The organism is Halovulum dunhuangense (assembly GCF_013093415.1).
Lineage (GTDB): Bacteria > Pseudomonadota > Alphaproteobacteria > Rhodobacterales > Rhodobacteraceae > Halovulum > Halovulum dunhuangense.
On sequence record NZ_JABFBC010000001.1, the window covers coordinates 2,067,040 to 2,122,394 of the forward strand.

General features: G+C 68.9%; 51 protein-coding genes and 1 tRNA gene (1 of these 52 running past the window's edge). 27 read left to right on the forward strand and 25 right to left on the reverse strand.

Translation table 11 applies throughout. The features are described from left to right. The 3 genes in view from HMH01_RS10015 to gluQRS are tightly spaced (at most 52 nt apart) and all read left to right on the forward strand, a layout consistent with a single transcriptional unit that may run on beyond the window. On the forward strand, positions 1-573 hold the 3' portion of the coding sequence (locus HMH01_RS10015; RefSeq protein ID WP_171324854.1) for a class I SAM-dependent methyltransferase. It extends 273 nt beyond the left edge of the window; 573 of the gene's 846 nt are visible here — the last part of the coding sequence; the start codon falls outside the window, past its left edge; its stop codon occupies positions 571-573. Positions 574-625: 52 nt separating this feature from the next. After that, positions 626-2,014 (forward strand): methylenetetrahydrofolate--tRNA-(uracil(54)-C(5))-methyltransferase (FADH(2)-oxidizing) TrmFO, encoded by a 1,389-nt coding sequence (trmFO, locus tag HMH01_RS10020; protein ID WP_171324856.1) that lies wholly within the window; start codon positions 626-628, stop codon positions 2,012-2,014. Positions 2,015-2,018: 4 nt separating this feature from the next. After that, entirely contained in the window at positions 2,019-2,879 is an 861-nt protein-coding gene (gene gluQRS, locus HMH01_RS10025; RefSeq protein WP_171321226.1) for a tRNA glutamyl-Q(34) synthetase GluQRS, read from the forward strand. On the opposite strand, the gene hisI is transcribed toward gluQRS, so the two are convergent. Continuing rightward, positions 2,874-3,236, reverse strand: coding sequence for a phosphoribosyl-AMP cyclohydrolase (gene hisI / locus HMH01_RS10030; RefSeq protein WP_171324859.1), 363 nt, complete (start codon positions 3,234-3,236; stop codon positions 2,874-2,876). The two genes, gluQRS and hisI, sit on opposite strands and share 6 nt — an antisense overlap. Before the next feature lie 78 nt (positions 3,237-3,314). Here hisI and HMH01_RS10035 point away from each other — a divergent pair, with 78 nt between their 5' ends. Continuing rightward, positions 3,315-3,764: an iron-sulfur cluster assembly scaffold protein gene (locus HMH01_RS10035; RefSeq protein WP_171324863.1), complete on the forward strand. Its 450-nt coding sequence runs from the start codon at positions 3,315-3,317 to the stop codon at positions 3,762-3,764. A gap of 152 nt (positions 3,765-3,916) precedes the next feature. Here HMH01_RS10035 and HMH01_RS17955 read toward each other — a convergent pair whose 3' ends face one another. The 5 genes from HMH01_RS17955 to sciP all read right to left on the reverse strand — a co-directional run bounded on the left by HMH01_RS17955 (position 3,917) and on the right by sciP (position 9,617). Then, entirely contained in the window at positions 3,917-4,042 is a 126-nt protein-coding gene (locus HMH01_RS17955) for a hypothetical protein (protein WP_281365954.1), read from the reverse strand. A 100-nt stretch (positions 4,043-4,142) separates the two neighbouring features. Beyond that, complete coding sequence (gene recG / locus HMH01_RS10040) at positions 4,143-6,236, reverse strand: ATP-dependent DNA helicase RecG (RefSeq protein ID WP_171324865.1); 2,094 nt, start codon at positions 6,234-6,236, stop codon at positions 4,143-4,145. Between the two features lie 31 nt (positions 6,237-6,267). Next, a complete protein-coding gene (gene ligA, locus HMH01_RS10045; RefSeq protein ID WP_171324868.1) occupies positions 6,268-8,397 on the reverse strand; it encodes an NAD-dependent DNA ligase LigA in 2,130 nt (709 codons plus the stop codon). A 76-nt stretch (positions 8,398-8,473) separates the two neighbouring features. Beyond that, positions 8,474-9,193, reverse strand: coding sequence for a response regulator transcription factor CtrA (gene ctrA, locus HMH01_RS10050; protein WP_171324870.1), 720 nt, complete (start codon positions 9,191-9,193; stop codon positions 8,474-8,476). Between the two features lie 124 nt (positions 9,194-9,317). After that, positions 9,318-9,617, reverse strand: coding sequence for a CtrA inhibitor SciP (gene sciP, locus HMH01_RS10055; RefSeq protein WP_246237310.1), 300 nt, complete (start codon positions 9,615-9,617; stop codon positions 9,318-9,320). A 109-nt stretch (positions 9,618-9,726) separates the two neighbouring features. Here sciP and mnmA point away from each other — a divergent pair, with 109 nt between their 5' ends. Both mnmA and HMH01_RS10065 read left to right on the forward strand, forming a co-directional pair. Then, positions 9,727-10,893 carry a tRNA 2-thiouridine(34) synthase MnmA gene (gene mnmA / locus HMH01_RS10060; protein WP_171324872.1) on the forward strand — a complete coding sequence of 389 codons (1,167 nt, stop codon included), beginning with the start codon at positions 9,727-9,729 and terminating at the stop codon, positions 10,891-10,893. Between the two features lie 262 nt (positions 10,894-11,155). After that, positions 11,156-11,641, forward strand: coding sequence for a TIGR02444 family protein (locus HMH01_RS10065; RefSeq protein ID WP_216366781.1), 486 nt, complete (start codon positions 11,156-11,158; stop codon positions 11,639-11,641). Here HMH01_RS10065 and HMH01_RS10070 read toward each other — a convergent pair. Both HMH01_RS10070 and HMH01_RS10075 read right to left on the reverse strand, forming a co-directional pair. Then, positions 11,638-12,213, reverse strand: a complete 576-nt coding sequence (locus HMH01_RS10070) for a UbiX family flavin prenyltransferase (protein ID WP_171324874.1) — start codon at positions 12,211-12,213, stop codon at positions 11,638-11,640. The two genes, HMH01_RS10065 and HMH01_RS10070, sit on opposite strands and share 4 nt — an antisense overlap. 37 nt (positions 12,214-12,250) lie before the next feature. Next, positions 12,251-14,554, reverse strand: coding sequence for a xanthine dehydrogenase family protein molybdopterin-binding subunit (locus HMH01_RS10075; RefSeq protein ID WP_343035220.1), 2,304 nt, complete (start codon positions 14,552-14,554; stop codon positions 12,251-12,253). 168 nt (positions 14,555-14,722) lie between these two features. On the opposite strand from HMH01_RS10075, the gene HMH01_RS10080 reads away from it, so the two are divergent. The 4 genes from HMH01_RS10080 to HMH01_RS10095 are packed head-to-tail and all read left to right on the forward strand — an operon-like array spanning position 14,723 to position 19,421. Continuing rightward, on the forward strand, positions 14,723-17,152 hold the full coding sequence (locus tag HMH01_RS10080; RefSeq protein ID WP_171324878.1) for a xanthine dehydrogenase family protein molybdopterin-binding subunit: 2,430 nt from the start codon (positions 14,723-14,725) through the stop codon (positions 17,150-17,152). Beyond that, on the forward strand, positions 17,149-18,081 hold the full coding sequence (locus HMH01_RS10085; protein WP_171324880.1) for an ABC transporter substrate-binding protein: 933 nt from the start codon (positions 17,149-17,151) through the stop codon (positions 18,079-18,081). The genes HMH01_RS10080 and HMH01_RS10085 overlap by 4 nt, the downstream gene beginning before the upstream one ends. Before the next feature lie 19 nt (positions 18,082-18,100). Next, entirely contained in the window at positions 18,101-18,589 is a 489-nt protein-coding gene (locus HMH01_RS10090) for a (2Fe-2S)-binding protein (RefSeq protein WP_171324882.1), read from the forward strand. A 16-nt stretch (positions 18,590-18,605) separates the two neighbouring features. Further along, a complete protein-coding gene (locus HMH01_RS10095) occupies positions 18,606-19,421 on the forward strand; it encodes an FAD binding domain-containing protein (protein ID WP_171324885.1) in 816 nt (271 codons plus the stop codon). Here the strand turns inward: HMH01_RS10095 and HMH01_RS10100 are convergent, their stop codons facing one another. From HMH01_RS10100 to HMH01_RS10115, 4 genes are all read right to left on the reverse strand, one after another. Then, positions 19,422-20,111: a GntR family transcriptional regulator gene (locus tag HMH01_RS10100; protein ID WP_171324888.1), complete on the reverse strand. Its 690-nt coding sequence runs from the start codon at positions 20,109-20,111 to the stop codon at positions 19,422-19,424. Positions 20,112-20,192: 81 nt separating this feature from the next. Next, the gene (locus tag HMH01_RS10105; RefSeq protein WP_343035221.1) at positions 20,193-21,260 is read right to left on the reverse strand and encodes an AbrB family transcriptional regulator; all 1,068 of its coding nucleotides are present in this window, start codon (positions 21,258-21,260) and stop codon (positions 20,193-20,195) included. Between the two features lie 60 nt (positions 21,261-21,320). After that, positions 21,321-22,964, reverse strand: a complete 1,644-nt coding sequence (locus tag HMH01_RS10110; protein ID WP_171324894.1) for a UbiD family decarboxylase — start codon at positions 22,962-22,964, stop codon at positions 21,321-21,323. A 120-nt stretch (positions 22,965-23,084) separates the two neighbouring features. Next, positions 23,085-24,143, reverse strand: a complete 1,059-nt coding sequence (locus HMH01_RS10115; RefSeq protein WP_171324897.1) for a Bug family tripartite tricarboxylate transporter substrate binding protein — start codon at positions 24,141-24,143, stop codon at positions 23,085-23,087. Between the two features lie 216 nt (positions 24,144-24,359). On the opposite strand from HMH01_RS10115, the gene HMH01_RS10120 reads away from it, so the two are divergent. The 3 genes from HMH01_RS10120 to HMH01_RS10130 are packed head-to-tail and all read left to right on the forward strand — an operon-like array spanning position 24,360 to position 29,040. Next, positions 24,360-26,369 carry a tripartite tricarboxylate transporter permease gene (locus HMH01_RS10120; protein WP_171324900.1) on the forward strand — a complete coding sequence of 670 codons (2,010 nt, stop codon included), beginning with the start codon at positions 24,360-24,362 and terminating at the stop codon, positions 26,367-26,369. Positions 26,370-26,422: 53 nt separating this feature from the next. Continuing rightward, positions 26,423-28,186: a thiamine pyrophosphate-binding protein gene (locus HMH01_RS10125; protein ID WP_171324903.1), complete on the forward strand. Its 1,764-nt coding sequence runs from the start codon at positions 26,423-26,425 to the stop codon at positions 28,184-28,186. A gap of 53 nt (positions 28,187-28,239) precedes the next feature. Continuing rightward, entirely contained in the window at positions 28,240-29,040 is an 801-nt protein-coding gene (locus HMH01_RS10130) for an alpha/beta fold hydrolase (RefSeq protein WP_171324906.1), read from the forward strand. 546 nt (positions 29,041-29,586) lie between these two features. Here HMH01_RS10130 and HMH01_RS10135 read toward each other — a convergent pair. Further along, a tRNA-Ile gene (locus HMH01_RS10135) sits at positions 29,587-29,662 on the reverse strand. Between the two features lie 105 nt (positions 29,663-29,767). Here HMH01_RS10135 and purM point away from each other — a divergent pair. From purM to HMH01_RS10150, 3 genes are read left to right on the forward strand one after another with little or no spacing between them, the layout of a single operon-like run. Then, positions 29,768-30,802, forward strand: a complete 1,035-nt coding sequence (purM, locus tag HMH01_RS10140; protein WP_171324908.1) for a phosphoribosylformylglycinamidine cyclo-ligase — start codon at positions 29,768-29,770, stop codon at positions 30,800-30,802. Next, positions 30,799-31,392, forward strand: coding sequence for a phosphoribosylglycinamide formyltransferase (gene purN, locus HMH01_RS10145; protein WP_171324911.1), 594 nt, complete (start codon positions 30,799-30,801; stop codon positions 31,390-31,392). The genes purM and purN overlap by 4 nt, the downstream gene beginning before the upstream one ends. After that, positions 31,389-31,724 carry a TfoX/Sxy family DNA transformation protein gene (locus HMH01_RS10150; RefSeq protein ID WP_171324914.1) on the forward strand — a complete coding sequence of 112 codons (336 nt, stop codon included), beginning with the start codon at positions 31,389-31,391 and terminating at the stop codon, positions 31,722-31,724. Before purN ends, HMH01_RS10150 begins: the two co-directional genes overlap by 4 nt. Before the next feature lie 56 nt (positions 31,725-31,780). Here the strand turns inward: HMH01_RS10150 and ndk are convergent, their stop codons facing one another. Then, a complete protein-coding gene (ndk, locus tag HMH01_RS10155) occupies positions 31,781-32,203 on the reverse strand; it encodes a nucleoside-diphosphate kinase (protein ID WP_171324917.1) in 423 nt (140 codons plus the stop codon). 118 nt (positions 32,204-32,321) lie between these two features. Between ndk and HMH01_RS10160 the strand changes: the two genes are divergently transcribed. The 3 genes from HMH01_RS10160 to HMH01_RS10170 are packed head-to-tail and all read left to right on the forward strand — an operon-like array spanning position 32,322 to position 35,412. Beyond that, entirely contained in the window at positions 32,322-34,181 is a 1,860-nt protein-coding gene (locus tag HMH01_RS10160) for an ABC-F family ATP-binding cassette domain-containing protein (protein WP_171324920.1), read from the forward strand. Next, positions 34,178-34,825 (forward strand): MarC family protein, encoded by a 648-nt coding sequence (locus HMH01_RS10165; protein ID WP_171324923.1) that lies wholly within the window; start codon positions 34,178-34,180, stop codon positions 34,823-34,825. The genes HMH01_RS10160 and HMH01_RS10165 overlap by 4 nt, the downstream gene beginning before the upstream one ends. Continuing rightward, positions 34,822-35,412, forward strand: a complete 591-nt coding sequence (locus tag HMH01_RS10170) for a retropepsin-like aspartic protease family protein (RefSeq protein WP_171324926.1) — start codon at positions 34,822-34,824, stop codon at positions 35,410-35,412. Before HMH01_RS10165 ends, HMH01_RS10170 begins: the two co-directional genes overlap by 4 nt. Here the strand turns inward: HMH01_RS10170 and HMH01_RS10175 are convergent. After that, entirely contained in the window at positions 35,378-35,863 is a 486-nt protein-coding gene (locus tag HMH01_RS10175; protein WP_171324929.1) for a DNA polymerase III subunit chi, read from the reverse strand. The genes HMH01_RS10170 and HMH01_RS10175 overlap by 35 nt on opposite strands. 4 nt (positions 35,864-35,867) lie before the next feature. Then, positions 35,868-37,352, reverse strand: coding sequence for a leucyl aminopeptidase (locus tag HMH01_RS10180; RefSeq protein WP_171324932.1), 1,485 nt, complete (start codon positions 37,350-37,352; stop codon positions 35,868-35,870). A gap of 132 nt (positions 37,353-37,484) precedes the next feature. On the opposite strand from HMH01_RS10180, the gene HMH01_RS10185 reads away from it, so the two are divergent. From HMH01_RS10185 to rsmA, 6 genes are read left to right on the forward strand one after another with little or no spacing between them, the layout of a single operon-like run. After that, entirely contained in the window at positions 37,485-38,603 is a 1,119-nt protein-coding gene (locus HMH01_RS10185) for an LptF/LptG family permease (protein ID WP_171324935.1), read from the forward strand. Continuing rightward, positions 38,600-39,700, forward strand: coding sequence for an LPS export ABC transporter permease LptG (lptG, locus tag HMH01_RS10190; protein ID WP_171324937.1), 1,101 nt, complete (start codon positions 38,600-38,602; stop codon positions 39,698-39,700). Before HMH01_RS10185 ends, lptG begins: the two co-directional genes overlap by 4 nt. Further along, complete coding sequence (locus tag HMH01_RS10195; protein ID WP_171324940.1) at positions 39,700-41,811, forward strand: LPS-assembly protein LptD; 2,112 nt, start codon at positions 39,700-39,702, stop codon at positions 41,809-41,811. The genes lptG and HMH01_RS10195 overlap by 1 nt, the downstream gene beginning before the upstream one ends. 5 nt (positions 41,812-41,816) lie before the next feature. Continuing rightward, positions 41,817-43,055, forward strand: coding sequence for a peptidylprolyl isomerase (locus tag HMH01_RS10200; RefSeq protein ID WP_171324942.1), 1,239 nt, complete (start codon positions 41,817-41,819; stop codon positions 43,053-43,055). After that, on the forward strand, positions 43,052-44,026 hold the full coding sequence (pdxA, locus tag HMH01_RS10205) for a 4-hydroxythreonine-4-phosphate dehydrogenase PdxA (protein WP_171324945.1): 975 nt from the start codon (positions 43,052-43,054) through the stop codon (positions 44,024-44,026). Before HMH01_RS10200 ends, pdxA begins: the two co-directional genes overlap by 4 nt. Continuing rightward, positions 44,023-44,859, forward strand: a complete 837-nt coding sequence (gene rsmA / locus HMH01_RS10210) for a 16S rRNA (adenine(1518)-N(6)/adenine(1519)-N(6))-dimethyltransferase RsmA (protein WP_171324948.1) — start codon at positions 44,023-44,025, stop codon at positions 44,857-44,859. The genes pdxA and rsmA overlap by 4 nt, the downstream gene beginning before the upstream one ends. Positions 44,860-44,874: 15 nt before the next feature. Here rsmA and HMH01_RS10215 read toward each other — a convergent pair whose 3' ends face one another. From HMH01_RS10215 to HMH01_RS10240, 6 genes are all read right to left on the reverse strand, one after another. Next, positions 44,875-45,534, reverse strand: coding sequence for a DUF4167 domain-containing protein (locus HMH01_RS10215; RefSeq protein ID WP_171324951.1), 660 nt, complete (start codon positions 45,532-45,534; stop codon positions 44,875-44,877). Positions 45,535-45,726: 192 nt separating this feature from the next. Next, entirely contained in the window at positions 45,727-46,593 is an 867-nt protein-coding gene (gene prmC / locus HMH01_RS10220) for a peptide chain release factor N(5)-glutamine methyltransferase (protein WP_171324953.1), read from the reverse strand. Further along, on the reverse strand, positions 46,590-47,645 hold the full coding sequence (gene prfA / locus HMH01_RS10225; protein WP_171324956.1) for a peptide chain release factor 1: 1,056 nt from the start codon (positions 47,643-47,645) through the stop codon (positions 46,590-46,592). The genes prmC and prfA overlap by 4 nt, the downstream gene beginning before the upstream one ends. A 54-nt stretch (positions 47,646-47,699) precedes the next feature. Then, positions 47,700-48,299: a DUF1499 domain-containing protein gene (locus HMH01_RS10230; protein ID WP_171324959.1), complete on the reverse strand. Its 600-nt coding sequence runs from the start codon at positions 48,297-48,299 to the stop codon at positions 47,700-47,702. Beyond that, on the reverse strand, positions 48,299-49,438 hold the full coding sequence (gene ispG, locus HMH01_RS10235) for a flavodoxin-dependent (E)-4-hydroxy-3-methylbut-2-enyl-diphosphate synthase (protein ID WP_171324962.1): 1,140 nt from the start codon (positions 49,436-49,438) through the stop codon (positions 48,299-48,301). The genes HMH01_RS10230 and ispG overlap by 1 nt, the downstream gene beginning before the upstream one ends. A gap of 68 nt (positions 49,439-49,506) precedes the next feature. Continuing rightward, a complete protein-coding gene (locus HMH01_RS10240; RefSeq protein ID WP_171324965.1) occupies positions 49,507-50,697 on the reverse strand; it encodes a helix-turn-helix domain-containing protein in 1,191 nt (396 codons plus the stop codon). Positions 50,698-50,931: 234 nt separating this feature from the next. Here HMH01_RS10240 and HMH01_RS10245 point away from each other — a divergent pair, with 234 nt between their 5' ends. Continuing rightward, positions 50,932-51,753, forward strand: coding sequence for a DUF1295 domain-containing protein (locus HMH01_RS10245; RefSeq protein ID WP_171324968.1), 822 nt, complete (start codon positions 50,932-50,934; stop codon positions 51,751-51,753). 4 nt (positions 51,754-51,757) lie between these two features. Here HMH01_RS10245 and HMH01_RS10250 read toward each other — a convergent pair whose 3' ends face one another. The 3 genes from HMH01_RS10250 to HMH01_RS10260 all read right to left on the reverse strand — a co-directional run bounded on the left by HMH01_RS10250 (position 51,758) and on the right by HMH01_RS10260 (position 54,082). Further along, positions 51,758-52,267, reverse strand: a complete 510-nt coding sequence (locus HMH01_RS10250; RefSeq protein ID WP_425483593.1) for a MarR family winged helix-turn-helix transcriptional regulator — start codon at positions 52,265-52,267, stop codon at positions 51,758-51,760. Positions 52,268-52,325: 58 nt separating this feature from the next. Beyond that, the gene (locus HMH01_RS10255; protein ID WP_171324972.1) at positions 52,326-52,601 is read right to left on the reverse strand and encodes an FAD assembly factor SdhE; all 276 of its coding nucleotides are present in this window, start codon (positions 52,599-52,601) and stop codon (positions 52,326-52,328) included. A gap of 74 nt (positions 52,602-52,675) precedes the next feature. Beyond that, a complete protein-coding gene (locus HMH01_RS10260; RefSeq protein ID WP_171324974.1) occupies positions 52,676-54,082 on the reverse strand; it encodes a helix-turn-helix domain-containing protein in 1,407 nt (468 codons plus the stop codon). A gap of 208 nt (positions 54,083-54,290) precedes the next feature. Here HMH01_RS10260 and HMH01_RS10265 point away from each other — a divergent pair, with 208 nt between their 5' ends. After that, the gene (locus tag HMH01_RS10265) at positions 54,291-55,283 is read left to right on the forward strand and encodes a tripartite tricarboxylate transporter substrate binding protein (protein ID WP_171324976.1); all 993 of its coding nucleotides are present in this window, start codon (positions 54,291-54,293) and stop codon (positions 55,281-55,283) included. The last annotated feature ends 72 nt before the right edge of the window (positions 55,284-55,355 follow it).

Here is a 55,355-nt window from a genome sequence, read left to right on the forward strand (position 1 = left end):
GCAGAAGCGGGCATCGACACGATCGAGACGCTCGAATGCGCGGCCGAGTCGCTGGGCGACGCGCCGGGTCCGTTCGACGCCGCGGTTTGCCGGCTGGGGCTGATGCTGTTTCCCGCGCCGGACACCGCCCTTCAGGGCGTGCGTCGCGTCCTGGCGCCCGGGGCGCGGTTTGCCGCGCTGGTCTTCACGACGCCACAGCGGAACCCCTACATGGCGCAGCCGCTGGGCATCCTGATGCGGCATGCAGGCAAGTCGCCGCCGCCTCCGGGCCAGCCCGGCATCTTCGCGCTGGGCGCGGAAGGGATGCTGGCCCGCATGATCGGCGATGCCGGTTTCGAGGATATCGAGACGCGTACCCTGCAGGCGGAACTTCGTCTTCCGGACGCCGCCGTCGCGCAGACGATGATGCAGGATGCCTTCGGCGTCTTCCGCGCGTTGGTGGCAGGGCTTTCGCCCGAGGAACGCGCCCGCGCCTGGGACGAGGTCGCCGAGTGCCTGGCGCGGTTCGAGACGGACCGGGGCTTCGAGGCGCAGTTCGAATTCGTTCTCGCATCGGGGGCAAGGCCCGCCTGAGCGGCGCGCGCGACCCCTTTCCTTTTTCCCGTGTTTTCCCTACATCCCGCGCATGAAGTTGAACCCCATCCATATCGTCGGCGGCGGCATGGCCGGATCCGAGGCCGCCTGGCAGATCGCCCAGGCGGGCATCCCGGTGGTGCTGCACGAGATGCGGCCCGTCACCGGCACCTTCGCCCACCAGACCAGCGATTTCGCGGAACTCGTCTGTTCCAACTCCTTCCGCTCGGACGACCACGAGAACAACGCCGTCGGCCTGCTGCATTGGGAGATGCGCGCGGCGGGCGGGCTGATCATGGAGATGGGCGACCGCCACCAGCTGCCCGCGGGCGGCGCGCTGGCCGTGGACCGCCACGCCTTTTCCGCCGCCGTGACCGAGCGGCTGACCAGCCATCCGCTGATCGAGATCGACCGCGCCGAGGTTTCGGGCCTGCCGCCCGCCGACTGGGGCAGCACCATCGTGGCCACCGGTCCGCTGACTTCGGCCAGCCTGGCCCAGGCGATCCGGGCCGCGACCGGCGAGGAGTCGCTCGCCTTCTTCGATGCCATCGCGCCGATCGTCTATGCCGATTCGATCGACATGAGCCGCGCCTGGTTCCAGTCCCGCTACGACAAGGGCGACACCGAGGAAGAGCGCACCGCCTATCTGAACTGCCCGATGAACCGCGAACAGTATGACCGCTTCATCGACGCGCTGCTGGCGGCGGAGAAGTCCGAGTTCAAGGACTGGGAAAAGGACACCCCCTATTTCGAGGGCTGCCTGCCGGTCGAGGTGATGGCCGAGCGCGGGCGCGAGACGCTGCGCCACGGGCCCATGAAGCCCGTGGGCCTGACCAACCCGCACAACCCCACCGAAAAACCCTACGCGGTGGTCCAACTTCGGCGCGACAACGCGCTGGGGACGCTGTTCAACATCGTGGGTTTCCAGACCAAGATGAAATACGGCGCCCAGACGGAAGTCCTGCGCCTGATCCCCGGCCTGGAGGAGGCGAGCTTCGCCCGGCTGGGCGGCATCCACCGCAACACCTTCCTCAACTCGCCGCGGCTGCTCGACGGTCAGCTGCGGCTGAAGTCCCACCCCCATATCCGCTTTGCCGGCCAGGTCACGGGCGTCGAGGGCTATGTCGAAAGCGCGTCGATGGGGCTGCTTGCCGGGCGCCTGGCCGCGGCCGAGGCGTTGGGCCAGCGGCTGGATCCGCCGCCCTTCACCACCGCGATCGGCGCGCTGGTGAACCACATCACGGGGGGCGCGGATGCGCGGACCTTCCAGCCGATGAACGTCAATTTCGGCCTGTTCCCCCCGCTGGAGGATGCGCGCGGCGGACGGCGCGGCCGGAAAGAGCGCTACAAGGCCTATACCGACCGCGCGAAGGCCGAGTTCACCGCCTGGCTCGGGGCCGCCGCGCAGCCCGGGGGGCCAGCGGCGCAGGCCGCGCAATAACGCGGTGCGGACAGAGCGCTTCGCCCCCTCGCCCACTGGCCCGCTGCATCTGGGCCATGCCTTTTCCGCCCTGACCGCCTGGGATCATGCCCGGGCGTCGGGCGGGCAGTTCCTGCTCAGGATCGAGGATATCGACCAGAGCCGCGCCCGCCCCGAATGGGAGGCGCGGATCCTCGACGACCTGCACTGGCTGGGGATCGACTGGCCCGAACCCGTCTTGCGCCAATCGACCCGCCTGCCCGCCTATCGCGCCGCACTCGCGGATCTCTGGGCGCGGGGACTGATCTTTGCCTGTTCGTGCAACCGCCGCGACATCGCCGCTGCCTTGTCGGCCCCGCAGGAGGGCGCAGAGATCCCGATGGGCCCCGACGGCCCCATCTATCCCGGCACCTGCCGCGCGCAGGGGCGCGGCCCCGACCTGCCCTTTCCGCCCGAGGGCGTGGCGCTGCGCCTCGACATGGCGCGCGCGGTCGGGACGCTGCGCGGACCGCTGTCCTTCGATGAGACCGGGGAACCTGGGCAGGGGCGCGTCGCGCTGGACCCCGCCCGGCTGCTGGCAGAGGTCGGCGACGTGGTGCTCGCGCGCCGCGACATGGGCACAAGCTATCACCTTGCGGTCGTGCTGGACGACGCCTTCCAGGGCGTCACCCATGTCACCCGGGGCCGCGACCTGTTCGAGGCGACGCAGATCCATGTCGTGCTGCAATCGCTGCTGGACCTGCCGACGCCGGTCTATCACCACCACCGCCTGATCCGCGATGCCGCCGGCAAGCGGCTGGCCAAGCGCGACGATGCGCGGGCCATCGCGAAATACCGCGCCGAAGGCGCAAGCCCCGCCGATATCCGCGCGATGGTCGGGCTATAGCATCGGCCGGGCGGTCACCGTCTCCTGCCCGCCGGCAACATCCGTGTAGAAGCAGGACCGGCGGTTGGTGTGGCAGGCCGGGCCGGTCTGATCGACCTGCATCAGGATGCAATCCCGGTCGCAATCCACGCTCAGCCGCACCAGGCGCTGCACATGGCCCGATGTCTCGCCCTTGCGCCAGAGCGCCTGGCGCGAGCGCGACCAGTAGGTGACCTGCCCGCTGCCAAGCGTCTCTGCCAGGCTCTCGCGGTTCATCCAGGCCATCATCAGCACCTCGCCGGTGGCATGGTCCTGGGCGATGGCGGGGATCAGGCCGTTCGCATCCCATTTCAGTGTTTCCGGATCGAACCGCGTCATTTCCGTCCTGCCTCTTTTCGCATCCCGGGGTCTGAGCTAAATATCGGGCATGACGCGGTTTGCAAGATGGAAGCGGCCATGAGCACGGACAGCGACCTGATCAAGCTCTATTCCCAGCGCATCCTGGCGCTGTCGGCCTCGATTCCGCATCAGGCGCCGCTGGCGGACCCGCAGGCGGTGGCCAAGACCCGCTCGCCCTTGTGCGGGTCCACCGTCACGGTGGCGCTTCGGCTGAAGGATGGCCGCATCTCCGAGTATTCGCAGGACGTGAAGGCCTGTGCCCTTGGCCAGGCCTCGGCCGCGGTGTCGGGCGCGGTCATGCCGGGCCGCACCCGCGAGGACGTGGCGCGCGCCCGCGACCAGCTGCGCGCCATGCTGAAAGAGAACGGGCCCGTGCCCGACGCCCCCTTCGAGGGGTTCGAGGTGCTCTTGCCCGCACGCGACTACAAGAACCGCCACGCCTCGATCCTGCTGACGCTGGACGCGACGGTCGAGGCATTCGACAAGGCGCTCGAAGCGGCGGCCTGATCCGGCATCGAACCAAAAAAATCGCCGCTGCGGGCGCACCCGAGCGGCGAAAAGTGGCGTCCTTGGTCCGGCAGAGCCTCATCCCAGGCAGCAGGATGACGGGCCCATATGCGCGGGAGGCATGTCCGCGCGCCGGGAAGTCCGCAGGCAGTTCAGAAAACGATACCGGGCAGCGCAAGCCCCACCGTCAGGATCACGCAGATCGCGGCAAGCCCGATCGCGTCCCCCAGCAACATCAGGGCGGCGGGGCGTTCCATGTCGAGGATCTGGCGCATCATCTGTCTCCCGTCAGGTGTTGCCAGATTGTTCTCACGATTCCCCGCGACTGGTCAAGAACTTTTTAAGAACATTTGAGAACGAAGCGGAACGCCGGGCGCCTCAGCCCACCGAAAGCAGCCGGATCGCGCGGTCCGCCTCCATCAGGTAGAGCGCGGTGCGCACCGCCCTGCCCCGCTCGGACGCCAGGTCCGGGTCACGCTCCAGGAAGGCGCGCGCATCGCTTTGCGCCACCGCCATCAGGTCCGACTGTCGCTCCAGATCCGCGATCCGGAACCGCGGCAGGCCCGATTGCGCCGTGCCCAGCACATCGCCCGCGCCGCGCAGGCGCAGGTCTTCCTCGGCGATGCGGAAGCCGTCCTCGGTCGCGCGCATGATGCCCAGCCGCGCCTCGGCCGAGGGCGTCAGCGGCGGGTCGTACATCAGCAGGCAGGTGGACTTGCCCGCCCCCCGTCCGACGCGGCCGCGCAGCTGGTGCAGCTGCGACAGGCCGAAGCCGTCGGCGCCCTCGATCACCATGATGGTCGCCTCGGGCACGTTCACGCCCACCTCGATCACGGTGGTGGCAACCAGCACCTGCGCGCGACCCGCGACGAAATCCGCCATTGCCGCATCCTTCTCGGCGGACGGCATCTGGCCGTGCACCAGCCGCACCACCCCCTCGCCCAGGGCGGCCCGCAGCGCCTTGAACCGTTCCTCGGCGGCGGTGGCCGACACCACCTCGCTTTCGGCCACCAGCGGGCAGACCCAATAGGCGCGCCGCCCCTCGGACACCGCCACCTTGAGCCGCGCGACCACCGCATCCAGCCGTTCCGAGGAAATCAGCGCCGTCTCGACGGGCTGGCGGCCCGGCGGCTTCTCGTCCAGCACCGACAGGTCCATGTCGCCATATTGCGCCAGCGCCAGGCTGCGCGGAATGGGCGTCGCGGTCATCACCAACAGGTCAACGGCCGCGCCCTTGGCACCCAGGTCCATGCGCTGGCGCACCCCGAAACGGTGCTGTTCGTCCACCACGGCAAGACGCAGATCGGCAAAGACCACATCCGCCTGGAACAGCGCATGCGTGCCGACCAGGATGTCGATGCGCCCCGCGGCCAGATCGGCCAGCTTCGCGGCCCGTTCGGCCGCGCGGTCGCGCCCGGTCAGGATCTCCAGCCGGACGCCCGCATCGCGCGCAAGCGGCGCCAGCCCCTCAAGATGCTGCCGCGCCAGGATCTCGGTCGGCGCCATCAGCGCCGCCTGCCCGCCCGCCTCGACCGCGGCCAGCATGACCATCAGCGCGACCAGCGTCTTTCCGGACCCGACATCGCCTTGCAGCAGGCGGTTCATCCGGTGGGGCGCGGCCATGTCGGCGCCGATCTCGGCGATGGCGCGGGATTGCGCCCCGGTCGGCGCATAGGGCAGCGCCGCCAGGACGCGCGCCTGAAGCGCGCCGGTCCCGGCCGTCACCCGGCCCGGCCGCCTGCGCCGCTTGAGCCGCGCCAGCGCCAGGGTGACCTGGTGCACGAACAGCTCGTCATAGGCCAGCCGCGCGCGCGCGGGCGCCTCGGGCGACAGGTCCGCGGCCGTCGCGGGCGCATGCGCCATCCGCACCGCACAGGCCCAGTCGGGCCAGCCGCGGCGGCGCTTCAGCTCCGGGTCGATCCAGTCCGGCAACTCCGGCAGCAGCGCGACGGCCCCGGCGGCCGCCCGGCTCATGGTCTTCAGCGTCAGGCCCTGGGTCAGCGGATAGACCGGCTCGAAGCCCGGCAGCTCGTCCGCCTCCTCGGGGGGCAGGATATAGTCGGGATGCGCCATCTGCGCGCGGCCGTCGAACAGCTCGACCCGGCCCGAGACCAGCCGCCGCGCGCCATGCGGCAGCTGACGGCGCAGCCAGTCCTCGCGGGCGTGGAAGAACACGAGCTCGAACTCGGTGCGCGCATCCGTCACGAAGACGCGGTAGGGCCGGCCCTTGCGCGGCGGCGGCTGGTGGCCACCGACCGTCACCTCCACCGTGACGACGCCCGGCAGGGTCGCCCCCAGCACGCTGTCGCGGCGCGCGCGGTCCACGCCGCCCGCGGGCAGCGTCAGGATCAGGTCGCGCGGGCGGGTGATGCCCATCTTCTCCATGAGGGCCGCGATCTTGGGCCCCACGCCCGGCAGGGTCGTGATCGCGCCGAACAGCGGAAACAGGGCTTCGGGCCGGGCATGGGTCATCGCGGCATATGACGGCAGCGGGCGGCGCGGATCAACCGATCAGCGCGCGCCACTCCTCTTCGGTCATCACCGCAAGGCCCAACTCCTCGGCCTTGGCAAGCTTGGATCCCGCCCCTGGCCCCGCCACCACGATATCGGTTTTCGCCGAGACCGAGCCCGACACCTTGGCCCCCATCGCCTCGGCCCGCGCCTTGGCCTCGGCGCGGGTCATGGTCTCGAGCGTGCCGGTAAAGACGACGGTCTTGCCCGCAACCGGGCTTCCCGCGGTGCTGGGGGCCGCGACATCCTCGATGGTCAGTTGTTCCGCCAGCCGGTCGACCGCCGCGCGGTTCTGGGGGTCATGGAAGAAATCCACCACCGACGCCGCCAGCACCGGCCCCACCCCGTCGATCGCGTTCAGCGTCTCCCATGCGGGGCCGGCGTGGTCGCGCGCCTCTTCCATGGCGGCGGCGAAGGCGGCCCAGCTTCCGTAATGCCGCGCCAGCATCTTTGCCCCCGTCTCGCCGACATGGCGGATGCCAAGGGCAAAGATCAGCCGGTTGAGCGGCACGCGGCGCCGCTCGTCGATGGCGGCGAACAGGTTTTCGGCGGATCTGGGGCCCCAGCCCTCGCGGTTCCTCAGCTGGGTCAGGTTGCCCGGCCCGTAGCGATCCCGCAGGGTGAAGATGTCGGCGGGCTCGCGGATCCAGCCGTCGGTGAAGAAGGCCTCCACCGCCCTGGCGCCCAGCCCCTCGATGTCGAAGGCCGCGCGCGAGACGAAATGCTTCAGCTTTTCAACCGCCTGCGCCGGGCAGATCAGGTTGCCGGTACAGTAATGGACGGCCTCGCCCTGCTCGCGGATGACGTCCGAGCCGCAGACCGGACAGGTTTCGGGGAAGACGTAGGGTTCCGCGTCCGCGGGCCTGCGCGACAGGTCCACATCCTCGACCTTGGGGATCACGTCGCCGGCGCGGTAGATGGTGACCCAGTCCCCCTCGCGCAGGTCGCGCCCCTCGCGGATCGGGTTGCCCTGGCTGTCGCGCCCGGCGATGTAGTCGGCATTGTGCAGCGTCGCGTTGGACACGACGACGCCGCCCACGGTGACAGGCGTCAGCCGCGCCACCGGCGACAGTGCACCGGTGCGGCCGACCTGGATCTCGATCCGCTCCAGCCGGGTGGTCGCCTTTTCCGCAGGGAACTTGTGCGCGATGGCCCAGCGTGGCGTGGTCGAACGGAACCCCAGCCGGCCCTGAAGACCCAGGTCGTCCACCTTGTAGACGACACCGTCGATGTCGTAGCCCAGCGTCGCGCGGTCCGCCTCGATCCGGCGATACTGCGCGATCAACTCGGCCGGGCCGTCGCACAGCGTGGTCAGCGGATTGACGGTGAAGCCGAAGCTTTCCAGCCGGCGCAGGCTTTCGAGCTGGGTCTTGCCAAGCGGTTCCGACAGCTCGCCCCAGCCATAGGCGAAGAAGCGCAGCGGCCGGCCGGCGGTGATCGCGGGATCAAGCTGCCGGAGGGAGCCCGCGGCGGCGTTGCGCGGATTGGCGAAGACCTTCTGCCCCGCCTCCTGCTGGCGCGCGTTCAGCGCCGCGAAATCGGCATGGGACATATAGACCTCACCCCGCACTTCCAGCACGTCGGGCGCGCCGTCGATCCGTTCGGGAATATCGCCCAGGGTGCGCGCATTCGCGGTGACGTTCTCGCCCACGGCGCCATCGCCGCGGGTGGCGGCGTGGATCAGCGTGCCACGCTCGTAGCGCAGCGACAGCGACAGGCCATCGATCTTGGGCTCGGCCGTAAAGGCGAGGGATTCTTCTGACGAAAGGTTCAGGTAACGGCGGATGCGCTGGTCGAACTCGGTCACATCCTCGGCGGAAAAGGCATTGCCGAGCGAAAGCATCGGGATCGCGTGGCGGATCTTGCCGAAACCCTGCGCAGGGGCGGCGCCGATCTGTTCGGTCGGGCTGTCATCGCGCTTTAGGTCGGGAAAACGATCCTCGATTTCCGCGTTGCGGCGCTTGAGTGCGTCGTAATCGGCATCCGGCATGACCGGCGCATCGGCCTGGTAATAGGCGTCGTTCGCCTTGCCCAGAAGCCCCGCCAGCCGCGCCAGTTCCGCCCGCGCCTCTGCCTCGCTCAGCGCGGCAGCCGCCTTCGTCTCGATCCCGTTCCTTGCCATCACCCTCTCCCGCCGCCGCAAGACGGTGGAGATTTAGACCGCCTGTCCGCGCTTGGCCAGCGGCGCGCGTGGTCCCTCAGGCCCTGAGCGCAAGCCCCTGGCGCGCGCGGGTGATGGCGGACTGCGGCTCGCGCAGGACATAGCCGCGGCCCCACACCGTCTCGATGAAGCTTTCGCCGCCCGTCGCCTCGGCCAGTTTCTTGCGCAGCTTGCAGATGAAGACGTCGATGATCTTGAGCTCCGGCTCGTCCATGCCGCCATAAAGATGGTTGAGGAACATCTCCTTGGTCAGCGTGGTGCCCTTGCGCAGGCTGAGCAGCTCGAGCATCTGGTACTCCTTGCCGGTCAGGTGCACCGGCTGCCCGTCCACCTCGACGGTCCTGGTATCCAGGTTCACCGCGACCGGCCCGGTGGTGATGATCGACTGCGCATGGCCCTTGGAGCGGCGGACGATCGCGTGGATCCGGGCAACCAGTTCCTCACGGTGGAAGGGCTTGGTCATGTAGTCGTCGGCCCCGAAGCCGAAGCCGCGGATCTTGCTTTCGGTGTCGTCCAGCCCCGACAGGATCAGGATCGGCGTCGAGATCTTGGACAGGCGCAGCTGGCGCATCACCTCGTGCCCGGTCATGTCCGGAAGGTTCAGGTCCAGCAGGATCAGGTCGTAGTCATAGAGCCGCGCCAGATCGACCCCCTCCTCGCCCAGATCGGTCGCGTACACGTTGAGATTGGCGCTGGTCAGCATCATCTCGACGCTTTTCGAGGTGGCGGGATCGTCCTCGACGAGCAGTACGCGCATGGCTTGCCTCCGCAGCGTGAATTCGTTTCGACCGTTCTTCGTCTCGTTCGTTTCAACCACTCGATGTCTAGGTCCCAATGGTTAATCGAACATTACCACCGGAGGTTGTTTTTTATCAATACCGTTAAACTTTTCGGTATTTCTGCACCGCCGTCGCGCGCAGGGCCCGCGGTCCCCAGGTTTCCATCGCGACGCGCCAGCCGTTCAGCTCTTCGGTTGAAAGCCCGTAGATCTCGCAGGCCTCTTCCTCTGTCAGCAGGCCGCTGGTCACCGCATGGACCACCACGGCCTTGCGCCGCGCGACCCAGCGATGTTCGCCCCGGGGCGGCAGATCCGACCGCGTCAGCCGGCTGCCATCCGCCAAGGTCACGAAAAGCGGCCCCTTTTCCCGCCTGACATACATGTTGCACCCCTTCTTTCTCATGCTCCCGGGAACCGGATTAGGCCCGTTGGCCTTAAGCCGGGATGAAGGGGCGGGGTTGTATGTGTCTCGGGTTTTATTATATTTCCCCGGATTTTCCGGAGCATCAGCCATGACCCAGACCGCGACCGCCGCGACGCATCCGGCGGACATGCCCCTCAATTCGCTGGGCTTTGCCAAGCGCCCCGAGGATACCCGCGTCCTCGTGGCGATGTCGGGCGGCGTGGACAGTTCGGTCGTGGCCGCCATGCTCAAGCGCGAGGGCTATGACGTGGTGGGCGTCACGCTCCAGCTTTACGATCACGGCGCGGCGCTGGCGAAAAAGGGTGCCTGCTGCGCGGGGCGCGATATCCACGACGCCCGGCGCGTGGCCGAGACGATGGGCTTTCCCCACTACGTTCTCGACTACGAGAACCGCTTTCGCGAAAGCGTGATCGACGAGTTCGCCGACGCCTATCTGGCGGGCGCGACGCCGGTGCCCTGCATCCGCTGCAACGAGCGGGTGAAGTTCCGCGACCTGCTGGAAACCGCCCGCGATCTCGATGCCGACTGCATGGCGACCGGGCACTACATCCAGCGCAGGATGGGCCCGCACAAGGCAGAGCTGCACCGCGCGGCCGACCCGGACCGCGACCAGAGCTATTTCCTGTTCTCGACGACGCAGGACCAGCTCGACTATCTGCGCTTTCCGCTGGGCCACCTGAAATCCAAGGCCGAGACCCGCGCGCTGGCCCATGAGTTCGGCCTCGTGGTGGCCGACAAGCCCGACAGCCAGGACATCTGCTTCGTGCCCAACGGCTCTTACGCCGCGGTGATCGAGAAGCTGCGCCCGGGCGCGGCGGAACCGGGCGACATCGTGGACATGGCAGGCAATGTGCTGGGCCGGCACGAGGGCGTGATCCATTACACGATCGGCCAGCGCCGCGGGCTTGGCATCGGCGGCGGCGAGCCGCTTTACGTCGTCAGGCTCGACGCGGATGCGCGCCGCGTGGTCGTGGGCCCGCGCACGGCCCTGGCCACCGCCCGCGTGCCGGTGCGCGAGGTGAACTGGCTGGGCGACGCCCCCTTCGAGAGCGCCCCCGAGGGCGGCTGGGAGGTGGGCGTCAAGGTCCGCTCCACCCGCCCGCCGAAGCCCGCGCGCCTGCATCCGACCGGCCCGCACGGCGCCATCGTCGAGTTGATCGCCCCCGAGGAAGGCGTGGCGCCCGGACAGGCCTGCGTCTTCTACGCGCCCGAGGGCAGCCGTGTACTGGGCGGCGGCTGGATCACGCGCGACTGACGCGCATCGCCCGGTCCGACAGGCGCCAGGCATCGCTGGATCGCGTTTCCCGACAAAGGGTTACAGGCATTTCCTGAACCGGCTCCCGGCCCGTCGCGAAGCATGTTTCGGCGACAGTCTCAGGGCCGCGCCATCGACCTGCGGGCCTGATCGCGGCCGGGACCGTGCAGGGCTCGGGATGCCGGACACCGGCGGGCTTCGCATCCGGCCCCTGCGTGCTATGCATGGCGCGACGACGGGACATCTGCGGCCGGGGGATGACATGGAACCGCTCTGGGATTTCGCGCTGAGGGTCTATGGCCGGCCGAACGTGTCGGCGGCCTGCCTGCGCCTTCAGGAACGCTGCGGCGCCGATGTGCCCATGCTGCTTTTCGCGGCCTGGCTCGGCGCCGGTGGCCGCATGCTGGCGCAGGACCGGATGGCCGCCTTCGACGCCCGCATCGCCCCCTGGCGGGACGAGGTTGTCCGCCCGCTGCGCGCGGTGCGGCAGCGCATGAAAACCGGTCCCGCCCCCGCGCCGGATGCCGCGACAGAGGCGCTGCGCACAAAGGTCAAGGCAGCCGAGCTGGGCGCCGAACGGATCGAGCTGGACCTGCTGGAGACACTGGCCATGCAGGACATGGACAGCCTGCCACGGGCAGCCGATGCCGTGGCGCGCAACCTGGAAACCGCGCTTGCCCATTACGGCGGGCGGCCCGATGCGGACGCCCGCGCGGCGCTTGCGATCCTTGCCGGCGCGGTCGGTTAATCCTCGGTCGTGTCCTCGGTCCAGCGCCGCACCACCGGCAGGTGGATGTCGAACAGATCGAGCGCCCGGCCCACGGATTGCGTGACCATCTCGTCCAGCGAGCGGGGCTTGCTGTAGAAGGCCGGCACCGGCGGCATGATGATCGCCCCGTTGCGGGTGGCCTGGTCCATCAGTGCGATATGCCCCGCATGCAGCGGCGTCTCGCGCAGCATCAGCACCACGCGGCGACGTTCCTTCAGGCAGACATCGGCGGCCCGCACGATCAGGTCGTTGTCATAGCAATGCGCAATGCCGCTGAGCGTCTTGATCGAGCAGGGCGCGACCAGCATTCCGGCAGTCCGGAACGAGCCCGAGGCGATGGCCGCGCCGATATCCTTGTGCTTGTACTCGTGGTCGCAGAGCGCCTGGATCTCGCTTGCGGGCATGTCCACCTCGTGCAACGCCGTGCGCAACGCCGCCGGAGAGATGACCACATGGGTCTCGATCCCGGGCAGGTCGCGCAGCAGTTGCAGCGCCCGGATGCCGTAGATGACGCCCGAGGCGCCGGTGATGCCGATGATGATACGCTGCATGCGCGTTCCCTGCCCTGTCTTGTCGTGCTCATGGTTATCAGCCCGCCGTGGCGCTGTCCCGCAGCGCGGCCCAGATCCGGCCGGGCGTCGCGGGCATGTCGATATGGCCCACGCCCGCGGGTGCCAGCGCGTCGCGCACGGCGCTCATCACCGCGGCCAGCGCGCCCACCGTGCCTGCCTCGCCCGCGCCCTTGACGCCCAGCGGGTTGGCGCGGGTCGGGACCGGGTGGCTCAGCACCTCGATCCCCGGAAGATCGCCCGCGCGCGGCATGGCGTAGTCCATGAAGCTGGCGGTCAGAAGCTGGCCGGTATCGGCGTCGTGTTGCAGATGCTCGCACAGCGCCTGCCCCACGCCCTGCGCCACGCCCCCGGCGATCTGCCCCTTCACGATCAGCGGGTTCACCACGGTGCCGACATCGTCCACCACGACATAGCGTTCCAGAAAGGTGCGGCCGGTCTCGGGGTCGATCTCCAGCTCGCAGACATGGCAGCCATTGGGAAAGGTCGCGCTTTCGGCCGCAACGAAGCCCTCGGCCGACAGCGGCGCGGGCTGCCGCGCCAGCACCGCCCCGAAAGGCAGCCGCCGATCGGTGCCGGCGACAACGTAATGGCCGTCGGCGAAGTCGATATCGGTCGCCGCGGCTTCCAGCATGTCGGCTGCGTCGCCGCGCAGGCGTTCGATGATCTCGTCCATCGCGGACCAGACCGCGGTGCCGGCAGCGGCCAGCGTGCGCGAGCCGAAGGTGCCGGTACCCTGCGGCACGACATCGGTGTCCCCGGTGACCAGTTCCACCCCCTCGGGATCGAGCCCCAGCCGGTCGGCCAGCACCTGCCGGAAACTGGTGGCGTGACCCTGGCCCGAGTCGAAACTGCCGGCGCGCAGGCGCACCCTGCCCTCGGGGGCCAGCTCCAGCGCGGCGTATTCGCCATGCGGCTTCGGCGCCGGGCCGCCCGCGATCTCGATCGGGCAGGCGATGCCGATGCCGCGCAGGCGGCCGCGGGCGCGCGCCGCCGCCTGCCGCGCCGGGAAACCGTCCCAGTCGGCGGCGTCCTGTGCGCGTGCGAGGACCGCGGGGAAATCGCCGCTGTCATAGGTGAAGACGAGGCCGGTGCGGAACGGCATCTCCTCGGGGCGGATCATGTTGCGCCGGCGCAGCTCGGCCCGGTCGAGGCCCGTTTCGGCGGCGGCGGCGTCGATCGCCGACTCTATGGCATAGGTCGCCTCGGGGCGGCCCGCGCCGCGATAGGGGGCGGTGTGTTGGGTGTTGGTGAAGACGCCCGTCACCGTGGCGTGGATCGCCGGGGTGCGATAGACGCCTGCCAGCCCGCCCAGGTTGGCCACCGGCGGATGCACCGTCGACGGGCCGAGGCAGGCGCCCAGATTGGCGATCATCGCGACCTCGAGCCCCAGGAAGATCCCGTCGGCATCCAGCGCGAGGCGCACGTCGATCCACTGGTCCCGGCCCTGCGGGTCGCCCATGAAGGATTCCAGCCGGCTTGCCACCCAGCGTACCGGCCGCCCCGTGCGCCGCGCCGCCCAGAGCGCAAGCGCGGCTTCCGCCGTGCCCATGTTCTTCATCCCGAACGACCCGCCGCAGGCCTGGCCCGTGACATGCACCCGGTCGGGCGCGACCCCCAGCACCGGGGCAAGATCCATCGCGACGCGGTGCGGCGCCTGGGTGCCCAGTTCCAGATGAAAGCGCCCGGTTTCCGGGTCGAAGCGCCCCCGCGCGGCGCGTGGCTCCAGTGCCGCGGCGGTCACGCGGCTGACGCGCAGGCGGCGCGCGACGACGCGGTGCGCGCGGGCCATCGCGGCCCTGACCGCGTCGAGATCCCCCTTCTCGACCTGGAAGCAGCGGTTGTCGGGGAACTCCGGCCAGACGCGCGGCGCATCGGGCCCCAGGGCGGCAGCCGCGTCGGTGACGGCCGCGCGTTCCTCGATCACCGGCACGACCAGATCGGCCGCGTCCTCGGCGGCCGCGCGGCTGGTGGCCAGCACGATTGCGACGGGCTGGCCCACGAAATGCACCGCGTCCCCCGCCAGCAACGGGCTGCAAGGCGCGCGCATCGGCCCGCCATCCGGGCCCGGATGTGCCATGCGCGAGGTGATCGGCCCGATCCCGTCAGCCGCCAGCTCGGCCGCGGTCAGGACCGCGACCACGCCGTCCGCCGCCAGTGCATCCGCGATATCGAGGTCCTTCAGTCTGCCGGCCGCGGCAGGCGATCGCACCAGGGCCATCGCCAGCTCCCCTTCCGCGGCCGGCAGATCCGCCGTGTAGCGACCCAGGCCGCGGACAAGGGCCATGTCCTCGACCCGCTTCACAGATTGGCCGATCTTCACGGCGTCACTCCCAGTCCGGCCCCGCAGCCTTTTCCGCGCCATGCGCCCTGCCGCAGAAGCATGTTTTTGCTTGTCAGACATACTGTCATACATTAATACCGTAGGCAAGATGTTCGTCGGCTCGTCTGGCCGATCTACATGGACTGCACCGGAATGGAGACAAGCGGGATGAATTCGATGTCGGGGGCTGGCAAGCCGGGGTTCGAACCCGTCGATCTCTCGGTTCCGGCACAGGCCGCCAACACGGCCGAGATGGAACTGATCCGGAACAGCCTGTTCCGCCATATCGGCAAGCCGGTCGAGCGCAAGGAAGACCGCCGCCTTCTGACCGGGCGCGGACGCTTCACCGACGATTTCGCCCTGCCGGGGCAGGTTTACGCAGCCATGGTCCGCGCGCCGCATCCGCATGCGCGTATCGTGGCGATCGACAGGCAGCCCGCGCTGGACGCCCCCGGCGTGCTGGCGGTGCTGACCGGATGGGATGCGCTGGAGGACGGGCTCGGCCCGATCCCGCACAACCCGGTGCCCTCGACCAAGCACGACATGAAGCTGACCGCGCCGGGCGGCGGCGAGCCCTTCATCGGGCCGCACCTGCTGCTGCCGGTGGACAAGGTCCGCCATGTCGGCGAGGCGGTTGCCATCGTCGTGGCGGAAAGCGCCGCCGAGGCCGCCGACGCCGCCGAACTGGTCGGGATCGACTACGAGGTGCTGCCCCATGTCACCGACGGGGCCGAGGCTGCCCGCGCGGACGCGCCCGCGGTCTGGGACGAGGTTCCCGGCAACGTCTTCATCGAATCGCGCTTCGGCGACTGGGAGGCGACGGACGCGGCCTTTGCCCGCGCCGCCCATGTCGTGACCGCGGACTACCACGTCAACCGCGTGACCGCCGTCACCATCGAGCCGCGCGCCTGCCTTGCTGCCTTTGACGCCGAAACCGGGCGCTACACGCTTTATGCCGGCAGCGGCGGCGCGGTGAAGCAGAAGCGCGAGCTGTCCACCGTGCTCGGGATCGCGCCCGAAGACCTGCGCGTGCTGTCCTTTGATGTCGGCGGCAATTTCGGCGCCCGCAACCGCGTCTATGTCGAGTTCGGCCTGGCGCTCTGGGCCTCGCGCAGGACGGGGCGGCCGGTGAAATACACCGCCACCCGTTCCGAGGCGTTCCTCACCGACTACCAGGGCCGCGACCTGCACAGCCATGTGGAACTCGCGCTCGATGCCGAGGGCCGCTTTCTTGCCCTGCGGGCCGACAACCTCAGCAATGTGGGCGCGCGCTGCGTCTCGCTCTCGCCGCTGGGCAAGGGATCGGGGCTGATCACCGGCTCCTACGACATCCCCGTCGCGGCCCTTCGCGCGCGCGCCGTCTTTACCAACACGATGTGCACGCAGGCCTATCGCAGCTCGGGCCGGCCGGAAGTGACCTATGCGATCGAACGCCTGGTCGAGAAGGCTGCCGAACAGCTGGGCATGGACCCGCTCGAGTTGCGCCGCCGCAACCTGGTGCCCGAAGCCGCCATGCCCTACATGAACGCGGTAGGCCAGGTCTATGACAGCGGCACCTACGAGAAGAACATGGACCGCGCGCTCGCGCTCTTCGACTGGGACGGCTTTGCCGCCCGCAAGGCCGAGGCCGCCAGCCGGGGGCGTTGGCTGGGGCGCGGCTTCGCCAACTACGTCGAAAGCTCCATCGGCTCGCCCAGGGAACGCGCCGAGATCGAGATCCGCGCCGATGGCAGCGTCGCCGTCGTGATCGGCACCCAGCCCAGCGGCCAGGGCCACGAGACCAGCTTTGCGCAGGTGGTGGCCGACATGCTGCAACTGCCCGTGGCCCAGGTCGAGATCGTGCTGGGCGACACCGACGTCGTCAGCGTGGGCGGCGGCTCTCACTCGGGCCGCTCGATGCGGCATGCCGGCACCGTGATGGCCATGGCCTCGGCCGACCTGCTGGCCGAGGCGCGCGCCCGCGCGGCCCGGACGCTCGACGCGGACCCCGCAGCGCTCGAGTACGAGGGCGGCGCGTTCCGGCTTCAGGGCAGCAACCAGACGGTCAGCCTGTCCGAACTCGCGGCGCAGGCCCCGCTGCGGGTCGCGCGCGACAACGAGATGCACACCCCCGTCTTTCCCAACGGCGCCGCCATCTGCGAGGTCGAGATCGACCCCGAAACCTGCCATGTCGCGATCACCCGCTACGTCTCGGTCGATGACGTGGGGCGCTGCATCAACCCGCTGATCGTCCACGGCCAGACCCATGGCGGCATCGCCCAGGGCGTGGGCCAGGCGATGTGGGAGGAATGCAGCCTCGATGCCGCGACCGGGCAGCCGCTGGCCGGATCGCTGATGGATTACGGCATGCCGCGCGCGGACAACATGCCCTTCTTCGTGTCCGAGATCGCGGAAGTGATCTCTCCGACCAACCCGCTGGGGATCAAGGCGGGCGGCGAGGGCGGCACCACCCCTGCCCTTGCGACCGTGACGCTTGCCGTGCTCGACGCGCTGCGCGACCAGGGCGTGCGCGACATCTCGATGCCCGTGACCCCCTATGCCATCTGGCGGGCGCTGCGCGACGCGCGGACCCGCCGCAGCGAAGGACAAGACCAATGACCGCCCGCACGCTTCGCGTCATCGCCTTTCCCGGCGCCCCGAACCTGCCCACCTTTGCCGCCATCGCGAATGGCTGCTTTGCCGACGAAGGGCTGGAACTGGACCTGAAACTGACCCCCAGTTCGGTCGAGCAGGCCAGGGCCACCGCCGCGGGCGACTGCGACATCGCCTGCACCGCCTTCGACAACGTGGTCGCCTATGCCGAGGGCCAGGGCGCCGCGGGGCCGGACGTGGATCCGGGCTATGTCGTGGTGGCCGGTGCGACCCAGCTTGAACTCAGCCTTGTCGTCACCCCCGGGATCGAGACATTCGCCGACCTGCGCGGGCGTTCGGTCGCGCTCGACGCGCTTGCCACCGGCTTTGCCTTCGTGCTGTACGACATGATGGCGCGCAACGGGATCGGCATGTCCGAGGTCGAGATGGCCGCCGTCGGCGCCACGCCGCAGCGCTGGCAGTCGGTCAAGGCCGGCACCCATGCCGCTACCCTGACGATCGAGCCCTTCACCTCCATCGCGGTGAAGTCGGGCTTCCGGGTGCTGGCCCGCTCCTCGGACATCTATGACAGCTACCAGGGCGGGGTCATCGCCGCCCGCCGCGGCTTTGCCGCCAGGCACCCCGACGCCGTGCAGGGCTTTCTGCGCGCCTATCTGCGCGGGCTTGCCTGGGTGCGCGACCCCGCCAACCGCGACGCAGCCGAGGCGCTCTTGCAGGAACGGATGCCGGAAGTTCAGCCCCAGGCCGTGCGCCCGGTGATGGAAAGCCTGCTTTCGCCCAGGTCGGGACTGACCCCCGGCGCCGCGGTGCTGCCCGAGGGCATGGCCAACGTGCTGGGCCTGCGCACCCGCTTCGGCGCCGGCGGGGCCGTGCTGAGCGATGCCGGCAAGTATCTCGACCTGTCGCATCTCGAAGCCCTCGGCGCCGCGCGCTGACAACACGGAGGCCCGCGCCATGGCCAGCGTCACCATCACCGTCAACGGCACGCCCCGCACCCACGAGATCGAGGGCCGCACCCTTCTGGTGCAGTTCCTGCGCGAACATCTGGGCCTGACCGGAACCCATGTCGGCTGCGACACCACGCAATGCGGGGCCTGCACCGTCATCCTGGACGGCCGGGCGGTGAAATCCTGCACCGTGCTGGCCGCCGCCGCCGAAGGCGCGCAGGTCGAGACGGTCGAGGGGCTGGCCGATGGCGAGACGCTGCACCCGCTCCAGGCTGCCTTCCAGGAATTCCACGGCCTGCAATGCGGCTTCTGCACGCCCGGCATGCTGATGGCGAGCCTTGACCTGATCCGCCGCCATGACGGCGTGCTGGACGAGGCGACGGTGCGCCACGGGCTGGAGGGCAATCTCTGCCGCTGCACCGGGTATCACAACATCATCAAGGCGGTGCTGGCCGCGGGCGAACGCTATCGCGCGGCCCGGCTCGCCGCGGAATGACCACCGGAGTCCGCTGATGTACCGCACCGAATACCACCGCCCCGCGACATTGGCCGAGGCCGCCGCCCTGTTCGAGCGGCTCGAAGACCCGAGCTACCTGTCCGGCGGGCACACGCTGATCCCGGCGATGAAGAACCGGCTGGCCGCGCCCACCGACCTGATCGACCTGCGGCGGATCCCGGACCTGCACGGCATCCGCCGTCGCGACGACCGCCTGGTGATCGGCGCGGCGACCACCCACGCGGACGTGGCCGCCTCGGCCATCGTGCGCGACGCGATCCCGGCGCTGGCCGGCCTTGCCGGATCCATCGGCGACACGCAGGTGCGGCACCTGGGCACGATGGGCGGCTCGGTCGCCAACAACGACCCCGCCGCCGACTACCCCGCGGCCGTCCTCGGACTTGCGGCGGAACTGCTGACGGACCGCCGCCGGATCGCCGCCGATGCCTTCTTCGACGGGATCTACACCACCGTGCTCGAGCCGGGGGAGATCCTGCGGGAGATCGCCTTTCCCATCCCGCAGGCCGCCGGCTACGCCAAGTTCCGCAACCCGGCGTCGCGCTACGCGCTTGCGGCCGCCTTCGTCGCGCGCCTGTCGGGCGGCTGCGTCCGCGTCGCCATCACCGGCGCCGGCAATTCGGGCGTGTTCCGCTGGGAGGACGCCGAGTCGGCCCTTTACGGCCGGTTCGAGCCGGACGCGCTGGCGGGAATGGAACCGGACGCCACGGACATGATGTCGGACATGCACGGCTCGGCCGAGTATCGCGCCGACCTCGCGGCCGCCATGACCCGCCGCGCCACCGGCGCGATGGGCGGCGTCAACATCCTCTGATCAGGCGCTGCGGGTCCGCGCGAATTCCAGCGCCGAACGCGCGGCGCTTTCCACATGCGACCGCGCCGCACGCCGCGCCCCGTCCACGTCGCGGGCGGCGATCGCCGCCTTCAGGTCGCGCATCTCGCGGATGCTCTGTTCCTGCCGGGCCGGCCGCGTGACCGACCCGCGGCGCAGCTGCGCCGTGCGCAGGGTCAGCTTGGACAGGATCTCGTGCGCGACCATGTTCTCGGCCACCGTGCACAGGTGCAGGTAAAGCTGGCGCTTGGCATCCACGATGGGCACGAAATCCCCCGCCTCGTAGCAGGCGATCGTGTGGTCGCACAGATCGAGCAGGGTCTTCAGCGCCGCGTCGTCCGCGCGCTCGATGAACTGCTCCATGATGAGCGCCTCGATATCGGCGCGGATCCGGTAGATGTTCTCGGCATCGCGGTAGGACAGCCGCACCACCGTCAGCCCGCGCGCGGTGACCGAGGCGACGATCCCTTCGGATTCCAGTTCCCGCAGCGCCTCGCGCAGCGAGGTGCGGCTGACCCCCAGCCGGTCGCACAGGTCCTTTTCGACCAGCCTTTCGCCGGGCTTGAGGATCCCGCGCTCGATCGCGCTGCGCATGGATTCGATGATCCGCGTGCGCAGCGGCGCCGGGTTGTGATGGATCGGGACTAGTCCGTCGGCTTCCTGTATCTGCATTGTCTCGGCGGCTTTCGTTTCTGGGCTTAAGACTGTCTCACGCAATGAACATCTAAACTCGTATGACAGTCATTCAATAAATCACACTTCGGGAGTTTTGCCACGCCATAGCGCGAAGATCAGCGGCGCCAACAGGATCACGAGGATGATCCGCACCATGTGGTGGGTGGCGACATAGGCGACATCCGCCTGCAGGGCGAGGGCGATCAGGCTCATTTCCGTGAACCCGCCCGGCGCGAAGCCCAGCAGGATCTGCACGAAGCCCTGCCCGATCAACCGCTCCAGCCCCAGCGCGAACCCGAGAGAGACGCCGATCATGATAAGCGTGGCCCCCAGCCCCAGCGCAAGCGCGCGCAGCACCTCGCCGGGTGCAGCCCCCAGAAAGCGCACCCCGACGATGGTGCCCAGGATCACCTGCGCCGCGATCACCAGCTCGCTGGGCGGCGGGCTCACGACCAGCCCGCCCATGTGCAGCGCGGCGCTGACCAGCATCGGGCCGATCATGGTGGGCGCCGGGATCCGCAGGCGCCGCCCCAGCACGAAGCCCGCGACGCCCGCCAGCGCCAGCAGCACCAGCTCATGCGGCGGGATCTGCGCGAACGCGATGCCCAGCCGCCCGCCCGCGCCCTGCGCCTCCAGCCCGCCGAACACGCGGAACCAGAACGCCACGAGGCAGACGCAGAGAAAGATCCGCGCGGTATGCGCCAGCACGATCTTGCGGTCGTCCCCGCCCATGTCGCGGCCGATGATCATCATCTCGCTCAGGCCCCCGGGCATGCCCGAGAAATAGGCCGTGGCCCGGTCCTGCCCGCCTAGGATGCGGTAATAGGGCACCACGATCAGCCCGCTGACGATCAGGTAAAGGCCCACGAACAGAAGCGACAGCGCCCAGCTTCCCAGGTGGCCCAGCAGCGCGGGCGTGAAGCCAGATCCCAGCATGACCCCGATCACCGTCACCACATAGGGCCGGATCGCCGCGGGCGCATGAACCGGCAGCCGCAACAGCGCGGCCAGCATCGTCGCGGTCATCGCCCCCAGCAGCCAGGGCAGCGGCATCGCGGCCCATGCGAACACCGCACCGCCAAGCGCCGACAGGCATAGCGCGAAAAGAAACCGCCAGCCCGCATGGGGCGGGGCTGGCGGCTTCACTCTCCCGGGCACACTCTTGCTTTTCATGGATGCTTCAGGCCGGCCTGGCGTGTCCCGGCCTCATTTCTCGATGTCGCGCACGGGCGTCTCGGGCTTCATCCCGCCCTGCCGCCGGCCAAAGGTGTTGCGGCCGTTCTCCTCCCACAGGCCGGCCACCGCCTTTTCGGCGAAGTCGGTCCAGCGGGCGTCCCAGTCGCCCAGCTCGTAGCCATGCCATGGCGCCTGCGGCGACAGGCGCGGCAGGCCCAGCTCTTCCCAGATTTCCCTGGCGCGGCGCATGAAGGGCTCTGCCGGCAGCGCCAAGGGGGGCATAGGGGCCTTGAGCGTCGCGTCGATCAGCAGCGTGCCATCGGCAACGCTTCCCTTCGACTTTGGCCCGTGCCCGCCCGAGCGGTAGGGCACCGTCACCACGTCCGTGGTGATGTTGGATCGGTAGGCGATCGACCAGAAGATTGCGTCGGCATTGTTGGGCTCGATATCCTCGGACACGGCGATCACCACCTTGCCGCACTGCGCCTGCAACGTCGCCGCGCCATGCAGCCCGCGCCAGACCTCGGTCTGCGGCGCGCTGCGGTCGAACTGGAGAAAGATCACCTTGCGGATGTTGGTCAGCGGCTCGTGCATCACGACCCGCCTGATGCCCTTCACGTTCAGCACCTTCTTCAGGTGCTGAAGGTAGAGCGGCTCGTAGGCCACCTTCTTCAGCACCGAGGATTCGCTGGGCGTCACCTGGCTGACGATCGAGACGAAGACCGGCTTGCGGCGCATGGTGATCGCCGTCACCTGCATCGACATGTTGAAATCCTCGAGCGCGACATGCCCGTGGCTTTCGCCGAAGGGGCCCTCGGGCTCCAGGTAGTCGGTCGCGATCAGCCCCTCGATCACGATCTCGCTGTCGGCCGGCACCACCAGGTCCTGCGTCCGGCACTTCGTCGCGCGCACCGGCTTGCCCATCAGGCCGCCCGCCACGTCCATCTCGTCCACGTCGATGGCCAGCTTCTGCGGCCCGGTGAACAGGATCGCGGGCGCGCAGCCGATCACGATGGCGACCGGCATCGGCTCGCCGCGTTCCTTGTATTTCAGCCAGTGCTGATAGCCCCCCGCACCGCCCAGCCGGCTGGCCATGCGCACGCCCAGCCGGTCCTGCGCCTTCAGCTGCCCGCGATAGGTGCCCATGTTCTGCACCCCGTTCTCGGGATCGCGGGTCACCACCAGCGTCGCGGTCAGGTAGGGGGCGGCGTCGAACCCGGGGGTCGATATCGGCACCGGCAGGCAGGCCAGCCCGCCGCCGGGCCGGGTCAGATCCTCGCCGGTCATCACCACCTCGTGGCAGGGGGCGTCGTCCACATGCACCGGCGGGATGGGGTTCTGCATCGCGCGCACCCAGACATCGCCGATATCCGCGACATCGACGCCAAGCCCCGTGGCATAGATCTCGGGCGATCCGGCCAGTGCGCCGACGATCACCGGAATGTCGTAGTCGCGCCCCTGCGCGTCGGTCACGTCGGTGAACAGGAAGGCGCGGCGCTCGGCGTCGCCCAGCCCGCCCTGGAACTGCCAGCGGGCCAGCGGATGCAACTCGCTGTCCTTGTCGATCCGGCGCTCGATCCGGGTCAGAAGGCCGCGCGCCTCCAGCCGGGCGATATGTTCCTGAAGATCGGCCGGGGCATGCTGATCCTGTGGCGCGGGGGACTGCGCTGACATCGTGGGCTCCTTCAATCGGGAATTTCAGGGGCTGGGGCGGGTTGCGTGCGGGCCGCCGCAGGCCGTGGAATTCCTGCCGGGAAAAGACCGGGGCGGACATGCCGCCCCGGCAAGGCTGCCTTACTGTGCCACTTCTTCGGCGGCGGATGCGTCCATCGCGACCTGCGCGGCCTCGATGATTTCGGCGGGTGTCTTCATCAGCTCGGCCATGATCGCCTCGACCTCGGCGCCGCCCATCGGGTCGATGATCGCCTGCCGCCGCTCGGCCTCGGCCAGGAAGTCGGGATCCGAGGCCATCGCGTCGAACGCCTCGCGCAGCGCCGCGATGGTTTCCTCGTCGGTGTCGGGATGGATCATCATCGAGCGCCCGATCGGCGCGCCCGCCGAGATGAAGCGCAGCACCTCCTTGGCCTTGGGGTCGTCCACCACCTCGAAGAGCAGCGGCACGTCCGGCAGGTCCGGGTCACGCTCGAGCCCGGCCTGGAGCACCACGATCATCTCGCCCGATTCGACCTGCTCGGGCTTGGCGGCGACCGCGGCCCAGTTCTCGGTCACCATGTCCACCTCGCCACGCTGGGTGGCAAGCTCGGTCGCGGCCGAGCCCTGGTAGCCGCAGATCACCCGGAACTTCAGCCCGGCCAGGTTGCGCATCGCAGTGGGCTGCTGCCCCGAGCGGGCGCCGCGTCCCGTGCAGCCGACGATGATCTCGGTCTCGCGCATCTGCTCGATGGTGGTCGCCGGCGCGTCCTTGCGCACGAGGAAAGCGGCGTTCGCGTTGGCGAAGCGGCCGATATAGCGGAACTTCGAGCTGTCCCACTGCGCGCGCTCCGGCTCCAGCAGCTGGATATGGGGCAGCGTGTCGGGCAGGATCGCGACCGTCATGCCGTCAGGCTCGGTGTTGTTGATGAAATGCGCCGAGGCCTGCCGCCCGCCGCCGCCCGGCATGTGCTGGACGATCACGTTCGGATTGCCCGGGACATGCTCGCCCAGGAAGGCCGCCGCAAGCTGCGCATAAAGGTCGTAGGAGCCCCCCGGCGGGTGGCCGATCAGGATCGTCAGCGTCTCGCCTGCGTATTTCTCCTCGATCGACTGCGCCTCTGCGGGCGCGGCGCCAAGGGTGACGCTTGCCGCGAAGGCGGTCGCCATCGCCGTCAGTCTGAAAGGCGTTCCGATGGGCATGTAACTCTCTCCCGGTTTGTTCTTATTGCGTTTTCACGGTGGCCGGAACAGTCGCCCCGACCCCACCCCGCAAGCCGCACCCTGCGCTCATGACCTTGGGCACTTCAGGTCCGGGCTTTACGGTTGTCAGTATTATTGCCATACATTATAACCGTATGCAAACACGAATGGCGCAGGGTGCCCGCTCATGCGCAGCTGGGGAGGGAACTCGTCTTGGTGCTAGAAGCCGCCGTCGACGCACTGGTGATCATCGCCGATCCGTCACGCATCCTTTTCGTGGTCCTGGGGACCGTGCTCGGCCTGATCATCGGGGTGATCCCCGGCATCGGCGGCCTGGTCGGCATGTCGCTTCTCCTGCCCTTCACCTTCGCGATGGACCCCTATACCGCGCTCGCCTTCCTCGTGGGCGTGCAGTCGGTTGTGGCCACCGGCGACACGCCGCCCGCTATCCTCTTCGGCGTGCCGGGCACGGCAGGCTCGGCCGCGACCGTGCTTGACGGCCACCAGATGGCCAAGAAGGGCCAGGCGGGGCGCGCGCTCGGCGCGTCCTACGCCGCGAACGTGATCGGCGGCCTGTTCGGCGCGGTGGTGCTGGCCATCTCCATCCCGATCCTGCGCCCCTTCATGATGTCGGTCGGCACGCCCGAGATGCTGGCGATCTGCCTTCTGGGCCTTGCACTCGTGGTCACGCTCAGCCGCGGCGCCATGCTCAAGGGCCTGCTCGCCGCGGCCCTGGGCCTGCTGCTTTCCACCGTCGGCGACGAGCCGCAGACGGGCGAGTTGCGCTGGACCTTCGGCAGCTTCTATCTCTGGGACGGGCTGTCGCTGGTAGCGGTCGCGCTGGGCCTTTTCGCGGTGCCCGAACTGATCGACCTGGGCGCCAACAAGAAGCCCATCTCGCGCGACAACAACAAGCCCGACCCCTGGCAGCAGCTCGAGGGGGTGCGTGACGTGTTCCGCAACTGGTGGCTCGTCATCCGCTGTTCGGCCATCGGCACGCTGCTGGGGTCGATCCCCGGCGTCGGCGCGAACATCATCGACTGGGTGGCCTACGGCTACGCCGCCAACTCAATCAAGGATTCGCACAAGACCTTCGGCAAGGGCGATGTCCGCGGGGTCATCGCCTCCGAGGCATCGAACAACGCCAAGGAGGGTGGCGCGCTCGTCCCCACCCTCGCCTTCGGCGTGCCCGGCTCGGCCTCCATGGCGATCCTGCTGGGCGCCTTCCTGATCCACGGCATCGCGCCCGGGCCCGAGATGCTCGATTCCAAGCTCGACGTGACCTTCACCCTGATCTGGACCGTGGCGCTGGCGAACATCCTGGGCGCCGGGCTCTGCATCATGTCCTCGGGCGTGTTCGCGAAACTGGCGCTGGTGCGCGCCTCGATCATCGTGCCGCTGATCCTGTCGATCATGGTCGTCGGCGCCTACCAGAGTTCCAAGGCCTATGGCGATCTTGTCGTGCTGGTCGCCTTCGGCGTGCTGGGCTGGGTCATGAAGCGGCTCGACTGGCCGCGCCCGCCGCTGATCCTGGCCTTCGTGCTGGGCGGCCTTGTCGAGAATTACCTCTTCATATCCCAGCTGCGCTACGGCGTGGAATGGATGCTGATGCCGGTGCCCTTCGTGCTGCTGTGCATCATGGCCTTCATGCTGTTCCGCCAGCCGATCATGGCGGGCTGGCGGCGCGTGCGCGGCACCACCGCGCCCGTCCGCCACGGAGAGACAGCCGACACCGCCCGGCCCGACCGCGGCATGGCCTTCTTCTGCGACATCGCCCTTCTTGCCGCTGTCGCGGGGCTTCTCTTCTACGCGCTCGTCTCTTCTTCCGGCTGGGACCTGCCGGCGCGGCTGTTTCCCAACGTGATCGCCTATGCCGGGCTTGCCGCCGTGGCGATCATGGCCGCGGGCTGGTTCATCCGCGGGAATTCGGGGGTGAAATCCACCGGGCACGAGCCGCTTCGCGCGGTGCTCAAGCAGGGCGCCTGGCTGCTCGCCGCCATCGTCGGCGTGCGCCTGGTCGGGATGCTTCCCGCGATCATCCTCTTTTCGGCCGCCTACATGCTGATCGAGGGCCGCGAGAAGCCGAAGACCGCGCTCCTGATCCTCATTCCCTATGCCGCCGCCCTCTACCTGCTGTTCCACAGCACGCTGCATATCCCGTGGCCGCAATCGCTTCTGGGCGACCTGGTCCCCGGGCTGAGAAGCCTGTCGGGCCGCCTGCTCTGAGCCGGCCCGACACCCCACAACGACAAGAGCTTCCTTTCACGAGAGGATACCCGATGGACACCGCCCCGATGCCCGACGAAGAGACAGGGTCCGAAACGCTCTATGGCAGCGACGTCATCGCCGACGCCCTGCGCGAGCAGGATTTCCCCTATATCGCGCTCAATCCCGGCGCCAGCTACCGCGGGCTGCACGATTCGCTGGTGAACCATCTCGGCAACCGGACGCCCGAGATCATCACCTGCATGCACGAGGAACACGCCATCGGCATCGCCCAGGGCTACGCCAAGGTCACGGACAAGGCGCTGGCCGTCGCGGTGCACAGCAATGTGGGCCTGATGCACGCCTCCATGGGCATCTTCAACGCCTGGTGCGACCGCATCCCCATGCTCATCATCGGGGCGACCGGCCCGGTGGACGCGGCCAGGCGCAGGCCCTGGATCGAATGGATCCACACCACCACCGACCAGGGCGGCATGGTGCGCGGCTACACCAAGTGGGACGACCAGCCCGGCTCGCCCGAGGCGGCGGTGGAATCGATCCGCCGCGGCGTGCAACTCGCCAATTCCCGGCCCTCCGGCCCGGTCTATGTGAACCTCGACGTGTCGGTGCAGGAGATGGAGCTTTCAGAGCCGCCGAAGCTCGACCCGCTGTCGCTGTTCCAGACGCCCGCCGACCCCGAGCCGCCCGCGGCCGCGCTCGACCAGGCGGTGGAGATCCTGAAATCCGCGAAACGCCCCTTCATCTTCTGCGGCCGCGCCGACCGCAGCGAAGCCGGCTGGGCCGACCGCGTCCGCCTGGCCGAGATGCTGGGCGCGCGCACCACCGCCCACATGAAGCTGCCGGCGGCCTTTCCGACCACCCATCCCTGTTTCGTGGGCGAAACCGGCTGGCGGCTGAAGGGCAAGGTGCTCGACGCGATCCGCAACGCCGACGCCATCGTGATGCTCGACTGGCTCGATGCCGGGAACACGATCAAGCTGGCCTTTCCCGCCGGCACGCCGCGCCCGCCGATCATCCACGTCTCGAACGACTTCCTGATCCATCGCGGGTGGAACATGGATTACGGCGGGCTTCCCGCGGTGGACGTGAACATCCCCACCGTGCCCGAGACCGCCGTGCGCCGCCTGATCGAACGGCTGGAGCCGCTGCGCCCCGCCGCGGCCCCCATGCCGCTGAAGAAATGGGACATCCCCGCCCCGGCGGACAAGGGCGAGATCGGGCTGATGGACCTTGCCCGCGCCTTCTGCCGCGCAAGCGAGGGGCGTGACCTGACCATCACAAGCCGCCCGCTGGGCTGGCCCACCAATGCCAACGTGATCGAGCATCCGCTGGGCTTTCTCGGCCATACCGGGGGCGGCGGGCTTGGCGCCGGAACCTCGATCGCGGTGGGTGTCGCGCTCGGCCTGCGCGAGATCGGCTCGGACCGCACCACCGTCGCGATCCTGGGCGACGGCGACTACACGATGGGGCTGACCGCGATCTGGAACGCCGCCACGCTGAAGCTGCCGGTGCTGTTCCTGATCGCCAACAACCACTCCTACTACAACGACGAGGATCACCAGATCAAAGTCGCGATCAAGCGCCGCCGCGCGCCCGAGAACGCGCCGATCGGCCAGCGGATGCAGGGGCCCGAGCCGGATCTCGCGGGGCTTGCCCGCAGCCTCGGGCTGGAGGCGGCCGATCCGGTGTTCGACCTCGCCGATCTGCCGACGGCGCTGGAAAAGGCGTTCGAGCGGGTCGCGGCGGGGGCCGCCTATGTGCTCGATGTGCGCGTGCGCCCCGAATACATCGGCGCCGCGATGCACGATCTGGACTGAGTGACACGCGGGACCGGCGGCACAGGCGGCCGGTTCCAACAGGAGCGAACAGCATGACACACCACGCCACCGCGACAGCCGCCGACGGCGCCGCGATCCACTACCGCATCTTGGGCGCCCCCGACGCGCCCCGCCGCTTCGCGCTTGTCCACTCGCTGGCGATGACCGGGGATTTCTGGGCCGAAGTCGCGGCCAGCCTTCCGGCCGATTGCGCCGTGCTCGCGCCCGACTGCCGGGGCCACGGCGCCTCGGACAAGCCCGCCGGCCCCTACACGGTGGAACAGTTCGCAGGCGATCTGGCCGCCGTGCTGGACCATGCCGGCTGGGACCGCGCGGTGATCGGCGGCGCGTCCATGGGCGGCTGCGTGGCGCTGGCCTTCGCCGCGGGGCACCGCGACCGCGTGCAGGGGCTTGGCCTGTTCGACACCACCGCCTGGTATGGCGAGACCGCCCCCGCCGACTGGGAAGGACGCGGCCAGAAGGGCGCGACCGAGGGGCTTGCATCGCTCATCCCCTTCCAGCAGACGCGCTGGTTCGGCGATGCCTGGCGCGAGGATAACCCCGAAAAGGTGCAGGCCGCGATCGACGTCTTTCTTGCAAACGACCCCGCCGCCTATCTCGAGACGTGCCGCATGCTCGGCCGCTGCGACCAGCGCGCCCATCTGGCCGGCTTCGACATGAAGGTGCGGATTGCCGTGGGTTCCGAAGACTACGCCACCCCCGTCGCCATGGCCGAGGCCCTGCGCGACGCGATCCCCGGCGCCACGCTGACCGTGCTTGACGGCAAGCGCCACCTCACGCCGCTGGAAGTGCCCGAGCGGATCGCGGCGCTGCTTCTGGAACTGCACGGCTAGTCGCAAGCCGGTCAGCCTCGGGTCCCGACGACCAGGGGCGCCGCGACGGGCGCTGGGTGGCGCCCCCTCTTCGGGCGCCGACACGATGTGCCCCGCAAGGGGCGTCACCGGCTTGCATGAACGTTCCGCCCGCGCGATGCGGAACTCCCGGGACCGGGGGTCGCGGCCGACACCAGGATGAGACTGCCGGCAGGCCCCCGCGCCCGGTTCCGGCCGGAACGGGTTTCGGGGGTGTCGGCCTTCGCCAACTCCGCCCTTTCGGGCGGGATCCCGCGTTCGCCCGCATCGCGCGCCGCGGACGGCCCGCAGGCGAGCACAACAACCACGAACGCGGCTCGAAATACGACCAGCATTATCAGACCCCTCGGTACGTTCCGTTGCCACAGCGGCAACAGGATCCGGCCTACCGAACCCGGGGTCCGAGGTATGTGAACCACATTACACAGAATGCATATATTCAGATCTTTGCGGCAGATCCGACCATTCATGCGCCAGCCCCAGGGCCGGACGGGCGACGTCGCATGACATGGCAGGATAAGGCGCGGGTGGTAGGCCCGGAGGGATTCGAACCCCCAACCAAAGCGTTATGAGCGCTCTGCTCTGACCGTTGAGCTACAGGCCCGCCGGGCATGTTCCTAACCCGGCCCCGCCTGCCGGGCAAGCGGCGTGTTCCCTTCGCCGCGGCTTTGCGCTAAGGGCGCTCAACAGGCGGCAAGAGGAGCGAATGATGGCCAAGCTGACCTATGCGCAGGCGGGTGTGGATATCGATGCGGGCAACGCGCTGGTGGAGCGGATCAAGCCCGCAGCGGCCGCCACGCGCCGGTCCGGCGTGATGGAGGGGTTGGGCGGCTTCGGCGCGCTCTTCGATCTCAAGGCGGCGGGCTACGACGACCCCGTGCTGGTCGCGGCGACAGACGGCGTGGGCACCAAGCTTCGGCTGGCGATCGATTGCGCCAACGTCTCGACCGTGGGCATCGACCTGGTCGCGATGTGCGTCAACGACCTTGTGTGCCAGGGCGCCGAGCCGCTGTTCTTCCTTGACTATTTCGCCACCGGCAAGCTGGCCGTGAACGAGGCGGCCGCCGTAATCGAGGGCATTGCCGCCGGCTGTGCCCAGGCGGGCTGCGCCCTGATCGGGGGCGAGACCGCGGAAATGCCGGGCATGTATGCCGCGGGCGATTTCGACCTGGCGGGCTTTGCCGTGGGCGCGGTGAACCGGGGCAAGAGCCTGCCCGCGGGTGTGGCCGCGGGCGACGTGCTGCTGGGCCTCGCCTCGGACGGGGTGCATTCGAACGGCTATTCGCTGGTGCGCCGCACGGTCGAGGCAAGCGGGCTTTCGCTGGACGCCCCTGCCCCCTTCGCCGACGGCCCGCTGGGCAATGCGCTTCTGACCCCGACCCGGATCTATGTCGCGCCGGTCCTTGCCGCCATCCGCGCGGGCGGCGTGCATGCGCTGGCCCATATCACCGGCGGCGGCCTGACCGAGAACCTGCCCCGCGTGCTGCCCGAGGGGCTGGGCGCCGAGATCGACCTTGGCGCATGGGATCTGCCCCCGGTGTTCCGCTGGCTGCTGGAAACGGCCGAACTGGACGAGGCCGAGGCGCTCAAGACCTATAACTGCGGCATCGGCATGATCGCCGCCGTCGCCCCCGACCGGGCCGAGGTGCTGGCATCCCTTCTGCGCGAGGCGGGCGAGACGGTGCATGTGATTGGCCATGTGGTGCCGGGCAAGGGCGTCAGCTATCGCGGCCGGCTGGCATGACGCACAGGGCGGTCGCGATCCTGATCTCGGGCACGGGTTCCAACATGCTTCGGCTGGTGGAATCGATGCAGGGCGCGGATCATCCGGCGCGGCCCGTGCTGGTGCTGTCGAACCGGCCCGAGGCGAAGGGGCTGAAGCACGCGGCGGCGCTTGGCGTGCCCACGGCGGTGGTGGATCATCGCGGGCGCCCCAAGCCCGAATTCGAGGCGGAAATGGATGCGGCCCTGCGCGACGCGGGCGCCGAGATCCTGTGCCTCGCGGGCTTCATGCGCGTGCTCAGCGCCGATTTCATCGCCCGCTGGGAGGGACGGATCCTGAACATCCACCCCTCGCTTCTGCCGCTCTTCAAGGGGCTTGACACCCATGCGCGCGCCATCGCGTCCGGCATGGCGGTGCATGGGGCGACGGTGCACGAGGTCATCGCCGATCTTGATGCGGGCCCGATACTGGGCCAGGCGGTGGTGCCGATCCTGCCGGATGACACGCCCGACACGCTGGCCGCAAGGCTGCTGCCGGCCGAGCACCGCCTCTACCCCGAGGCGCTGCGCCGCTTCGCCGCCGGCAACCGCGCGCGGTTCGCGCTGCTGTGAGCGAGCCGGTCCACGCGATCCGCAACATCGGGCCGAAATCGGTCGAGGGCTTTGCCCGCGCGGGGCTGCACAATGCCGAGGATGTGCGCGAGATCGGCGCGGACGCGGCCTATGCGCGGCTGATCGCTTCCGGCACGCGGCCGCATTTCATCGGCTATTACGCGCTGGTGCTGGGGCTTCAGGGCCGGCACTGGAACGACATCGACCCGGAGGAAAAGGCAGCACTCCGCCTGCGCTTCGATGCGATCGTCGGCGGCAGCAAGCCTGACCACCCGTCGGCGCTGGAGGCGGAGCTGGATCGGCTCGGAGTGGTGGACCGGCCGGGGCGCTGAGACGAAAAAGGGCCGCGTCGCCGCGGCCCTTGCGAATTCTGGTTGGGGACGGCCCGTCAGCCGACCAGTTCGAGCCCCGAGAAGAAGAAGGCGATCTCGGTTGCGGCGGTGTCGGGGCCGTCGGAGCCGTGGATCGAGTTCTCGCCGATCGACAGCGCGAATTCCTTGCGGATCGTGCCTTCGGCGGCATCGGCGGGGTTGGTCGCGCCCATCACTTCGCGGTTCTTCGCGATCGCGTCCTCGCCTTCCAGCACCTGGACCACGATCGGCTCGGAAGCCATGAACTCGACCAGCTCGCCGAAGAAGGGGCGTTCCTTGTGGACGGCGTAGAACTGCCCGGCCTGGGCCTGGGTCAGGTGGATGCGCTTCTGCGCGATGATGCGCAGGCCGGCTTCTTCCAGCTTGGCGTTGATCTTGCCGGTCAGGTTGCGGCGGGTCGCGTCGGGCTTGATGATCGAAAAGGTGCGTTGGATCGCCATTGGAAAGTCCTCGGGTTGGATCTGCGTCGCGCGGGGGCCTAGCACGGGCCGCAGCGGCGTTAAAGGGGGCAAATCGCGCGCCGTTGACAGCCCACGGCGAAGCCGTCAAACGGGGGCCATGCTCAGGATCAGCGACATCAGATACAGCGTAGCCGGCCGCCCGCTGTTCGAAGGGGCGAGCGCGGTCATCCCCGCCGGCCACAAGGTGGGCCTTGTGGGGCGCAACGGCACCGGCAAGACCACGCTCTTCCGGCTGATCCGGGGCGAGCTGTCGCTGGATGGCGGCGAGATCGAGCTGCCAAGGGGCGCCCGCATCGGCGGCGTCGCGCAGGAGGCGCCCGCCTCGGACGTGTCGCTGATCGAGACGGTGCTGGAAGCCGACACCGAACGCGCCTCCCTGCTGAGGGAGGCGGGGACCGCCACCGATCCCCACCGCATCGCCGAGATCCAGACGCGGCTGGCCGATATAGACGCCTATTCCGCCGAGGCGCGGGCCGGCGCGATCCTGCACGGGCTGGGCTTCGACGCCGTGGCGCAGCAACGCCCGTGCAAGGATTTCTCGGGCGGCTGGCGGATGCGCGTCGCGCTGGCGGCGGTGCTGTTCGCCGAACCCGACCTGCTGCTGCTGGACGAGCCCACCAACTATCTCGACCTGGAGGGAACGCTCTGGCTCGAGGGGTATCTCGCGCGCTATCCGCACACGGTCATCGTCATCAGCCATGACCGGCAGCTTCTGAACCGCTCGGTCACGTCGATCCTGCACCTGGACCAGAAGAAGCTCACGCTTTACGGCGGCAATTACGACAGCTTCGCCCGCACCCGCGCCGCGCGGCTTGAGCATCAGCAGGCCATGGCGCGCAAGCAGGCCTCCGAGCGGGCGCATATCCAGAGCTTCATCGACCGTTTCCGCGCCAAGGCGTCGAAGGCGCGGCAGGCGCAGTCGCGGATCAAGGCGCTGGAGCGGATGGACACGATCAGCGTCGCGATCGAGGAAAATGTCGCGCGCTTCGCCTTTCCGCAGCCCGAACCGCTGTCCCCGCCCATCGTGCGGCTGGAGGATGTGAGCGTCGGCTATGGCGGCAAGCCGGTGCTGCGCAAGCTGAACCTGCGCATCGACCAGGACGACCGCATCGCCCTTCTGGGCGCGAACGGCCAGGGCAAGTCCACGCTCTCGAAGCTGATCGCCGGTCGGCTTTCGGCGATGGAGGGGAAGGTGCATGCCTCCTCCAAGCTTCGCATCGGGTATTTCGCCCAGCACCAGGTGGACGAGTTGCGGCTGGAGGAAACCCCGCTCCAGCATGTCCAGCGCGAGCGTCCCGACACGCCGCCCGCCAAGCTGCGCGCGCAGCTGGCCGCCGGCGGCATCGGCGCCGATATCGTGCAGACCCCGGTGGCGCAGCTGTCCGGCGGGCAGAAGGCGCGGCTGTCGCTGCTTCTGGCCACGCTCGATGCGCCGCACATGATCATCCTCGACGAGCCGACCAACCACCTGGACATCGAAAGCCGCGAGGCGCTGGTCGCGGCGCTGACCGAGTATTCGGGCGCGGTGATCCTGGTCAGCCACGACCCGCACCTGGTTGACCTGGTGGCCGACCGGCTGTGGCTGGTCAAGGACGGCGAGGTGCGCCCCTTCGAGGAGGATCTGGACGCCTATCGCCGGCTGCTTCTGTCCGGGGACGCGAAGCCAGCGAAACCCGAAAAGGCCCCGGCGCCCAAACCGAAGCCCGCATCGAAGGCGCAGCGCGCCGACCTGCGGGCCGAGGCGCGGCGCTGCGAGGCGCGGGTACAGAAGCTGGAGGAAATGCGCGACACCATAGATGCGCGCATGGCGGATCCGGACTTCTACCTCAAGAACGGCGCCGAAGCCCTTGAAAAATGGCAGATCAAGCGCGCCGAGGTCATGGACGGGCTGGCGCGCGCCGAGGCCCTGTGGATGGAAGCGATGGAGCGGCTGGAAGCGGCGGGGGAAGACGCATGATCGACGTCGCCCTGACCGCCTTCGTCACGCTTTTCGTCATCATCGACCCCGTGGGCCTTGCACCGCTCTTCGTGGCGCTGACCCAGGGCATGAGCCGCGAGGCGCGCAACCGCATCGGCCTGCGCGCCTGCCTCATCGCCATCGGCGTGCTTGCCCTGTTCGGCATCGCCGGCGAGCGGCTTCTGGACCTGGTGGGGATCGGCCTGCCCGCCTTTCGCATCGCGGGCGGGATCCTGCTGTTCCTGATCGCCGTGGAAATGCTGTTCGAGCGCCGCGCCCAGCGGCGCGAGAAGACGGTGGACACGCAGGCGCAGGACGCCCATGCGGGCAGCCATGACCCGTCGGTTTTTCCGCTGGCGACACCGCTTCTGGCCGGGCCCGGCGCGCTTGCCACGATGATCCTGCTGATGGGCCAGCAAAGCGGCGATCTGACCGCGCAGGCCGCGATCATGGGCATGATGGTCGCGGTGGTCGGCACGGCCTATATCCTGTTCCGGCTGAGCGCCTATGTCGAAAGGCTGCTGGGGCAGACCGGGATCAGCGTCATCACCCGACTGCTCGGCATGCTGCTGGCGGCGCTTTCGGTGCAGTTCGTCCTCGACGGGCTGAACAATCTGGGGCTGCTGCCGGGCGGAGCGGGATGAGCGAGAACGACGTTGCGAGACTGATCTACCTGGGCCTTCTGCTGCTGTTCGTGGGGGGCATGCTGTTCGTGGGCGGGCGCGCCGGGATCGGCGCGAAGCTGCGGCACATGCTGACCTGGGTCGGCATCTTCCTCATGCTGATCCTGGCCTATGGCCAGCGCGACGTGATCCTGTCGCAGCTCTCGCCCACCCCGCCCCGGGCCGAGCGGCTGGCGGGCGGCAGCATCGCCCTGCCCCGCAGCCCCGGCGGCAGTTTCGAGGCGACGCTTCAGGTGAACGGCGTGCCCGTCCGCTTCCTGGTGGATACCGGCGCGACCGAGGTGGTCCTTTCCCTCGAGGATGCCCGGCGGGCCGGCTTCGATCCGGACCGGCTGGAATTCCGCGGCCGCGCGATCACGGCGAACGGCACGGTGCAGACCGCCCCCATCCGCATCGAGGAAATCACCTTCGCCGGCCTTACGGATCGCAACATCCGCGCGTCCGTCAATGGCGGGGAACTGGGCGTCTCGCTTCTGGGGATGAACTACCTCAACCGCTTCGAGCGGATCGAGATCACGTCCGACCGGATGCTTCTGGTCCGCCCGTAGCGGCCTTCTTCACCCATGTGCCGCCCTCCTGCGCGTGGTAGGTGCCCGAAAGCCCCGCATCGCGCACCTTGACCCAGTCGGCCCTTGCCGCCGTCAGCGCATCCGCGTCGTTGCCGTCGAAGATCAGGCACACCCGGTCGAAATCCCCCGCCTCGGCCGGATCGACGCGGGCGCCCGCGACCAGCATCAGGATATTCGCGCCGGCCGGATTGTCGCGGCCCGTGGTCAGGAACACCGGCTGCAACGCGGCATGACCCATGGCCGCGGTGCCGTGGGGCAGGAAGCTGTCCTTGCCCTGCGTCCACAGCATCTCGTCGATCTGGGCAAGCCGTCCGTCCGAGCCGGCCCGCACCACGACCTTCCAGCCGCGCCCGAGGCTCAACTCCAGCAGGCGCGGCAGGTTCTGGTCCAGCGATGTGTCGGTGAGGTGGTAGAACAGCACCTCGCCCATGCGATCACCCCTCGTAGCCGTCCCGGATCAGCCGGTCGAGCGCGCGCACGCCCCAGCCGGTCGCGCCTGCCGGCGCGAAGTCGGTTTCCTCCTTCACCAGCGCGACCCCGGCGATGTCGAGATGGATCCAGGGCGTTTCCTTCTTCACGAAGCGCTGAAGAAACTGGGCCGCGGTGATCGACCCCGCCGGACGCCCGCCCACATTGGCGATGTCTGCGATGCGGCTTTTCAGCTGGCGGTCGTATTCGGGGCCCAGGGGCATGCGCCACGCCCCCTCGGCCTCGGCCTCGGCGGCCTTGAGAAAGGCGTTGCAGATTGCGTCGTCGTTCGAGAACACGCCCGCCCGGTGATGGCCCAGCCCGATGATGATGGCGCCGGTCAGGGTCGCGAGGTTGACCATGCCGCGCGGCTTGAACCGCTCCTGCGCGTACCAGAGCACGTCGGCAAGCACGAGCCGGCCCTCGGCGTCGGTGTTGATGATCTCGACCGTGTCGCCCTTCATCGAGCGCACCACGTCGCCGGGGCGCGTCGCCTCGCCGCTGGGCATGTTCTCGACCAGGCCCACAAGGCCCACGACATTGGCCCTTGCCTTGCGCGCGGCCACCGCGTGCATGGCGCCGGCCACGACGCCCGCGCCGCCCATGTCCATGGTCATGTCTTCCATGCCGGCGGCGGGCTTGAGGCTGATGCCGCCGGTGTCGAACACGACGCCCTTGCCGACCAGCGCGACGGGCGCCTCGTCGCCGCCGCCCTGCCACTGCATCACCACCACCTTGGACGGGCTCCTGGAACCCTGCCCCACGGCCAGCAGCGTGCGCATGCCCAGCTTTTCGAGTTCCGGCTCGTCCAGCACCTCGACCTTCACGCCCAGGTCCTGCAACCGCATCAGCCGCTCGGCGAATGCGGTGGTGGTAAGGATGTTGGCGGGCTCGTTGATCAGGTCGCGGGTCAGGAACACGCCCGAGGCGACCGCCAGCAGGGGCGCCGCCTTTTCCTTCAGCGCCGCCGCGTCATTCGCCGAGACGGTGATCGCCGAGGGAACCGCGCCGCCGTTCTGCGCCTCGTCCGAGGTCTTGTGCGCGGTGAAGCCATAGGCGCGGAGCGCCGCGCCATAGACGATCTCGGCCGCATGGCGGTGGCCCGCCACCTCGATCCTGAGCGGCTGGCCCGCCTGCGCCGCCTTGGCGATGGCAGCCCCCGCGCGGCGGGCGGTCAGCGCGTCGCAGGCCTTGGGCAGGCGCACGACGATCAGCCGCCCGGCAGCCATTCCGGCGGGAAAGGACAGCACCTGCGCCTGCCCGTCCTTGGTCTTTTCCCACACCGCGCTGCCGGCCAGGCGCTTCAGCGCGCCCTTGCTCTGGCGGTCGGCGCGGCGCGCGGCGCGGTCCATCGACCCGTCCGGGCCAAGGATCACGGCGACGGCCCCCTCGGCCCCGGAAAGCGCCTCGATGTCGGTATCGACGAAGGAAAGTGCGGGAAGATCGGTCATGGCGTCCATTCTCCTGAAAACGTGCCGTTCGTTGTAGGGCCGGCGCAGGCGGTTGACCAGAGACCCGCCCCCCTGCCATTACCATCGGATCGACACGGCGCGCCGCGCCCGTCCCCGGAGACCGCCCGCCCGATGCGCGAACTCGACCGCTACATGCTGAAGCAGGCCCTGATCGCCTTCGGGTTCTTCTGCTTCATCCTGACCGGGGTGATCTGGCTCACCCAGGCGGTGCGGCTGATCGACACCGTGCTGAGCGCGGGCGAATCGCTGTGGCGGCTGATCGAGTTCTCGGGCCTCGTGCTGCCGCGCGTGCTTGGCATGGTGGTGCCGCTGTCGGGCTTTGCGGCCGTGCTGTTCGTGATCAACAAGCTCTACACCGAGTCCGAGCTTGTGGTGATGATGATGTCGGGCCAGAGCCCGCTGGCGCTGGCGCGCCCCGTGCTGGCCTTTGCGCTGCTGATTTCCACCGCGACGCTTCTGATCACCAACATCCTGGCCCCCGCAGGCGAGTTGCGGCTGGAGGTGAACCGCCAGGAGATCCAGGCCGAGCTGGCCAATTCCCTGATCCGCGAGGGCACATTCGTGCACCCGACCGAGGGGCTGAGCCTGTTCATCCGCGATGCGGGCGATGGCGGGCAGATGGCGGGGCTGTTCCTGCATGACGACCGCGACCCGAACCGGCCCGTCACCTATACCGCCGAACGCGCGGCGCTGCTGCGCGACGGCGATATCGCGCGCCTGGTGATGTCGGACGGGGTCGCGCTGAGTTACTCGGCGGAGAACCGCCTGCTCGCGCGGGTCCGCTTCGACGAGTTCACCTATGACCTGTCGGCGCTCGTGCGGCCCGTGGCGACGGAACCGACGCGCCCCTCCTCGCTGTCCACGATCCAGCTGCTTTACCCCGACGAACGGGTGCGGGGGCTTGCGCGGTACGACCCGGGCGAGTTCACGGCGGATGCGCATGAGCGGATCGTGCTGGGAGTGCATGGCGCGCTGCTGCCGCTTCTGTCGCTGGGCGTGATGCTGACGGGCGGCTACCAGCGGCGCGGCTTCGGGAAACGGATCATGGCCGCGGTCGGGGCCGGCGTGGCGGTGATCGTCGCGGGCCTTGGCGTCAAGACGGTAGTGATCGGAACCCCCGCCGCCTGGCCGGTCAGCTACCTGCCGGCGGTACTGGGCACGGCCCTGACGCTGTTCCTTCTCTGGCGGGCGGGGCGGCCCCGTCGCAGGCCGGCGGCGGTGGCGGCATGACGCTCAGTCTTTACATCGGTCTGCGGTTCCTGCGCGGGGTGCTGCTCGTGCTGCTGTCCATCGGGGGGCTGAGCGCGGTGCTGACGCTGGTCGAGGATATCCGCATCGCCACCTCGGCCGGGGCGCCGGCGGCGGCGGCGCTGCCGCTGACCCTGCTCAAGATGCCCGAGATCCTTTCCGAGACCTTTCCGCTGGTGCTGATGCTGGGCGCGATCGTCGCCTTCGTGGGGCTGTCGCGCAGTTCGGAAATGGTCATCGTGCGCGCGGCCGGCGTCTCGGCCCTGCGGGTGCTGGGCCTGCCGATCCTGATGGCGGCGCTGCTGGGCGTGGTGGCCACCACGGTGATGAACCCGATCGTCGCCGTCACATCCGCCCGCGCCGACCAGGTCCGGGCCGAACTCAGCGGTCAGACGCTGAACGTGCTCTCGTTCTCGGGCGGCAGCCTGTGGCTGCGCCAGGGGCTGCCCCAGGGCCAGACGGTGATCCAGGCCGCCGCCGCGCAGGATGACGGCGCGCTTCTGCTGGGCGTGCGCCTGCACCAGTTCGACCGCGACAACCAGCTGGTCGCCCGCCTCGAGGCAGAGACCGCGCGCCTGGGCGACGAGGTATGGATCCTGCGCGGCGTGCGGCGCTGGGACCTGTCCATCGGCCCCGACGAGACGCTGGGCGCGCCCGAGGAGTTGCCCGAGCTGCGCCTGCCCACCAACCTGACCCGCGCCCAGATCGCCGACCGCTTCGCCGCGCCCGACGCGGTTCCCATATGGCAGTTGCCGGGGTTCATCGCACAGCTGGAACAGGCCGGTTTTTCCGCGCTGCGCCACAAGGTGTTCCTGCAAAGCGAGCTGTCGCGCCCGGCGCTGTTCATCGCGATGGTGCTGATCGGCGCGGGCTTCTCGTTGCGGCATGTCCGTTTCGGGCAGACCGGCGTGATGATCCTGATGGCCATTCTCGCGGGCTTCGGGCTCTATTTCTTCCGCGACATCGCAGAGACCCTTGGCGCCAATGGCGACATCCCGGTGGTTCTGGCAAGCTGGAGCGCGCCGCTGGCCGCGATCCTGCTGGCGCTGGGGCTTCTGCTGCACCTGGAAGACGGCTGATGCGCGGTCTGCTTCTTGCCCTGGCGCTTGTGCTGGTTGCCCCCCTTGCCGCCTCCGCGCAGGACGCCGTCGCGCTTTTCGCCGACCGCATCCGCTACGAGACGCAGGACCGCGAGCTGGTGGCCGAAGGCAATGTCGAGGTCTATTACGACGGCTACCGGCTGACCGCCCGGACGATCCGCTACAGCGGCGATGGCGAGCGTATCCGGGCCGAGGGGCCGCTCCGGCTCGAGGGGCCGGACGGGGCCGTGCTGATCGCCTCGCTGGCCGAACTGTCGGGCGATTTCCGCGAGGGCCTGATCGAGGGGGCGCGGCTGATCTTCGACCGGCAGTTCCAGATCGCCGCGGCCGAGGGACGGCGCAGCGAGGGGCGCTTCAACAGCCTGACCCGGACGGTCGCGACAAGCTGCACCATCTGCGCCCGCGCCGAGACGCCGATCTGGCGCATCCGCGCCGCCAGCGTGGTGCACGACGAACAGGCGCGCCGGCTGTATTTCGAAAGTGCCTGGCTCGACATCTTCGGGCTGCCGCTGCTCTATCTGCCAAGCATGAGCATCCCCGAGCCGGGGGTCGAACGGGCGCGCGGCTTCCTGGTGCCGAACCTGCGGACCTCGGGGCTCTACGGGATTGGCGTGCAGGTCCCCTACTTCATCCCGCTTGGCGATCATGCCGACATCACGATCACGCCCTTTCTTGCCACCAACGGCACCGCCATCCTGGAGGGCGAGTACCGGCGCCGCTTCCGGTCGGGCCTGCTGGAGCTGAACGGCGCGATCAGCCTGGCCGACGGCACCTCGGACCACCGGGCACGCGGCTTCCTGGAGGCGCGGGGCGGCTTCGACATCGGGCGCGGCTACGAGACGGAATTCGATCTGCGCTATGCCTCGGACCAGAGCTTCCTGGGGCAGTACGACTATTCCGACGACGACCGGCTGACCAGCTTCCTCACCGTGCGGCGCAGCGGGAACACCAGCTATTTCGAGGCCCGGACCGAAGCCTACCAGACATTGCGGGAAGCCGAGGCGCAGGACGAGATCCCGCTGGTTCTGCCCTGGCTGACCTGGCGGCAGATCCGGCGCGACACGCTGGGCGGCACGCTGGGACTCGAGGCGACGATGCTTGGCCTTGTGCGCGAGGACGGGCGCGACATCCTTCGCGGCGGGCTTGACGCGGACTGGCGGGCGCGGCGCATCCTGCGCTCGGGGATAGAGCTGGGCGCCGTCGCGGAAATCTCGGGCGATGCCTATGTGGTTCAGGACGACGCCGCCTTCGACGATGCGGCGCTGTTCCGCGCGACGCCGACCGTGGGCGTCGAGTTGCGCTGGCCCTTCGCCCGCACGACCGCAGCCGCCACCCATGTGATCGAACCGATCGCGCAGCTACTCTATTCCGACACGCTGGGCGACGCGGTGCCGAACGAGGACAGCCTCCTGCCCGAATTCGACGAGAACAACCTCTTTGCGCTCAACCGCTTTCCGGGCCGCGACGCGCGCGAGACGGGGCTGCGGCTGAATGCCGGGGTCAGCTACACCCGCTTCGATCCTGCGGGCTGGAACATGGGGCTGACGCTGGGTCGGGTGTTCCGCGACGGCGACGCGACCGAATTCCCGGCCTCGACCGGGTTGCGCGACCGCCGGTCGGACTATGTGGCCGCCGTCTCTCTCGACCTGCCGCCGCGTTTCACCGGGCTTGCGCGCGGGCTGTTCGACGAGGAACTGAGCTTCAGGCGCGCCGATCTGGAACTGGATTACCGCACCCGGCGGTTCGACGCCGACGCGGTCTACACCTTCCTTGCCGCCGATGCGACGAACCCGGTGCTGGGCCCGCAGCCCGAGCGGCAGGAACTTGCGCTCGGCACCCGCTATCTTTTCCACCCGAACTGGGAACTGGAGGCGGAATGGCGCTACGACATCGAGGCCCGCGAAAGCATCGAGGCGCTTGGCGCCCTGACCTATGGCAACGAATGCATCGAGGCGCGGCTGGAAGTGTCGCGCAACTTCACCTCGGCCAACGACGTGCCGCGCGACACCTCGATCGCCTTCGAGGTGGTGCTGGCGGGCTTTGGTGGGGCATCAAGAGACTGGCCCGCACGGCGCTGCCAAGGTAATTGAGAGCCATGACCTTTCTGATCCGACTCATCCTCCCGTCCCTTCTGGTCGCCGCGACCCCGCTGATCGCCCCCGCGCCCCGCGCGCAGGAGGCCGTTGCGCCGGCGATCATGGTCAACGACCTGCCGATCACCGACTACGAGATAGACCAGCGCGCGCTGCTTCTCGAGGCGCTGGGGGCACCCGGCAACGGGCGCGCGCTGGCCGAAACCCAGCTGATCGACGACCGCATCCGCCGGCACGAGATCGACCGGCTGGAGATCGAGGTCACGGCAGAGGAACTCGACGCGGGCCTGCGCGAATTCGCCGAACGCCGGCAGCTTGACGTGGGCCAGCTTCTGGCCGCCCTCGACGAGCGTGGCATCGCCGAGGAAACGATGCTCGCCTTTGTCGAGCCGTCGCTTGGCTGGCGCAAGCTGGTGCAGGGCCGTTTCGCGGGCCAGGCGCGGCCCACCGATCAGGACATCGAGACGGCGCTGGCCTTTGCCAGCCGCCAGACCGACGAACGGCTGCTGTTGCAGGAAATCGCCATCTCGATCGAGGAATACGGCCCCGAGGAAGCCGCCCGCCTCGGCGCCGAACTCTCGCGCAGCCTGAACCGCGGCGGCAATTTCGATGCGGCCGTCGCGCGTTATTCCCGCGCCCCCTCGGCCCGGAACGGCGGGCGGCTCGACTGGGTGTCGGCGGGCGACCTGCCGCCCCCCATCGCGATCCAGCTTCTGGCGCTGATGCCGGGAGAGGTCAGCGCGCCGATCCCGCTGGGTCAGGGCATTTCCATCTTCCGGTTGCGCGACATCGAGATCCGCGAGCGCCCCGCCCCCGAGCAGAGCGCCGACACCGTGGTCTATTACGAGCTGATCCAGCCGCTGGCCGCCGACGCCCCCGACGCGGCGGTGCTGGAGGCACGGGCGCTTGCGCGCGACATCCGCCAGCGTACGCGGCTCTGTACCGATCTCGATGGGCAGCTGCCCGATTTCGGCGCCGGCAGCGGCCGCAGCGCGCCCACCCCGATCGCCAGCCTGCCGCCGCGGCTTGCCCAGCCGATCGCGAACATGGCGCCGGGCGACATGGAGATCCTGCGCGACGATCGCGGCGTCGTGCTGCTGATGCTGTGCGAGCGCAGCGGCGAGGCGACCCCCGAAGAGCGCGAGGCGCTGCGCAACCAGCTTTTCAACCAGCGCCTCAGCGCGCTGGCGCAGAACTACCTGGAGGATCTGCGCGGCGACGCCGTGATCGTCGAGAAATGATCCCGCCCGTCGCGCTGACGATGGGCGATCCGTCCGGGATCGGGCCGGAAATAACGTGCAAGGCCTGGGAAAGGCTACGGGGCGGACAGCCGTTCTTCGTGATCGGGGACGCGGAGCTTTACACCGGCTGCCCCGCCGAACGGATCGCGACCCCCGAGGACGCCGCCGCGGTGATGCCCCGGGCGCTTCCGGTGCTTGATCTGCCGCTGGCCGCGCCCGCCCTGCCGGGACGCGCGCAGCCCGAGAACGCCGCCGCCACCATCGAAAGCATCGACCGCGCCGTGGCTTTCGCGCAGGCGGGGCGCGCGCTGGGCGTGGTGACGAACCCGATCACCAAGAAGATCCTTGTGGATGGCGCGGGCTTCGCGCATCCCGGCCATACCGAATACCTGGCGGCCCTGGGTGGTGTGTCACGCTCGGTGATGATGCTGGCAGCCCCCGAATTGCGTGTGGTGCCCGCGACCATCCACATCGCGCTCAGCGACGTGCCGGCGGCGCTGACCGCCCCCCTGCTGCGCGAGACGCTGGAAATCCTGCACGACGCGCTGATCCGGGATTTCGGCATCCCCGCGCCGCGCATCGCCGTGGCGGGGCTCAACCCCCATGCCGGCGAGGGGGGCATGATGGGCACCGAGGAGACGACGCTGATCACCCCGCTGCTCGAGGCGCTGCGCGCCACGGGCATGGACCTGCGCGGCCCCTTGCCCGCCGACACCATGTTCCACGCCGCCGCCCGCGCGCGCTATGACGCGGCGCTGTGCATGTATCACGACCAGGCGCTTATCCCGATCAAGACGCTGAACTTCTCGGGCGGGGTCAATGTCACGCTCGGTCTGCCCTTCATCCGCACCTCGCCCGATCACGGCACCGCCCATGACATCGCGGGGCGGGGCATGGCAGATCCCGACAGCCTGATCGCCGCGATCGGCCTGGCGTCGGAGCTGGGCCAGCGCAGGCGCGCGGCCCGATGAGCACCGCCGAGGACCGGCTGCCGCCGCTGCGCGATGTGATCGCGACGCATGGGTTGAGCGCGCGCAAGTCGCTGGGGCAGAACTTCCTTCTGGATCTGAACATCACCCGCAAGATCGCGCGCCGCGCCGGCGACCTGAGCGCCTGCGACGTGCTGGAGGTGGGCCCCGGCCCCGGCGGGCTGACCCGCGCCCTGCTGATGGAAGGCGCGCGCCGGGTCGTCGCGATCGAGCGTGACGCCCGCTGCCTGCCCGCGCTGGCGCAGATCGCAGAGGCCTATCCGGGGCGGCTGGAGGTGATCGAGGGCGACGCGCTGGAGGTGGACGCGCTGGCGCATCTGCAAGGCCCGGTGCGGATCGTGGCGAACCTGCCCTACAATGTCGGCACCGAACTTCTGGTGCGCTGGATGACGCCCGAGAGCTGGCCGCCCTACTGGACCTCGCTCACGCTGATGTTCCAGCGCGAGGTGGCCGAGCGCATCGTGGCGCAGCCGGGCTCGAAGGCGTATGGACGGCTGGCCATCCTGTGCCAGTGGCGCGCAGAGCCGCGCATCGCCTTCGACCTGCCGCCGCAGGCCTTTACCCCGCCGCCCAAGGTGACATCGTCGGTGGTGCATGTCGAACGGCTGGACGGGCCGCGCCATCCGGCCGATCCGGCGCGGCTGGAGCGGGTGGTGGCGCATGCCTTCGGGCAGCGGCGCAAGATGCTGCGCCAGTCGCTGAAGGCGCTGGCACCCGATATCGTGGAGCAGCTGACCGCCATCGGCATAGACCCCACGGCCCGCGCCGAGACGCTGGACCTTGAAGCCTTCTGCCGGATCGCCCGGGCGCTCTGAGCGCGCCCGAGGCCGTTACTGGATGGGCGTCGTGACCGTGTCGCCCGATGCGGGCTGATCTTCGGCGGTCTTTGCCGACCGCCGCGGCCGGCCGCGGGGCTTGCGCGGTGCCGGCGGCGTCTCTTCGGCGCTGGCCCGGCTTTCCGGCGTGTCGACAAGGCCGCTGTCGGGCTCTGCGTCGAGAACCTCGGCAGCTTGCGGCGCCTCGGGCCGGGACTGGCGCTCGGGCCGGTCTTCCCCGCGACGGGGACGGTTGTCCTGCCGGGGGGCCTGCTCCTGCGAGACCTGGCGCTCGGAACGCTCGTTGCGGTCCTCGTCCTGGTCCTGATCGTCGCCGTCCTGCTGGTCCGAGCCGTCCTGCCCGTTCGCATGACCGTTCTGGGGGCGGTTGCGCTGGTCCTGCGCCTGGCGCTCGGCCTGCTCGCGCATGGCCTCGTTCAGCATCCGCAGGTAGTGCTCTGCATGCTGCTGGAAGTTCTCGGCCGCCACACGATCGTTCGAGAGTTGCGCATCACGCGCAAGCGCCTGGTACTTCTCGATGATCTGCGCCGGCGTGCCGCGCACCCGGCCCTCGGGGCCGGCACTGTCGAACACACGGTTGACGATGTTGCCGACGGTGCTGCGGCCACGATTGCTGCTCTTGTTGCGCGAGCGCGATTTGTTGGAGGATCTCATAAGGTCCGCTTGTTTGTTTTTTCGGGTTCCAGAGGGAGGTCCGTGACGCGCGTCCAGACCCGCGGGTCCGTCGATCTTTCCCGATCCGGCATGTATTCCTGACCCCACAGACGCGCTGGCTAGGGTAACAGGCCCCTCTACCTATACAAAGCGACCGACAAAACACAAGCGCAATCTGCCTCGTGCGGCGGATCAACGGGATCGGCGCAACTCCAGCACGCGATCACGCCCTGCAAGGTCGGGATGCAGCACCGTCCCCTGCCAGCCGGCCCTGGCGAATATCGCCCGGATCGCGGCCCCCTGCCCGGCACCGAACTCAAGCAGCACGCGCCCGCCGGGGGCCAGATGCTTGCCAAGCCCGGCCGCGATGGCGCGGTAGGGGCCAAGCCCGTCCCCGCCCGGCGTCAGCGCAAGATGCGGTTCCCATTCGCGCACGTCGGCATCGAGCGAGGCGATGTCGGCCGCGGGGATATAGGGCGGGTTGGACACGATCAGGTCGAACACCCCCTCGACGCCGTTGAACCAGTCGCTTTCGACCAGGGTGAGCCGTTCGTCCACGCCCAGCCGCGCGGCATTGCGCGCGGCCACGGCCAGCGCCGCGGGGCTGATGTCGGTGGCGACCGCCCGCGCCTCGCGCCATTCGGAAAGCAGGGTCAACGCCAGGATGCCGGTGCCGGTGCCAAGATCGAGGATGCGCCCCGCCGGCAGATCCGACAGCGCCAGCGCGACGATCTCTTCGGTTTCGGGGCGCGGGTCGAGAACGTCGGCCGTCACCTCGAAATCGCGGCCCCAGAATTCGCGCCGTCCGATGATCTGCGCGACGGGCCGTCGCGCGATGCGCTGCGCGAGCGCCAGGTCGAGCGCCGCGCTTGTCTCGGACCGCATCGCCATCTCGGCCCGCAGCACCAGCGCGTCGGGGGCAATCCCCGCGGCATGGGCCAGAAGCGCGCGCGCATCGCGGGCGGCGCCTGGAATGCCGGCCTCGGCCAGGGCGCGGGTCGCGCGGCGCTGCGCCTCGGCATGGGTTTCGGCCTGGGTTTCGGGGGCGGCTTCGGTCATGGCTCCAGCTCTGCCAGCCGCGCGGCCTGGTCGGCCGCGATCAGCGCGTCGATCACCTCGTCCAGATCGCCTTGCATCACCTGGTCCAGCTTGTAAAGGGTCAGGTTGATCCGGTGATCGGTCAGGCGCCCCTGGGGGAAGTTGTAGGTGCGGATCCGTTCGGACCGGTCGCCCGAGCCGACCTGCCCCTTGCGCTCCGCCGCCCGGGCCTCGGCCGCCTTGCGCCGTTCCAGGTCGTAAAGCCGGGCGCGCAGCACCTCCATCGCGCGGGCGCGGTTGGTGTGCTGGGACTTCTCGGAACTCGTGACCACGATGCCCGTGGGCAGATGCGTGATGCGCACCGCGCTGTCGGTGGTGTTCACATGCTGCCCGCCCGCCCCCGAGGCGCGCATCGTGTCGATGCGGATGTCGCTGGCGGGAATGTCGATATCGACCTCCTGTGCCTCGGGCAGGACGGCCACGGTCGCGGCCGATGTGTGGATGCGCCCGCCGGATTCGGTGACCGGAACGCGCTGCACCCGGTGCACGCCGCTTTCGAATTTCAGCCGCTGGAACACGCCGTCGCCCTTTACGCTGGCGATGAATTCCTTGAGCCCGCCCAGCTCGGTCTCGCTTTCCTCCAGCACCTCGAGCCGCCAGCCGTGACGTTCGGCCAGGCGCTGGTACATGCGCCGCAGATCGGCGGCGAAAAGGGCTGCCTCGTCGCCGCCGGTCCCCGCGCGGATTTCCAGGATGGCAGGTCGCGCATCGGCCGCGTCGCGCGGCAGCAGTGCCAGCCGCACCGCCTGTTCCTGCCCGGGCAGGGCGGCATGCAGCGTCTCCAGCTCCTCGGCGGCCATGGCGCGCAGTTCGGGATCCGCGAGAAGCGCCTCCGCCTCGGCGATCTGGCGGGTCAGGTCACGCCAGCCGGAGATGGTTTCCACCACCGGCTTCAGCTCGGCATATTCGCGCGACAGCTCTGCCAGACGCGCCGGTTCCAGCCCGCGCGAGAGTTCCGCCTCCAGATATTCGAAGCGGCGCTGGATATGCTCTAGGGTTTCGCTCGGGATCATGCTGTTCCCCGTCCGCCCCCTGGGGCGGCCGTCCACGGCGAGATGCGCCGCACTCTAGCGTTCGAAGGACTGGAGCGCGCCGAGCCAGGCGTTCACGCGCGCCTCGTTCACACCCATGTCGCCGTAACCGAAACGCGAGCGGGAATAGATCGCAATGGTCGCGCCGGGCGCGCCGGCGGCGGTCTGCGACACGGCATCCTGCGTCCCCACCGGCGCGTCCCCGGCCGCGTCTTCCGCAGGGGCCGACGCCTCGGGCGCCGGGTCTTCGGCCGGCGCAGGCTGTTCGAGATCGTAGAAACGGACAGAGATGTAGTCGGGCATCGACAGCATCTCGGTGCGCTGGACATAGGTCATCCAGCCTTCCTCGACCACGCCCGCGACACGCTCTACCCGCGGCTGGGCCATCACGAAGGCATCGAAGGCCTGCGCCAGCGTCTGGGCGTCGGCATCGTAGATCGGCGCCTCGCGGGCCACGGTGAACTCGGTGAACTCGCTGGGCGCCACCCGGTAGGAATTCGGCGTCTCGGACGGCGGCACGGTCAGGGGATCGACATGCCAGACATCGGGGTCATGGCTGACCGTGCGCACTGCGACCATCACATAGGCCCCTGCCCCCAGAAGCAGAAGAACGACAATGGCAAGCATGAAACGCATCAGGTCTTTTCCGTTTCCAGCGCGGGTTCCGCGGAAGACGCCTCGATTTCTTCGGCCTTCTTTTCGACAAGTGCGACGATATGCTCGATCATCTTGTCATTGTCCAGACGATGGTCCTGCTTGCCGGCCAGGTAGACCATGCCGTGCCCTGCCCCGCCGCCGGTGAAGCCGACATCGGTCATCAGCGCCTCGCCGGGGCCGTTCACCACGCAGCCGATGATCGACAGGCTCATCGGCGTCTTGATGTGTTCGAGCCGGCGCTCCAGCGCCTCGACCGTCTTGATGACGTCGAAGCCCTGCCGCGCGCAGGACGGGCAGGAGATGATGTTGACGCCGCGATGGCGCAGGCCCATTGCCTTGAGGATCTCGAAGCCGACCTTCACCTCCTGCACGGGATCGGCGGACAGGCTGACGCGCAGCGTGTCGCCGATGCCCATCCACAGCAGGTTGCCAAGCCCGATCGCCGACTTGATCGTGCCCGACACAAGCCCGCCGGCTTCGGTGATGCCCAGGTGGATCGGCGCGTCGGTCGCATCCGCAAGGCCCTGGTAGGCGGCGGCGGCAAGGAACACGTCCGATGCCTTGGCCGAGATCTTGAACTCGAAGAAGTCGTTGTCCTCGAGGATGCGGATATGGCGCAGCCCGCTCTCGACCATCGCCTCGGGGCATGGCTCGCCGTATTTTTCCAGCAGGTCCTTTTCCAGGCTGCCGGCATTGACGCCGATCCGCATCGAGCAGCCGTTGTCCTTTGCGGCGCGGATCACCTCGCGCACCCGTTCCTCGGTGCCGATATTGCCGGGGTTGATCCGCAGGCAGGCGGCGCCCGCCTCGGCCGCCTCGATCCCGCGGCGGTAGTGGAAATGGATGTCCGCCACGATGGGAACCGGGCTTTCGCGCACGATCTCCTTCAGCGCCCTGGTCGACGCCTCGTCGGGGCAGGACACGCGCACGATGTCGGCGCCCGCCTCGGCGCAGGCCAGGACCTGCGCCACGGTCGCCTTGACGTCGTGGGTCAGGGTGTTGGTCATGGTCTGGACACTGATCGGTGCGTCGCCACCGACCTCGACCGCGCCCACGCGGATCTTGCGGCTCTTGCGGCGGTAGATGTTGCGCCAGGGGCGGACATGGTTGTGCGACATGGTGCGACCGGAAATCCTGATGTTACAGGGCTGTGATAACGAAGCCCCGCCGGCTTGTCACGCCGTGGCTACTCGGCGGGCAGCGCAAGGGCGCTGAGCGTGGCCTGGATGACCTCGGGCACTTCGGTCACCTCGGCATAGGCGGTGCGGATATCGTCGGGCAGAAGCGAGACATCCTTGGCGACCGAGGTCGCGTTGCCCAGCGGACCGAAGGCGCGGTCGTTTACCAGCAGGTAGACCGACCCGGAATTCCCCGCGCGCAGCAGCGGCGCCTCGGCGTCCTGCGGCAGGGTATAGGTCTCTCCCGGCTCGAGGATCTTTTCGAACAGGACCGTGCCTGACGAAAGATACACGCGGATCCAGGCGGGTTGGCGGGCGGTGACGTTCACCACCGGCACGCCGGCGGGCTCGCGCACCTGCGGCTCGTCCTCCTGCACCGCGGCAAGCAGGGCCGGATCGATCGCCAGCATCTCGGGCTGGCGCACGGGCGCGAACAGGGCGGACTGGGCCGGATCGATCTCGATGATGGGGCCGTCGCGGCTTTCGACGACCGGCACGTCCAGTTCCCTCGGCTGGTAGAGCCGCGCAAGATCCATGCCGGGGGCCGCGGCGGGCACCGCGGTCGGCTCTGGCTGGGCCAGAAGCTCGATCTCCTCGCCGAAGCCGGTGCCGACGCCGCCGATCTCGAACAGGGCGTCGGGACGCTGCTCGACCGGAGCGATGGTCACGCGCTGGATGTTCTCGAGAACCCGGTAGCCGCCATACCCGACGCCGCCGGTCAGGGCCAGCAGCACCGCGAGCGACCCCACCGCCGACAGCGACATCCGTTCCCAGAAGGCGGGGGCAAGGTCGGCGGCCGGACGTTGCACGGGGCGCAGCAGCGGATCGTCGTCCTTCAGCCGCAGCGGGCCCGAGGCGACGATGCGCCCACCCGAGGGCGCCTTGCTGGTCTGCATGCCGGCGTTCACGCCGTCGAAACCACTTTCGCGGCAGAACCGGCGATACACCTCGTCGGGATCGAGTTTCAGGTAGCGGGCGTAGGAGCGGACATACCCGGCAACGAAGCCGAGATTGGGGAACACGGCCAGGTCGCAATTCTCGATCGCGGCGATATAGGACGCGCGAATCCGCAGATCGCGCTGCACCTCGAGAAGGGACTTGCCCAAGGTGGCCCGCTCGCCGCGCAGATGATCGCCGAGCCTGACCTCGTAAGCGTCAAACCCGCGCAGATCCGCGTCCTCGTCGTAAGGTCTGCCCATCAGTCCGAACGTCGCCCCTTTCGATGCCTCATGCCGGACGCCGAATCGTATGCCCTGCCACTCATTATTTTTTCACAAAGATACCATGTTATCGCCACCCTGTGCACCGGCATGTTCGGCCACGCGGATTTGCGCGGATTGCGGCCCCGGGCGAAAATTCGTCCCCTGCCCGCGCCCCTGACACATCCAAACCGGCGCCCCGCCCGTATCATGTTCAACGAGCAGGAGTCACGGATGGACGTTGTAATCGAGCATGGCTGGATCTGGCTTGTAAGCCTGGGCGGGTTTCTCGCGCTCTGGCCCATCAGCCTGTTGCGCCGCGATGCCAGCATCGTGGATTTCTGGTGGGGCCCCGGCTTCGGCGCCATGGCCGTCGCACTCTGGCTGTCCATGGGCCGGCCGACCGACGGCATGACGCTGGCGATCCTTGTACCGCTGCTGCTCTGGTCGGCGCGGCTGGGGGTCCATCTGGGCCTGCGCCGCATCCGCGAAGGCGAAGAGGACGCGCGCTACCAGGAACTGCGCGCCGCCTGGCAGCCGGGCTGGGCGTGGAAAAGCCTGTTCGTCGTATTCCTGCTTCAGTCGGTATTGCAGGGCCTGACCGCCATGGGTGTGCTGGCAGGGCTTGCCCGGGCACCGGGTGTCGCCCCCTCGGCCGGGGTCTATGTCCTGTCGGCCCTGGCCATTCTTGCCGCGATCGTGGAGCTGATTTCCGACCTCCAGCTTGACCGCTTCAGGGCCCGCGTGCCGCATGGCGGGTTGCTGACCACGGGGCTGCGCGGGATCGTCCGCTATCCCAGCTATTCCGCAGAAATCGCCTTCTGGTCGCTTCTCAGCCTGCTTGCGGTGGTCGCGGGCGTATGGTGGGCGCCGCTCTCGGCCCTGCTGATCTTTGCGCTGCTGCGCTATGTGTCCGGCGTCGCCGTGCTGGAGGATCGGCTTGCGCGCACCCGCCCGGATTTCGAGAGCTATCGCGCCCGCGTCCCGGCCCTGATGCCCCGCCTGATGCAGCGCGGCCCCGGCGCGGGCAGCGGGCAGCGCAAGGCCGCCGACTGATCTTTCAGTAGATGTAGCGGATCTGGTCGGTCCAGTACCGCTCCAGAAGGTGCATGGTGCCGTTGACCTCGCGGAAATACTGCGACGTGATCGCACCGGAGGCGTTTATCCCGCGCGCGTGGCGGTGGAACAATTCCGACACGATGCCCGACACCCGCTGCCCCCGTTCGGTCAGGCGGACCCGCACGGCTCGGCGGTCCACGCTGCATTTCTCGTGGTGCATGTAGCCGGCATCCACCAGCTTCTTGAGATTGTAGGAGACGTTCGAGCCCTGGTAGTAACCACGGCTTCGCAACTCGCCCGCCGTAACCTCGTTGTTGCCGATGTTGAACACCATCAGCGCCTGCACCGCGTTGATGTCGATGATGCCAAGGCGCTCGAACTCGTCCTTGATCACGTCGAGCAGAAGCCGGTGCAGCCGCTCGACCATGGCAAGCGTGTCGAGATAGCTGTGCAGGAACACGTCATGCTCGGCGTTCGCGACGATCTTTTCCGGCCCCGGCATCCGGTTCATGGGCATACTCCCGCAGGCATTCCTGCGGCAGTGATCCCCCGAAATCCGAAAGATAGGGTTAATTCCCGGCGGCAATCCCGTGAAAGGCCCGGATTTCCCGCAACAGCGCCGCGTGATGTTCCGGGCCTGGCTGCTGGCCGGTGATCCAGGGATACAGGTCCTGGTCGTTTTCCTCGAGCAGCGCCTCAAAGGCGGCCAGTTGCCCCGGCTCCATCTGTGCAAGGCGGGCATCGGAATAGGGACCGAGGATCAGGTCCATTTCCTTTGTGCCCCGGCGCCAGCTGCGCAGCGACAGCCGCTTCAGCCTCGGATCGGTGTCGGTTCCGCTCAGCATCGTCCCTCGCTCTGACTGGTTTTGCGTATCCCCGGTCTTAGTGTCCGCCGGCAGGCGGGGCAAGCGGGCGGACCTCAACTCTCGTAGCGGGTGTTGCCGCGCCGGTTGGTGTCGATTGGCAGTTCCACATGCAGCGGCTGGTGGGCGCGCTGGGAACAGGCGTGGCGCGGGCACAGGTGGCAGTTGATGCCGATGCGCGCGAAAAGGCCCGGCTCGGTCATGTTGAAACGCTGGGCATAGCCGATGCGATGCGCGTGGGTCATCTCGCAGCCCAGCGCCACGGCCAGGCGGCGGTCCTGCATGTTGCGGCTGAAGACCGGGCGGTCGGTCGTGCGGGCGATGGTGAAATAACGCTCGCCGCCGGGCAGCTCGACGAATTGCGGCAGGATCTGCCCCGGGGCCGCGAATGTCGCGTGCACGTTCCACACCGGGCAGGACCCGCCATACTCGGCCAGGTGGAACGAGGTCGAATTGAACCGCTTGGTCACGTTGCCCGCCTTGTCCACCCGCAGGAAGAAGAACGGCACGCCGCGCGCCCCCTCGCGTTGCAGGGTGGTCAGACGGTGGCAAACCTGCTCGAAGCTGACGCCAAAGGCGGCGGCGATGCGGTCCACGTCGTAATGGGTGACCACGGCCAGCTCCAGCACCTCCGCGTAGGGCATGATGAGGGCCGCGGCGAAGTAGTTGGCCAGTTCCACCCGGCAGCGGGCAAGCCCGGCCCCCTCGGCCAGCGCCGTGCCGCCGACCAGCCGCTCCAGCAGGTCGGGAAACTCGACAAGGCAGAGCACATGGGCGGCCTGGAACAGGCGGTTGGGATGGTCGAGCGCCTCGGACAGAAGCAGCCGCCGCTCTTCCACCCGGTAATCGCGCAGGGTGTGCGGCATGTCGTGGACGCGGGCGAGCACGACCTCGATGCCGTGCCGGGCGGCCATGCGCGCCTTGAGCGCCGCATACAGATCGTCGGCCCCTGCCCCAAGCTCGGCGCGCAGCGCCTCGGCCGCACGTTCCAGCGCGTCGAAATGATTGCCGTGATCGCGGAAGAAGTCGTGGATCACCGATTCCGGCGAGGCGGTCATCAGGTCGGGCAGCGTTCCCCCGGACCCCATGCGCATCACCTTGTCCAGCGTCGAGCGATGCGCCTGGTAGAGTTGCAGGAACAGGTCCGCCAGCCGCGGCGCGTGATCGAGTGCCGCGCGCAACTCCTGCAGGTCGGGCGCGCCATCGCCGAAGATCGGATCGGTGACAGCATTGCGCAGATCGGCCAGCCGGGTCGCCCCGTCCTCGTTGATCAGGTCGCGCCAGTCCACGCTGTAGGCGTCGGTCAGCGCCATCAGCACCTGCACCGACAGGGCGCGCTGGTTGTTTTCCAGCAGGTTCACATAGGCCGGGCTGATGCCCAGTGCCGCGGCCATCTCGGCCTGGGTCTGGCGATGCGCGCGGCGCAGCTGGCGCAGCCTTGGACCAACGAGCGTCTTGCGCATCCGGCACCTCTTTCGGGGGCCAGCGACCTGGCCGGGGTATTAACAATATTACAGATACGCGAAGTGTAATGCACAACCATAACACACCAACTCGAAAAATGATGAAACTTTCTTTCGCCGCGATAACTCTCTGTTCACGCGAGCGGGAGACCAGCCTGCAAGACCAAGCCCGCCGCCGATCCACTCTGAAAGTCTGGGAGGGCTTCACATGACCATCGCACTGACCCGCAGATCCGCGCTTGCACTCGCCACCGCCAGCGCCCTGGCCGTGGCCGCCCCCGGCATGGCGCTTGCCGAAGGCTGGGCGCCCCAGAAACCCGTGGAAATGGTCATCATGGCCGGCCAGGGTGGCGGCGCCGACCAGCTGGCGCGCCTGTTCCAGTCCATCATCCAGCAGGAAGGCCTGTCGCGCATGCCGATCCTGCCGGTGAACAAGGGCGGCGGGTCCGGCGCCGAGGCGCTGCGCTACATGGAAGACAAGCGCGGCGACGCCCACACCATCATGGCGACGCTGAACAGCTATTACACCACGCCGCTGCGCACCGATATCGGCGTGGACATCGAGGAGTTCACGCCGGTCGCGCGCATGGCGCTCGACACCTTCGTGCTCTGGGTCAATGCCGACAGCGACATCCAGACGCTCGACGACTATGTCGCGGCGGTAAAGGCGGCGGGCGACACCTGGAAGATGGGCGGCACCGGCACCGGCCAGGAGGACAGCCTTGTTACCGCGATGCTCGAGCAGCAGTTCGGCATCAAGCACACCTATGTGCCCTTCGATGGCGGCGGCGGCGTGGCCAAGGCGGTCGTGGGCGGCCATGTCAATTCGTCGGTCAACAACCCGGCCGAGGCGATGGGCTTCTTCAAGGCGGGCAAGATGCGCCCGATCGCGACCCTGACGCCCGAACGGCTGGCCGCCTTCCCCGACACGCCGACGATGACCGAGCTTGGCCATCCGCTGGTCTACTGGATGCAGCGCAGCTTCGTGGCACCCCCCGAAATGCCGGCCGAGGCGGTGGCCTACTACACCGAGATGTTCGAGAAGCTTCAGCAGACCGAAGCCTGGCAGAAATACGCAAGCGAGCAGGCCCTGCTGACCGACTTCCTGTCGGGTGACGCGTTGCAGGTCTATTTCCTCGAAGAACGCGCCAAGCACGCCGACCTGCTGCGCGCCATGGGCGAGACGCCCACCGGTTCCTGACCTGTCCCATCGTCAGAGAAACCGCGGGCGGGCCTCCCCTGGCCCGTCCGCACCACCGGGACAGATGGGAAA

Excerpts from the sequence above, each read along its gene's own strand:
- HMH01_RS10180 (WP_171324932.1), bottom strand. The coding sequence starts at position 37,352 with ATGACCGATCTTCCCGCACTTTCCTTCGTCGATACCGACATCGAGGCG.
- ligA (WP_171324868.1), bottom strand. The coding sequence starts at position 8,397 with ATGGCAAGGAACGGGATCGAGACGAAGGCGGCTGCCGCGCTGAGCGAG.
- HMH01_RS10035 (WP_171324863.1), top strand. The coding sequence starts at position 3,315 with ATGAGCACGGACAGCGACCTGATCAAGCTCTATTCCCAGCGCATCCTG.
- HMH01_RS10100 (WP_171324888.1), bottom strand. The coding sequence starts at position 20,111 with ATGCAGATACAGGAAGCCGACGGACTAGTCCCGATCCATCACAACCCG.
- pdxA (WP_171324945.1), top strand. The coding sequence starts at position 43,052 with ATGATCCCGCCCGTCGCGCTGACGATGGGCGATCCGTCCGGGATCGGG.
- HMH01_RS10070 (WP_171324874.1), bottom strand. The coding sequence starts at position 12,213 with ATGCAGCGTATCATCATCGGCATCACCGGCGCCTCGGGCGTCATCTAC.
- HMH01_RS10260 (WP_171324974.1), bottom strand. The coding sequence starts at position 54,082 with ATGCGCAAGACGCTCGTTGGTCCAAGGCTGCGCCAGCTGCGCCGCGCG.
- ndk (WP_171324917.1), bottom strand. The coding sequence starts at position 32,203 with ATGGCGATCCAACGCACCTTTTCGATCATCAAGCCCGACGCGACCCGC.
- trmFO (WP_171324856.1), top strand. The coding sequence starts at position 626 with ATGAAGTTGAACCCCATCCATATCGTCGGCGGCGGCATGGCCGGATCC.
- purM (WP_171324908.1), top strand. The coding sequence starts at position 29,768 with ATGGCCAAGCTGACCTATGCGCAGGCGGGTGTGGATATCGATGCGGGC.
- HMH01_RS10255 (WP_171324972.1), bottom strand. The coding sequence starts at position 52,601 with ATGCTGAGCGGAACCGACACCGATCCGAGGCTGAAGCGGCTGTCGCTG.
- sciP (WP_246237310.1), bottom strand. The coding sequence starts at position 9,617 with ATGAGAAAGAAGGGGTGCAACATGTATGTCAGGCGGGAAAAGGGGCCG.
- HMH01_RS10160 (WP_171324920.1), top strand. The coding sequence starts at position 32,322 with ATGCTCAGGATCAGCGACATCAGATACAGCGTAGCCGGCCGCCCGCTG.
- HMH01_RS10125 (WP_171324903.1), top strand. The coding sequence starts at position 26,423 with ATGGACACCGCCCCGATGCCCGACGAAGAGACAGGGTCCGAAACGCTC.
- hisI (WP_171324859.1), bottom strand. The coding sequence starts at position 3,236 with ATGACGCGGTTCGATCCGGAAACACTGAAATGGGATGCGAACGGCCTG.
- HMH01_RS10175 (WP_171324929.1), bottom strand. The coding sequence starts at position 35,863 with ATGGGCGAGGTGCTGTTCTACCACCTCACCGACACATCGCTGGACCAG.
- HMH01_RS10085 (WP_171324880.1), top strand. The coding sequence starts at position 17,149 with ATGACCGCCCGCACGCTTCGCGTCATCGCCTTTCCCGGCGCCCCGAAC.
- HMH01_RS10080 (WP_171324878.1), top strand. The coding sequence starts at position 14,723 with ATGAATTCGATGTCGGGGGCTGGCAAGCCGGGGTTCGAACCCGTCGAT.
- prfA (WP_171324956.1), bottom strand. The coding sequence starts at position 47,645 with ATGATCCCGAGCGAAACCCTAGAGCATATCCAGCGCCGCTTCGAATAT.
- rsmA (WP_171324948.1), top strand. The coding sequence starts at position 44,023 with ATGAGCACCGCCGAGGACCGGCTGCCGCCGCTGCGCGATGTGATCGCG.
- HMH01_RS10245 (WP_171324968.1), top strand. The coding sequence starts at position 50,932 with ATGGACGTTGTAATCGAGCATGGCTGGATCTGGCTTGTAAGCCTGGGC.
- HMH01_RS10230 (WP_171324959.1), bottom strand. The coding sequence starts at position 48,299 with ATGCGTTTCATGCTTGCCATTGTCGTTCTTCTGCTTCTGGGGGCAGGG.
- HMH01_RS10115 (WP_171324897.1), bottom strand. The coding sequence starts at position 24,143 with ATGCCCATCGGAACGCCTTTCAGACTGACGGCGATGGCGACCGCCTTC.
- recG (WP_171324865.1), bottom strand. The coding sequence starts at position 6,236 with ATGACCCATGCCCGGCCCGAAGCCCTGTTTCCGCTGTTCGGCGCGATC.
- HMH01_RS17955 (WP_281365954.1), bottom strand. The coding sequence starts at position 4,042 with ATGATGCGCCAGATCCTCGACATGGAACGCCCCGCCGCCCTGATGTTG.
- prmC (WP_171324953.1), bottom strand. The coding sequence starts at position 46,593 with ATGACCGAAGCCGCCCCCGAAACCCAGGCCGAAACCCATGCCGAGGCG.
- HMH01_RS10095 (WP_171324885.1), top strand. The coding sequence starts at position 18,606 with ATGTACCGCACCGAATACCACCGCCCCGCGACATTGGCCGAGGCCGCC.
- HMH01_RS10090 (WP_171324882.1), top strand. The coding sequence starts at position 18,101 with ATGGCCAGCGTCACCATCACCGTCAACGGCACGCCCCGCACCCACGAG.
- lptG (WP_171324937.1), top strand. The coding sequence starts at position 38,600 with ATGACGCTCAGTCTTTACATCGGTCTGCGGTTCCTGCGCGGGGTGCTG.
- HMH01_RS10250 (WP_425483593.1), bottom strand. The coding sequence starts at position 52,267 with ATGAACCGGATGCCGGGGCCGGAAAAGATCGTCGCGAACGCCGAGCAT.
- HMH01_RS10170 (WP_171324926.1), top strand. The coding sequence starts at position 34,822 with ATGAGCGAGAACGACGTTGCGAGACTGATCTACCTGGGCCTTCTGCTG.
- HMH01_RS10110 (WP_171324894.1), bottom strand. The coding sequence starts at position 22,964 with ATGTCAGCGCAGTCCCCCGCGCCACAGGATCAGCATGCCCCGGCCGAT.
- HMH01_RS10240 (WP_171324965.1), bottom strand. The coding sequence starts at position 50,697 with ATGGGCAGACCTTACGACGAGGACGCGGATCTGCGCGGGTTTGACGCT.
- HMH01_RS10195 (WP_171324940.1), top strand. The coding sequence starts at position 39,700 with ATGCGCGGTCTGCTTCTTGCCCTGGCGCTTGTGCTGGTTGCCCCCCTT.
- HMH01_RS10200 (WP_171324942.1), top strand. The coding sequence starts at position 41,817 with ATGACCTTTCTGATCCGACTCATCCTCCCGTCCCTTCTGGTCGCCGCG.
- purN (WP_171324911.1), top strand. The coding sequence starts at position 30,799 with ATGACGCACAGGGCGGTCGCGATCCTGATCTCGGGCACGGGTTCCAAC.
- mnmA (WP_171324872.1), top strand. The coding sequence starts at position 9,727 with ATGACCCAGACCGCGACCGCCGCGACGCATCCGGCGGACATGCCCCTC.
- HMH01_RS10065 (WP_216366781.1), top strand. The coding sequence starts at position 11,156 with ATGGAACCGCTCTGGGATTTCGCGCTGAGGGTCTATGGCCGGCCGAAC.
- HMH01_RS10185 (WP_171324935.1), top strand. The coding sequence starts at position 37,485 with ATGCGCGAACTCGACCGCTACATGCTGAAGCAGGCCCTGATCGCCTTC.
- HMH01_RS10265 (WP_171324976.1), top strand. The coding sequence starts at position 54,291 with ATGACCATCGCACTGACCCGCAGATCCGCGCTTGCACTCGCCACCGCC.
- ctrA (WP_171324870.1), bottom strand. The coding sequence starts at position 9,193 with ATGCGCGTACTGCTCGTCGAGGACGATCCCGCCACCTCGAAAAGCGTC.
- HMH01_RS10165 (WP_171324923.1), top strand. The coding sequence starts at position 34,178 with ATGATCGACGTCGCCCTGACCGCCTTCGTCACGCTTTTCGTCATCATC.
- ispG (WP_171324962.1), bottom strand. The coding sequence starts at position 49,438 with ATGTCGCACAACCATGTCCGCCCCTGGCGCAACATCTACCGCCGCAAG.
- HMH01_RS10215 (WP_171324951.1), bottom strand. The coding sequence starts at position 45,534 with ATGAGATCCTCCAACAAATCGCGCTCGCGCAACAAGAGCAGCAATCGT.
- HMH01_RS10130 (WP_171324906.1), top strand. The coding sequence starts at position 28,240 with ATGACACACCACGCCACCGCGACAGCCGCCGACGGCGCCGCGATCCAC.